Source organism: Mageeibacillus indolicus UPII9-5 (assembly GCF_000025225.2).
Lineage (GTDB): Bacteria > Bacillota > Clostridia > Saccharofermentanales > Fastidiosipilaceae > Mageeibacillus > Mageeibacillus indolicus.
The window spans coordinates 1,441,789-1,499,459 of the sequence record NC_013895.2 but is presented as its reverse complement, the minus strand read 5'-3'; the positions used below and the strand labels follow the sequence as shown (position 1 = coordinate 1,499,459).

Below are 57,671 nucleotides of genomic sequence, written 5' to 3'. Positions count from 1 at the left end.
GATGGCAGCGGTGGCGAAGGCAGTAGTGGCCATGGGAATAGTGGTAATGAAGCTAAGATAAGATACCAGATTATGCGTGAACCTGAAAAGGTCCATAATGATAACTTTGACTATGATGTCATCAACTACAAACCGATTCACGGTTATAAGCTGTATTATGTACCGAAGACGCAGGACGGTGCACAGGCAGAAGATAAAAAAGATGGGCGTCAACGGGTTGCCAAATTTGAGGAAGATCCGGATGGTACACTTAAAATCAACGGTGCTAAGAGTTATAACTTCGACTTTGAATACAAGGATTACCGGGTGCTTGTACGCAATTCTAAAGATGCTATCACGCCTTATAAATACCACCGCGTCGTCTTTGAGCTGGATAAAAATATGGAATTTGTCACCAACTATCAGGGTGCGTTTAACGGACTAAAATCAGGTGACAAACTAAAAGATGTTGTTGCTGGCCAGAAGGAAAACAAAACCATTTCCGACCTTCTAGGTATGGGGGATAAGCTTGACACCAACGGTGTCAAGGACGCAACTGTATGCAACCGTCGCTACATTGTCGATGTGGCCGACGGCGTTGATGATGCCAACATTCCGTTGCCGCCCATCCGCCCGGTTCGTTTCCTGCCGGTGTCCTTGCGTTGGATCGATCAAGATGTGAAGAATGTATACAATGGAAACGTACCTAAGGGAGTTAATGCAGTAGATGTCGTGGAAGAAGATTTGGAGGCCAATTTGGATGAAGCTCTGCCGCCGGAACCGAAAGTACCGCGAAAAATCACTTTCGATCCCAATTATGAGGTCAAATTGTTGTTTAAGGCGGAGGACGATACCTGGCAGGACAATAACGAAATTTTGCCGCTTATAGAGAAGGGTAATCTGAAAAAAGAAGGGAAATACGAAGAGCAACCGGCCTGGAGCAAGGTGATGGCCGTTCGAGCCAGCCAGAATCTTATTTGTCAGCGGGTCAGCGGCAGTAAGCGGAACGGGGTTTTGACGGAACCGGAGGCACTCACGGATGGAACTTTGACGAGAAGCAAGATTTTGAAAGATCTTGAGAAGGATTATAATGACTGTATAAAAGAGGACGGTGAAGGCGGTTGTAAATTGAGGTCGTCCGATGGTGAGGGAAAATGGATAGGCGTTAACAAACCTTCCATGAATAAGCTGGAACTAACCGACTTTGCGGATTTGACAGCACCGAAAGATGATGAAAAGTTCAAACCGGCAGCTGAAAAACAGGATGGAGTGCCGATTTGGCAAAAGAAGCCATATCAGTTAAAAACAATTAAAGTTTCTGCTAAGGGCTCTGATGCCCCGGCTGCTGGTCAAGAAGATTGCTGCAATATCCAAATAGACGAGAATAACCCGCCGACGAAATCCGTCTGGACAAAGGAAGGGCTGGACAAACTCAAAGCAATTGACAACCAACAGCATGATTTCATCAAGTTTAAGGCCTCGGAGGTTGGGGCGGAAGAAGAAACCGACGGCGTAGAAACTGGCATTTTCGTCGAACATGATATCTTTATCAATAAACAAAAAGCCAGACGCCTGTTCGAAATTACTTATGACGGTGACACGGAAAATGGCCTTAACATTTACAACTGGGAAGTGCCGACCATCGACGTCGAAGTGCACAAATTCTGGTTCGGGAAGTACGGCCAGCCGCTCGATTTCAACACTCTGTCCGTAGGCATGGCGGCCAATCCTAAGCCATTGACGATGGAAATGCGCTTCATGGATCCGCGAGTTAAACTTAAACCCCGGACGGCAGATCTGACCGCGGCCAACAAATGGCACGATTGGATAAGAAATGTCCGGCTGAAATTCCGGAGCATCAGCCACCGCATCTATGATTACGAGTTGCACGAAATCGGCGAATCCGGCGGAACGCTCAGCTATGGCGGCAAGAAATTTGACGCGATCTACATCGGGCGCTGCCTCGATGGATTCAAGGTGATCAACCGCGAACAGACCTACGGCTTCCCACCGGTTGTAGCGATTTGCGACTGCGCCAGAATGGGCATGAACAAGGCTTATACGGCGGCCAACAGCGCCTATACGGCCGTAAGCGAAGCGGCCGGTAAAGCCGGCAACTACATTAAACGCCAAGTCGGTAAAATTTTTGGCGGAAACGGTAGGCAAACTGAAACGAATGGACAGGGCGGCTGCTCGTCCTGCCATTTGGACTAGCAAATTTTTGTAACGGCCCTTACCTGCCGACTGATAATTAATCGACGATGACCGGCGTTGAACCGCCGAATTATTGAGCCAGACGAAGCGCTTACGTGGGAAATTCCTGCGCAGGCGCTTTTGATTTATTAATAAAAATTACCTTGAAGTTAGTAAAACGGAACGGTAAACTAATAGCCATGAGAGAAGAAACCCGAAGTTTACAATTTTCCCATGTACCAGTGCTGTTGACAGAATGTTTGAAGGCATTGGACCTTAAGGCTAACGGTACCTATGTCGACTGTACGGCCGGCGGTGCCGGACACAGTGCCGCCATTTTGCAAAGACTCGGATCAGGTGGCCGACTTTTCGCTTTCGACAAAGACCCGACGGCACGTCAAGCCGCTGCCGCCAAATTGGCTCAAGTTAAAACAGCAGCAACCTATGAACTTATCGCTGCCGACTTTGCCTCATTGCGCGAAGAATTATCTAAGCGAAACGTCTTTGCTGTTGATGGGATTTTGGCTGATCTGGGCGTTTCTTCACCCCAACTGGATACCGGGGAACGCGGCTTTGCCTATCGGCTAGAGGGGCCGTTGGACATGCGTATGAATCCTACCTGCGGTAGAACGGCGGCAGATATTCTGCGTTTAGAAGATCAGGCGACATTGACTCGGATAATGCGCGAATACGGGGAAGAACGCTATGCTGCCCGAATCGCGGCCGCTGTCGTCAAAACGAGGGAGACCAAACCTTTGACCGGAACTGGCGAACTGGTTGACCTAATTTGCAAGGCCGTTCCGGCGGCTGCCCGCCGCGAAAAACAGCATCCGGCCAAACGAGTATTCCAAAGTCTGCGTATCGCCGTAAATGATGAATTGGGAGCTTTGCGTAAGCTGCTCCAACAAGCTCCTGGATTATTAAAGCCGGATGGCCACTTAGTAATTATAACCTTCCATTCATTGGAAGACCGCTTGGTCAAACAAGCGTTTCGACGGTGGGAGCGTCCCTGCCGCTGTCCGAGTGGTTTGCCCTGTGTTTGCGGATTAGCGTCCCAAGGCAAAGCAGACCCACCTCACGGCCTAGTTGCTGGAAAAACAGAACTGGCGGAAAACCCGCGTTCTCGCTCGGCCAGAGTGCGCGTGTTTCGGCGCAACGCCAATCCGCCGCTAGTTGAGATTTTTTCGGGTGAAGCGTCCGACTGAAAACAGTCGTGGAACAATCTTAAGCAACTACCCTATTTAATGAACACCGGTCACTCGCAACCGCAAAAAAGGTGCAATTTAATGAACAGAACGAAACAAAATACATATACGACTTCCGCCGACCTTGCCGGGGAACGAAGAGCCGGACGCCCGAGGCGACCTAGCCTGTTGCAACGCCTTTTCCCTCAGTCGGCACAAGTGCGGACTGCAGTCAGAGCCATCCTTTTTTTATTCGTCGTTTTTGGCCTTTTGCTGCTCAATCAGGCACGGATTGCCCGGATCGTCTACCAAAACGCCAAGCTGGAGAGCCAAATCCGCTTTACCCGCATGGAATCGGCGCAAAAACGCGAGCAAATTCAGAAATCGGCTGATATTGCCCGTATCCGCAAAAAAGCAGAAATGCTCGGCATGACTCTGCCATTGGAAGGACAAATTTTGACGATAAATGTGGCTCGGCAGGATTATGTAAGTTTCAACAGTAAACGCAGTCAGGACAGTGTTTTGAAGGACATCGACTGGCGGCGCGCGCTGGAAAATGTCGGGCGGCATTTACGCCTGTTAGAAGGAATGGCACCTACCGAGATTATTTCTGCGGAAAACAATGTCAATAAGGAAAAAGTGATTGACGGCAACACGTCCCCCGCCGGCTCAGAACTGGCCAAAAAAATGGAAACTAATTCCAAGTCTGGCGATGCAGCGACAGCTACGGAGGTGAAGGCCCATGAGCAATAAAATTTCCCGCTCCGCCATCGGCATGCTGTCGGTTATGCTGGTTCTGTGCCTCTTTGCCGTCGTCTTGATCGGTGAACTTTTCAGCATTCAAATCGTTCAGGGAACCCATTACAAAAAATTGGCCGGGGCCAACCATTTCACCAAACGGCAAACCTACCCCGAACGTGGCAAAATTGAAGATACCAATGGTGAAACACTGGCTTTGACGACTTATGTTTACACGATAGGTATAACCCCTGCCACCGTTCGCAGCAATAAAGCAAAAGATCCGCCCAAACGTGAAGCGATAATCGATGCTTTCAGCAAGTTTCTTAAACTCGAACGGTCGGAAGTTACCCGCTGCTTTGCCAAAAAAGACGTGACATATGTTGTTTTGAAAAAAAACATTTCCAAAGAAGAGTATGATCCTTTCGCCGCCTACCTAAACGAAAACCGCATCAACGGTGTAGCGGTAGATGCATTGCCCCGTCGGTTTTATCCGAAAAAAGATGTTGCTTCTCAAGTCATCGGTTTTGCGGGACTGAACGAGCGCAGTCTGGTCGGAATCAATGGGGTTGAGGCTTACTATAATAAAATCCTTTCCGGCACTCCCGGCTATACTTATGGTGAGGTTGACCACTATTTTGGCGGTCAGCTGCCTTATACTACCCCAACAGAAACTAAGCCCATCCCCGGTAGCAACCTTGTTTTGAACATTGACAGCAAGTTGCAACGCGAGATTCAAAAGATTGTCACCCGATATAGCAACTTGTTCGAAGCGATTGACGGTGCGACCGGTTTGGTAATGGATACGAAGACCGGCGCAGTTCTCGCCATGGCGCAAGATGTCAGCTACGATTTAAACCACCCTTACCAAACCCCACGCGGTTACGAGACCGGCGCCCGTGCGGTGAAGAAAGAACGTATCGTCAGTCACGGTTACGATTTGGCTGAGTTAGAAAAGGGCATCAACAAACAAATTGAGCAGCTAAAAAAAGAGGAAGAGGATCGCAAAAAAGAAGTGGAAGCGGCACGGCTTGATGCGGCCAAGGAAGCTGCCGCGGCGGCCGAAGCGCAAAAAAAGCAGACGGCGGATCGTGACGGAGATGCGCCAAAAACGAATGAGCGCAACGTTTCTTCTTCGGCTGATTTCGCTTCGCCGACCAACCCGTCCGATAGGCCCAATATGGCGAACCCCTCCGGTACGGCCAAGGCTGCCAATTCTGTCAAACCTAGCAAACCCGTAGTACACAAGCAAAAATTCGGGCCGACGACCCCGCATAAATTTTTAGGCCTTTTGTACAAAAATTTTGCCACATGGAATTTGATCGAAGAACTGAAAGAACCAAATCCCAACTACAAAGGTTGGTCACCGCTTACCGACAAATACGACATGAATTTCCTCAATTCCCATGTTTGGGCGAATTTAAATGTCAGCAGCACTTATGAGCCGGGTTCGACAATGAAGTCCTTTACAGTTGCCACTGCTCTGGAGGAACACGCGTTTAAGCTCGGAGAGATGTTCAGCGATGCGCCTATTTGGATCCGCGGTTTTGGCGAATACGCCATTCACTGCCATGCTTTTCCCGACAACCATGCCTACGAAACTGTTGAACAGGCCTACGGTAATTCCTGCAACCCGGTAATGGTACAACTGGCGGAACGGGTCGGTATCGAAAAATTTTATAACTATATTCATGCCTTGGGTTTTTACGGTGCCACCGGTGTCGATTTGCCGGCGGAGGCGATCGGCCTCTTGCACAATAATCCTAATGTGGTCGACCTTGCTCCGATGTCTTTCGGCGAATCTAACACCGTCACTCCACTTGCTTTGGCCACTGCTTATACCGCTTTGGGTAATGAAGGCGTGATGGTGAAACCACAAGTTGCGAAATATTTGACAGATGTCAACGGTAAAATCGTGCGAGACTTTGCCCCCTGCCCGGTAAGACAGGTGTACAGCAAAGAGACGGCCAAAACTATGCTGGCTATGATGCGGTCCGCTTTTACCAAAGGAATTGTCACCTACGCGAATGAGCCGGGCTATTTCCCCGGTGGTAAATCAGGTACGTCAACCAAAAAATTGCTCAACGGTGATGACGACGATTACAGCGTTATGTCGGTAGCCTCGATTTTCCCGATTGATGAGCCGCGATTCGTCGTCCTGGCCATCATTTATGGCCCTAATTCCGACAAAACCTCCTGCGCCCAGGGAATGTGCCGAGATATTATCCGAGTCACCGGCCGTTTGCGTAATGTCGCCAAACGTTATACCGAAGCCGATTTGTATCAGGCGATACAGCCTAAGGAAATATCTTACGCCAACGGGGTCAAACTTCAGTCGATTGCCGACTATCTGGCCTTGAAAGACGTGGAATTTGAGCTGGCGCCGGGCATGAAATACAGCGATTTCTTTTATACAATGTATCCGCTGGGAAAACAAAAATTAAACGGCTACCCGGTGTATTACGTCAGCCCGAATGGCGATCCGCCGCGCGAAGAAGTGGATGTGCCTGATTTTACCGGCAAAACATTTGAAGAAGCAGCTGAACTTGCTTATCAACGGCGCATAAATATTCGCTATGACGGCAATCCGTTGACCGGCGTAGTCGTTGGTCAGTCGGTTGAGGCCAAGAAAGACGGAAAAAGGCAGAAAATAAGAAAATATGAAGTTATTGAATTGAAGTTCGGTGCTTTGTCCGGCTACAATCCGCCGCAAATTAGGCGGGTGGTCGATCCTCCTGTCACCAAAAGTAATGACGATGGCCCGGCGGTAACCGATCCTATTTGGACAACACAACGAATATACAGTCCGTACGGCGGCGTGCCTGAGCATAATCCGTACGGTGGTTGATGGCCCGGTTGATGGCTCGGTTGATGGCTCGGTTGATGGCCCGGTTGGAGTTTGAAGGCCGCGAATAACACGCTAATCGACAGAAACGCATAAAAACAATGAAAGGAAAAGTATGGATCCGATAAGATTAAAAGAACTGATAAGGGCAACCTCCGGTCAACTGTTTTTTTCAGCTGACTCGGCTATGCGGAAAGAGGCCATGAATTATGTTTTGCTCGGCACTTCAACCGACAGCCGGACGATAAAAAGATGCGAAGCATTTTTTGCCTTAAAAGGGGAAAACTTTGACGGCCATGCTTTTGTTGAACGAGCCGTGCGAGCCGGAGCAGTAGCCTTGGTAGTCAGCGATCTCAAGTGCGCCGAACTTTGGCAGGCTGAATTGCCGACTATATTGGTCGAGGATACATTGACCGCTTTGCAAAAATTGGCGGCTTATTATCGTCAAAACTATTTGCATACCTTGGTCGCTATCACTGGTAGTGTCGGCAAAACGTCAACCCGGGAAATGATTGCCGCCGCTTTGCGACCGACTTTGGCGGTTTCCTGTACAGGCGAAAATCTGAATAATGAGATCGGCGTGCCGCAAACCGTCCTGAAAGTTCGCAGTGCTTGTGATGTCGCTGTCGTTGAAATGGGCATGGATCACGCCGGCGATTTGACTAAATTAAGCAGATTGGCTCAGCCGGATATTGCGGTTATTACTAATATAGGGTACTGCCATATTGAGCAACTTGGCTCTCAAATGGCCATAATGCGGGCTAAGGCGGAAATTATTAACGGGCTGAAAGCGGACGGAGTGTTGTTGCTTAATGCTGATGATCCGTTTTTGCGTCAGTTGGCCGCGGAACAAAAAGGCAAGATTAAACAAGCTTTTGTGGCACTAAATACTTGTCCGCCGGATCTGCCTGGGGACTGTCTCGTTGCTACTGATGTGAAAATTGAAGTCGATGGTTGTGCGTCTTTTATTATAAAACTTCAGCAAGCGCCTGACTTAGAAAAATACGGGACCATGGAGGCTTTTGTCGATAGCAATCGGCTGCCCCGTATAAAATTACCGGTGCCGGGGGAGCATCATGTGATAAACGCCCTCTTCGGCTTAGCGACGGCTCATCTGTTGCATCAGCCGCTCACTTTAGCGGCCAACGGTTTGCGCGATTTCTCGGTAATCGGGAATCGTCAGCGGATTATGAACGCGGACGGAGTGGTGTTGATCAACGATACCTATAACGCCGCGCCGGAGTCAATACGAGCCGGGGTCAAGACTTTGTGTTTCTTAGCACATTCAGAAAAGCGCCGGGCAATTGCGGTGTTAGGTGGTATTGCTGAGCTTGGAAATATGGCGGATCGATTGCATTATGAATTGGGGCGGTACTTGGCGACAGCCGACTTGGCAGAAATTTGGCTCTGCGGTCCATACGTGGCCGCGGTGGCTCAAGGAATAGCTGATGGTGATCAGGCTGGCGATCAGGCCGACAGTCAGGCCGGCGGCAAAGGAGATAGAAGCCCCGGAGCTTCCGGCACGGAACCGGCAGTGGACCTCGCTTCAGAATCGGTGGCACTTACGGCCACAAATTACACTTCAGAATCGAGGGCGAGGGCTGAGGCGACGATTAAGCCCCCGGTCAAAGTTCATGTTTTCGCCGACCGTGACAGTTTGACCGCGGAACTATTGCCGACGATTCAAGACCGTGACATCATTCTGATTAAGGGTTCGCATTCTTTTGCGATGGAAAAAGTGTGTGATGCCATCATCAGTAAACGCTTGGCCGAATAACTAGCGCAAATATCGGCATATTGCGCTATAATTTAAGAACTGCGATATTTTGTAACTATGCAACCAATTCATAATTCCGGCTGCATGTTTGCCTGCTTGTTGGCCTCCCGCCACGGCAAACGGAGGATAAAATGGACATACTTGAACTTTTAATCGGCTTCCTTATATTGATCGCTGTCGCCTGCGGTACAGCATTGAATGGCAAATTTTTATTGCCGCAACTGCGCCGCCTCCACCTAGGCCAACGCGTGCGTGATGACGGCCCCAAAACCCATTTAGTAAAAACAGGCACTCCGACCTTCGGTGGACTGATGTTCCTACCGCCGATAGCCGTAGTTGGTTTAGTGTTGTATCTGATCGGCGGCTTCAGATCAGATATTGGTATCCTGACCTTACTTATATTGGCGATGGGTGCGATCGGATTTGTTGACGATTTTGTTAAAGTTCGCATAAATAAAGAAGGTCTCACGGTTCGCCAAAAAACCGGCCTGATGCTTGGCCTTTGTGTGTTGGCTGCATTGTACATAATTTTTGCACATGGCGACCCGGTGATATACCTGTTCTTTCCACCATATCGTTTGGTGGTCTTCGGAGCATGGCGCATAATTTATGCCCTATTTGTAGTTGTTTATTTATATTTTTGCATTAATGCGGTTAATTTAACCGATGGGCTCGACGGACTGGCTTCCGGCGTTACCGCCGTGGTAAGCATCAGCCTTGGACTGCTTATTTTGTCGACCGCCAACTATTCACCCGACCTGGACCGGATCTCTTTCGCGGTTGCCGGCGGCTGCCTTGGCTTTCTAGTATATAACCGTTATCCGGCGAAAGTATTTATGGGTGACACCGGTTCCTTGGCTTTAGGCGCGGCAGTGAGTATGATTCCGCTGCTGATGGGTATACCCTGGTTGTTTGCCTTGTACGGTATAATTTATGTGACCGAAGCCCTATCGGTGGTTATTCAAGTCAGCTTTTTTAAAGCCACACACGGTCGCCGCATCTTTCGTATGTCCCCGATTCACCATCACTTTGAATTGGGAGGCTGGCCTGAAACAAAAATTGTCCGCGTCTTTATTTTAGTAACCGTGGTCGGCATAATCATCGGGCTACTTCTGGTAAATATGTGCAAAATTTAACAGGAGGTTGATGCCAATGATAAATCAGGATCCTTCAGAAAAAAATACCTCTGTCGGTCGGCTGAAAGCTCATGTCGACGGGCCGCTAGTCGTCACCGTTATGTTGATCCTCGCTTTCGGCTTAATAATGCTGTTCAGTGCCAGCATGGTCGGCTCACTCTATAAAAGCGGTGGTTCAACCAGTTTTTTTATAACTAGGCAAATTTTGTTTATGGCCTTAGGCGTAGCGGCAATTATTGCGATGTCCAAAATTAACATTCGCCGTTTTGACCGTAAACCGTGGGTCATTTTAACCGGTGCAATCTCGTTCTTCCTACTTGTTCTGGTACTTGTTCCGAGCGTCGGCATCGTTATTCAAGGGGCCAGACGCTGGCTCCCCGTACCGCTGACCAAATCCACTTTCCAGCCTTCGGAATATACTAAAATATTCACTGTGTTTTACATGGCGTGGTATTATTCCAACTTGCGCCGCCGCCGTCGCGCCGGATTGATCTTCAAGGCTCGTCCTGAAAAGCAAGGCTGGGTCGACGCCTGGGAAGAGATTATCAAGCCGATGATCCCTGTTGTCCTGCAATTGATGCTGATTTCCCTGCAGGCCCACATGTCGGCAGTAATCATTATTATTCTGGTTTGTGCGGCGATGATGGCCTCCGCCGGTTTGAAATTTGGCTCTTGGTTGCGCGGCGGCCTGGTCGGTGTCGGGGCGTTGACAGCCTTGGTGGTTCTGGTACTGACTTTGTCTGCCGTTTTCCCCAATGCATCTTTCACCCAGCGCTGGTTACATGTTGTTACAAGAATCAATATTTTTACGGAAGATGTAAGTGTTACCGATGACCAACGTTGGCAATCTGAGCAGGCTCTTATAGCGGTTGGCTCGGGAGGGATTACCGGTGTCGGCCTTGGGCAAAGCCGCCAAAAATATCTTTATTTGCCGGAAAATCACAATGACTACATATTTTCGATTTTGTGCGAAGAAATGGGTATTATCGGGGGTATAGCTCTTATCCTCCTCTTTATTGCTTTTCTGATCGCCGGTATGGTGGTCGCCATTCGAACGACGACTATTTTCAGCCGCTTAATTGTTTGTGGCTACACCTATTTGCTGACTTTACAGGCCTTTTTGAGTGTGGGGGTAAACTTGGCCGTCCTGCCACCTACGGGCATTTCTCTGCCATTTTTCAGCTACGGCGGTACTTCAAATCTGTTTTTCTTACTCGGGGTTGGCCTGATGCTGAGCGTTTCAAAATTTGACAACCGAAATTTCCTGACGGAGGAACTTGAATAGGGGGATACATGATCGAGCAAACAGCGCGAAAAGATTTAACCGGTACAATATTTTTTAGCGGTGGCGGAACTAGCGGTCACATTCATCCTGCGTTGGCCATCGCTACGGAACTGCGGCGGCAATGCCCGAAACTGCGAATCATTTTTTGCGGTACAAGTGGTGGCCTAGAAGCAAAAGTGGTGCCGCAGGCAGGTTTCGATTTCATCCCGGTAAAAGCAGCGCCGTTCCCGACACGGCCGAGCATGCGGTTTTTTGCTGCTTGCAATGAATATCGGCAGGGGCGCAAGGAATGTACTAGCCTTATTAAGCAATACAGTCCGTTGGCTGTCATCGGCACAGGAGGATATGTTTGCGCGCCCATGCTGGGAGCTGCCCACAAGCTGAAAGTACCGTATCTTGTCCATGAGCAAAACGCTTATCCTGGCCGCAGTAATCGGCTCACGGCTTACCATGCGGCGGCGGTGTGTTTGGGCTTTGCGGCGGCTGAACGCTATTTTAGAACTAAGGGACAAATTTTTGTAACCGGAAATCCGGTACGCCCGGAATTTTTTTCGTTGGGAACAGCAGTCGCTAAATTAGGTGCTCGACGAGAATTGGAGCTGCCGCTTGATCGGCCGATTATTTTGATTAGCGGTGGTAGCCTTGGAGCCAGAAGCTTGAATCTGGCGGCGTTGGAGTGGGCGAAACAGCAGGACAGCGTTGTGACCGCGGAAAAGGCACAAACTACGACATATAAAGGCCCATATATAATTTTGGCTACCGGCAGTCGTCGCTACGAGGCCGCCAAACGTATGGTGCAGGATTGGCCGGACATGCCGTTTTTACGAATTGAACCCTATTTGAATAATATGCCTACGTATATGGCTGCAGCCGACTTGATAATTGGTCGGGCTGGAGCTGTTACCTGTGCTGAATTAGCCGCTATGGGCAAACCATCGGTTTTGATTCCCTATCCATATGCTGCTGGTGACCATCAAACCTACAATGCCCAAGCCCTCGTTCACGGCGGAGCGGCACTTATGTATGCGGATAAAGACTGGAACGCCTCGACTATGCAGGAAGTTTTGACGGATTTTGTCCAAAACGCATCGGCTTGGGATGAACGCAGTACAGCAGCGGAGTCCTTAGCCAATCGGCCGGCCGCGGCTGAGATTGTCGAAATTATTTTTAAAACTATGCTAAAATAATCTGATATGAAGAAAAAACCGCAAGTTAAAAAAGATGCCACCGGATCTCTGGAAGCCGTTTCGCAAGCGCCTGTTATGAACAGCGATTCTTTGCGCACGGCGAGAGTCGGTCTGTCAGGCACCCCGGCTAATGATGGTATGGAAAGAGAAACTTCCGGTTACCCCACAAATTATCCAACAAGCGTTTCAGCTTCTTCAGCCACTTCAACTGCTTCAGCGGTGTCGCAGGCGCAACCCGTACGCCGGAATGTGACCGGACTTCCGACCACGCCGTCATACGCTACGCAAGGCTCCTATAATTTGCATAGCATGCCGACGACTGAGAGTCCGGTTAGAAAAGTCTCAGTTTACCCGACCGCCACCCCGGGCGCAGCCAATGCGCCGAGCGCAGCCAATGTCCCGGGCGCAGCCAATGCCCCGTGCGCAGCCAATGGCCCGGGCGCAGCCAATGCGCCGAGCGCAGCCAATGTCCCGGGCGCAGCCAATGCGCCGAGCGCAGCCAATGTCCCGGGCGCAGCCAATGCCCCGGGCGCAGCCAATGCCCCGGGCGCAACCGTCGCCACCCCGGGCGCAGCCAATGCGCCGAGCGCAGCCAATGTCCCGGGCGCAGCCAATGTCCCGGGCGCAACCAATGCCCCGGGCGCAACCGTCGCCACCCCGGGCGCAGCCAATGCGCCGAGCGCAGCCAATGTCCCGGGCGCAGCCAATGTCCCGGGCGCAACCAATGCGCCGAGCGCAGCCAATGTCCCGGGCGCAACCAATGCCCCGGGCGCAACCGTCGCCACTGAACAGCCCCGCCCGGCAAAAACCAAAGAAGAGCTAAGCCCATTTCAAGCCCACCAAATGCGACTAGCCCAAGCGACCCAGAAAGAAAGCAGTAAACGTCACAAGCGTTTTTTGCCCCGCCGCTTGCACGTATGGACCATACGTTATGGCCAATACATAGCCAAACGACTCGCAGTTTACGGCATTATCGCCTTTGTGCTGGCCGCCATTTCACTTTTACCGCAGTTTTATGTAAAACAAATAACAATTACAGGTGCCCGTTATATAGATGTCAAAAAAATATTGGCCGTCAGCGGCTTGCACCTTAACCAACACCTTTTCACCGGCTTAGGTGGCAATTTGGAAGGTTGGCTGAGACTAAGGTACAGCACCGCGGAAAACAATATTAAACGCCTGCTGCCCGGAATCGAAAGTGTCGAAATCAGACCATCATTTCCCGGCAAACTCCGCTTCGTTGTCAAAGAGAGAATCGGTGTTGCTTATCTACAATTGCCCGGCTATGTGGTCGTCGTGGACAGCGAAGGTGTTGTTTTGCGGATTGACGAAAAAGCTCCCGAAAAAGTGCCACTCATTGTCGGGGTAAGCGAATCACAGGTAGAAGTTGGCAAGCCGATAAATAGTAATTTGCGTGCGGCAATTACCAATTCCATTTTAATCATGAGCAATATAATCGATTCTGATGACGAAGCACAGGACAAGTGGAACTTTTTTTCTCGGCTGAAATCTTTGCGCCCTATCAATGCAGAAACCCATTATATTACGATTAGGTTAAATAACGGCCGCGAAATGGAAGTTAAATTGGGTGACGTAACCAACATACAGGCCAATATTTATTGGTTGCGCTCGGCGGTAAAAATGGGCGTTTTCGAACGCCTAGGCAAAGGACTGCTAGACTTAAGCGGCAAACAAAAAATTTATATTCCAGCTGAACATTTTTCAGTTAAATCAGATCTGACGCAAGACATATTGTCCAACACCCCGGAATACAAATCGGCCGATCCGGATCATAAAGCCGGAAAAGGGGACTCGGAAAACAAGTCTGCCGTTTCAACGGAAAACGGGGCGGATAACAGCGCGGCGAACGGCTCGGATACCAATACCAAGTCAAGTTCGGGAACAACTGCTGAAAACGACTCTACAACAGGTGAGCGCATTCCGGCCAAAACTGACAGCCAAACCGATGGCTATGACGATAACAACCCATCATCTTCTTCCGACCCCTCCAGGAATAAGCCGCAAAACCACAAAAAAATGCCGGCTGTAACTTTCCCGGACAATGATTTCACTAATCCAACCGTCTATACCGGCGGCAACGGCGGCTTTAATTAAAAATGCGTTTGTGCGAGCAAAATCCGGCTCCGACTCGCTGCTGTTTACGGCTACAACCACACTGCACTTCCCCCAATGAATCCGGCAACGCCATGACTTTAGCTCGCGCGTGTAACTCCGGCCATTTCAAGTTCGCAGACCTAATATTACAAAATGAATGGAAAATGAGATGAATTTGTAATATAATTGTAACATAGGAACGAAAAAACTTGTAACCCCCGCACTGATGCGGTAGAATAAAAGGACTTATGGCGAAGGCCGATGAAAGGGGAGTTTCCGTTGGCTGAACAAAAAAAAGAAAATAAAGTGTATGTTGCACCTGAGAGTGTATATGTAAATGGCTATGATTCGCCGGCAATTGAAGGCTTGGCGAAAATAAAGGTAGTAGGTGTAGGTGGCGGCGGTTGTAACGCTGTTCAACGGATGATCATGTCCGGAGTACAAGGCGTGGAATTTATTGCGATTAACACTGATGCCCAGGCTCTAGCTCTGAATAGCGCGGAAACCAGATTAAAAATTGGCGAGAAAGTGACCCGCGGTTTAGGCGCGGGGGCGGATCCGGAGAAAGGAGCTATGGCCGCCAATGAATCACGCGATGAACTGGCAGGCTTGGTTCAAGACTCCGACATGGTTTTTGTTACAGCCGGTATGGGCGGCGGAACCGGTACGGGTGCTGCCCCGGTAGTTGCCGGTATTGCTCGCCAAATGGGCATTTTGACTGTCGGCGTTGTTTCTAAACCCTTTACTTTTGAAGGGGCGGTGCGTGAACGCAACGCAATCAACGGTATACAAGAACTGGAAAAAAATGTTGACGCTCTGCTGATAGTTCCTAATGATAAACTGCTGGATATGGATAACGGCGATATGACTGTATCTGATGCTTTTGCCCATGCCGATGAAGTTTTAACTTACGGCGTGGCTGGAATTTCAGATCTGATCACGGTCCCCGGCGTTATCAACTTGGATATGGCCGATGTGAGACGCGTACTTTTGGATGCTGGCATCTGCCACATGGGTATCGGTCGTGGTAGCGGCGAAAATCGCGCCAGTGTCGCGGTAGACCGGGCAATCCACAGCCCGTTACTGGATACGACGATTGACGGTGCGCACCGAGTTATCATTAATCTGGCCGGCAACTTTAAGATGAAAGAACTGCAAATGGCCGCCAATCTGATTAAAGATGCGGCAGCCCCTGATGCGGAAATCATTCTCGGAACTGCCCAGAGTGATGCCCTCGGCGATGACGAAGTTATGATCACAGTAATCGCTTCCGGTTTTGACCGGATAACCCCTGAGCGCGGCCCGGTGAGAACCGGAATGGCGGACTTTATGCGCGGCGGCACGGCAAACGCCCGCTCCGGTGAAAATTCAAACAATTTTCTCGGCTCCTTGAACCGTGAAAACGCGGCAGGAACCAATAACGCCGGCACTTCGCGGACTATGCCGCAAAGACCAGTCACGCCCGACCTTGGCAGAACAAATCTTGAGCCGAATGTCGGAACGCATTCAACCTACACCCCTTTAGTGCCGGAGAATGAACAACCGCGCGGCGTGCTGAATCGCCCGTACAGTAGCAATTCCACCGGTTGGGCAAGACCGCAGGGAAATATGCCGGACAGAAGAACACCAAGACCGTCTTCCCGTGATTCTGGCCCACGCAAGGGCGGTATTTTGCCGTGGTTGTTTAATGAAAACGACGATAATTTGGAATAAATAAATTAAATACAAGGCACGGCGAAATCCGTGCCTTATTAGGATTCCCGGAGAAGTTTATGCGTTGTCCGTTTTGTTCTCATGACGAAGACCGAGTTATTGATTCACGCCCTGCCGAAGATGGTGCAGCGATTCGGCGCCGCCGCGAATGCCTGAGCTGCAATCGTCGGTACACTACATATGAAAAGATTGAAAGTACTCCATTGTTGGTGATCAAGAAAGACGGTACTCGTGAGCCTTTTTCGCGCGAAAAATTGACCCGTGGCCTGTTGCGTTCTTTCGAAAAAAGGCCGGTAACTTCGGAAGAATTAGATCAGATAGTCAGCCGAATTGAGGCAGTACCGCGCAATAAGCTTTGCAAAGAGATACGCTCAGAAGAAATAGGCGAATTGGTTTTGCAGGAATTACGTCAGTTGGATGAAGTTGCCTACGTCCGTTTCGCTTCAGTATACCGTCGGTTTGAGGATGTGGATTCATTTTTGCGTGAACTCAAAGCATTGCGCCCGGATGACGGAACTAAGGAATGACAGTTTGTCTTCCGAAAGAACTATAAATTCAGGTTGCAGAGCGCACAGTTCGGGCCGGGCAAGACAAAATTCGTTCAATTGTTACTTAAAATACACAAGTTCAGGCTAAATATGCCGTCTTAATCTGTTATAATGTACATAGTTATTATAATTCTATAAGTTGCATTAAAGTGCGTATGCAGATGGACACAAGCTTTATAGATTTAAGACACAGGCCATATAGATTATATAATCGGCAGCTCAGAAGGAGAGTTTAGCAGATGAAAAAGGTTTTAGTAGTAGATGATGATCGCAATATTTGCGAACTTGTACAGTTGTATTTTGAAAAAGACGGCTTTCAGGTAAAGACGGTAAACGATGGTGAAATGGCGTTGGAGGAGATTGACAAATACAATCCTAACGTTGTTATTCTGGACTTGATGTTGCCGGGAAAAGACGGCTATGAAGTATGTCGGGAAATTCGCAAAACCTCCAATGTCCCCATTTTGATGTTGACAGCCCGCGGCGACACTTTGGACAAGATTGTCGGATTAGAATTAGGCGCGGATGACTATATCTCTAAACCTTTTGACCCAAAAGAACTGGTGGTGCGGGCTAAGACCGTGTTGCGCCGTACTGAAGCAGCTTGTCCCGAAGCTAAGGCTATTGACAATGATGACCACCCGGCCGAACAAATTACGCACAAAGACCTCGTAATTGACAAGAGTAGTTACACGGTAACTTTCCACGGCACGCGTATCGACATGCCGCCTAAAGAACTTGAATTATTATATTTTCTCGCAAGCCATCCAAACCGTGTTTTTAACCGGGAACAACTTTTAGGGCAGGTCTGGGGCTATGATTTCTATGGCGAATCTCGCACGGTAGATGTACATATTAAACGTGTGCGGGAAAAGATTGATGATATTGGGGAACATCCGAGCTGGGATATTAAAACGGTCTGGGGTGTAGGCTATAAATTTGAAGTTACTGGAGAGTAGGACGATACTTGGCTAAGAAAGGTAGACGACATTCTATATATAAGAGCACCGCTTTGGCCGCCTTCGCATCAGTGATGGTGGCTTTCGGTATTTTGAGCTTTGTTTATTACGGCATCATGAATGATCGTGTCAGTCGTCTCCAGAGCAGCCGTGTATATACTTTAGCTACGACCTTACGTGATGAAATTGAGAAGGTCTATAGCGAGAACACTAGCCGGTTGACCTTGAATGACCGCATTGATTTGCTGGCCAAATCATCGCATGCAATTATTTGGCTGGTGCGATCTGACGGTATTATTATTCATGCTTCAGAACTGCCGACTAAAGTCATCGCAAACTGTCAGAATCTTGGGGGCGGTTTGTATCAATTGCCGGACAAATATATCGGAAGCAATATTTCATCTAGGGATGGTGTAGTGCTGCAAAACAGCGAGTACACGAAATTGTTCAGTAGCAAAGGGCTGGAATGGATTACGGCTATGTTGCCGGTTAGCAATGATCACGATACTTCAACAGCCCAGGCGATTTTGCAGGTGCATTTGCCTTCGCTCGATCAATATAATTTACACTGGTTTTTGACCAATGGCTTTGGCATAGCTTTTCTGGTGGCGTTAATTATTTCAGTCGCTTTGACCTTGATTTTGATGAATTATCTGACCCTGCCGTTGGAGGCCTTGGTCGACGCGGCTAACAAAGTGATGTTGGGTGATTATTCGGTTCGGGTATGTTACAGCGATATGGATACATTTGATACGCTAGATAACGCCGGGAGCGAAGGCGATGACGTGATGAAACTCATGCTAACTTTTAATGCCATGGTCGCCAGACTGGAAGCGGTAAGCGGTGAACAGCGCGATATGATAAGCTGTATTTCTCATGATATGAAAACGCCGTTGACATCAATTATCGGCTTTACCGAAGGTATTTTGGACGGCACCATTCCGTACGGGCGGCAGGAGAAATATTTGCGTATAATTCAGCAGGAAGCTTTGCGGCTCAAAAATCTGCTCGCAGATATGAATCAGGAAGTTTTAATTGAAAATAGTGTCTCAAACAATTTCAACGACTTTGATATTAATGCGGTGTTTGTCAGGACGATCAATTCTTTGGAAAATCAGTTGCGAGAAAAAAATCTCTCAGTTGAGATGCAGCTTGAAGGTAAAAATGAAGCCCCGTTGTTTGTGACCGGCGATGTGGAGCAGATAAGTCGAGTTGTGTATAATCTCATTTCCAATGCAACGAAATTTTGTCGTAACAATGATCTTGTGCGTGTCAGCACGGCCTATCCGGAAGGTGCGATGTTCGTTACTTGCACCGTTGAGGATTCTGGCCCGGGTGTTCCGCCGGATAAGCGTAATCAGGTCTTCGCTCGTTTCTATAAGCTGGACAAATCACGTGGTAATCGGGAAGGCAGTGGGTTAGGTTTATATATTTGTAGGAAAATATTGGCCAAGCATGGGCAGCAAATTTATGTGACGCAAAGCAATGATCTGGGTGGCGCGAAATTTGTATTTACTTTGCCGGCGGCCGGCGATCAGCAGCATATCAAAGACGATAAGGCTAAAACCTCCAGACGTCTCTTTTTCAGCCGGCACGATGGGTTCTCTACTGATGCTTTTGATTTTCCGCTTTTGACCGAAGTCGGCAAAGGCACAGCTCAAGGTGATTTGCAAGCGGGTGAAGCGGTGTCAGCCTCAGAGGAAAGTGAAGATGCCGTAAAGCCGGGTGAAACAGTTTCTGCTCCGGAGAAAAACGAGACCACAAAACCTGGGGATAAGGATATTCCCGTTCAGGACGCCTGTAGGAATACGGAGAAAGTTGAGCCTGATGAAAAGCAATAAAGTGGCATGCGTAACTATACCTGCAAGAGTGGATGAGGAAACAAGAGGCGTTGAGCCGGAGCCGGTTGGCACAACCTCTGCGGTAAAAAACGCCAAAATGACAGGTGAGATGGCTCCTGCCCTTGATATAGCCGTGCTTAAACAACGAGCGGCTGCGGTTTGGGAGCGGTTGGTCGCCGTTTACGGCAAGACGGAATGCACCCTAGATGCCAAAGACGATGCTTGGCAATTGCTGGTTGCCGCAATTTTGGCCGCTCAATGTACAGATGCTAGAGTCAATCTGGTAACCCCGGGTTTATTTGCCGCTTTCCCTACGCCACGCGATTTTGCCGCCGCCACCCCGGCAGCCATTGAACCATATATCAGCAGTTGTGGATTGTTCCATAATAAAGCAAAAGCGATTTTCGGTGCGGCGGTAAAGCTGGAAAGTGATTTTGCCGGCTGTGTTCCGCAAACTGAGGCTGAATTGCTCAGCCTTCCCGGCGTTGGACGCAAAATTGCCAATCTCATTTTGGGTGAAGTGTTCGGCCAACCGGCGATAGTTGTCGATACACATTGCGGCCGCTTGAGTCGCCTCCTTGGCTTTACGACGGCAAAAGATCCGGTCAAAGTTGAAAAGGATTTGCGAAAAATTTTGCCGAAATCGCATTGGATAGGTTGGGGGCATTACATGGTGGAACATGGCAGAAAAATTTGTTCGGCGCGGCGGCCGGCCTGTCAAAATTGTTTCTTGAACGATTTATGTGCATATAATCTTAAACTAAGTAACGATTGACTGCCGCCAAAGCTGGAGGTTACAAATGAAACCAACAAATTCAGCCCCTGAGGCCATTACCGCGAACCGCAAGATTGACCCGGTCGGGTCAGTCACCCAACTCGCCGGTGTTTCAGCCAAACGAGCTGCACTTATGGCCAGGTTAAACATTAATACTTGTCGTGATTTGCTGAACTATTGGCCGCGCCGATATGAAGACTGGGCGACTTTGTCTACCTTGGCCGACATCGAACCTGAACAGGAAGTTACGGTTTTGGCACGGTGCATAACCATGCCTCACCTACAATACAAAGGCAAACTATCTTATTTGCGCGTTGGTCTGGCCGATGCTAGCGACCAACTTGGCGTGATCTGGTTTAATCAACCATATTTGGAAACACAACTTGATATAGATAAAGTATATTTGTTTCACGGGACAATCAGCAAAAACCGTCCGCTATCCTTGCAAAATCCCGCTTTTACTCCCGTGCCGGAACTTGCCGAAGCCCCTTTAAACACCATCAAACCCTCGGCTCTGGCCAATACCTTCATCCGCCCGGTTTACCCACTCACCGCCGGCTTGACGCAAGGTGTATTACGCAATTTAATCCGTCAATGCCTGACCGCCATGCGCGAGCAACTTGAGCGCGAAGACTATTTGCCCTTAAAAATGAGGCAGCGACAGCATTTAACGACCTATGTATACGCAGTGGAACATATTCATTTCCCGACTTGCCTTGAAGATTATACAATTGCTCGCGAACGCCTTGTTTTTGAAGAACTCTTTTTCATGCAACTTGGCTTGCAATTGTTGAAAAAACGTCGCCTAAACGGGCAAACCGCCCCGATAATCAATCTGGATAAAACGGCCGAGACGAAGTATCAGGCGGTAGTGAACGCTTTACCTTATCGATTAACTAAAGCCCAGATCGCCGCCTTACAAGACATCAGCACAGATCTGGCTGTCGGGATTCCGATGGACCGGCTGGTTCAGGGTGATGTCGGTTCAGGCAAAACAATTGTTGCCGCGTTAGCTTTGTATCGCACCGTTTTGGCCGGCTACCAAGGACTTTTGATGGCTCCTACCGGAATTTTGGCTGAACAGCATTACAATAATATCAGCAGCTTGTTGACCCCTTACGGCATAAAGGTCGCCCTGTTGACCGGAAAAACAAAGGGGGCGGCTAAACGTCAAATAACCCAAGCTTTAAGTACGGGAGAAATAGATTTGCTTATAGGCACTCAGGCGATTTTGAATGACAATTTGCAAATGTTGCATCCCGGTCTTGTTGTTACCGATGAACAGCACCGTTTCGGGGTTAACCAGCGGTTGGCCATGATCAAGCGGCAGGACGAGCAAAGACCCCATGTTTTGGTAATGTCTGCAACGCCGATTCCCCGCTCTTTGGCACTGGTTTTATACGGCGATTTGTCAATTTCAATTATAGATGAGTTGCCACCGGGACGTTTGCCGATCAAGACTTATACGGTGGGGAGCGCAGATCTGGAGCGAGCTTACGCTTTAATCCATAAATTATTACGCCTGGGACAACAAGCCTATGTGATTTGTCCGTTAAAAGCCGACACCGGACATAGTGAAAGCTTTGCCGCGACGGAACTGGGGGAAGAGCTAAAAAATAAAGTTTTCCCTGAATTTACGATCGGACTTTTGCACGGAGCGATGAAGGAAAATGAAAAACAGACGGTCATGGCCGATTTTAAAAACGGAAAGATCAATATTTTGGTCAGTACGACCGTTGTTGAAGTAGGTGTTGATAATCCAAACGCCACTGTTTTATTGGTAATGAATGCGGAACGTTTTGGCTTAGCTCAATTGCACCAGCTACGCGGCCGCGTCGGACGGGGAAAATTGCAGTCTTATTGCCTTTTGCATAGTGATCGGCAACAGGGTACGGCGCGCGAGCGGTTGGTTCAGATGTGCCACAGTAATGATGGTTATCAACTGGCGGAAGCTGATTTGCGTTTGCGTGGCCCCGGCGACTTTTTTGGCGTGCGACAACACGGACTGCCGGAGTTCAAGTTGGCCAATCTATATGAGGATGCAGGTATTTTGGCGCGAGCCGGCCGCGAGGTACAGCAAATTTTGGCTGAAGACGACGGACGACACGAGAAAAATTTTGCGCTTTATCAGCAGGCTCTTACTGAACGCTTAGGCGAAATTTTTACCGGTGGAGGAATATAACATGCCGCGAGTAATTTCCGGAATGGCACGAAGCATACAACTGGTTTGCCCGAAAGGCCGCACGACCCGCCCCAGTGCCGACAAAACCAAAGAAGGAATTTTTAATGTTTTACAGGCGCGGCTCAGTTTCGCTGGCCTGCATGTATTGGATTTGTTTGCCGGCAGCGGCCAACTGGCCATTGAGGCGTTGAGTCGCGGCGCAGCACGGGCCACCTTGGTTGACCGTTCAAACGAGGCCCGCCAAGCTCAGATAATCAATTTGCAAAAGACACATTTAACGGAACTTGCTGATATATATACAACTTCAGTCGCCGGCTTTTTGAATCAGGCAGCGGTGCGAAGCGAAAAATTCGACCTTATTCTCATGGATCCGCCGTATGCGGACTTGGCGACATTTTGGCAAAAAAACGCCGCCGTTTTGAGCTCGATTTTGTCGCCGGGCGGAATTTTGGCGGTTGAAGGCGGTAAGGAAACAGAATTGGACAAAGTTGTAACTGATTTGCAATTGTTTAAACATTGTCACTACGGCTCAGCAATGGTAGTATTCTATATGAAAAATATTATCTCTACGTAGGAGCGATACATGCGAACCTTAGTTTACCCCGGCACTTTCGACCCGTTTACCAACGGACATCTGGACATAGCCCGCCGGGCGGCAGGACTGTGCGATCGGCTGATTGTGGCTGTCCTGACCAATTATCAAAAAAATCCGTTGTTTACTTTGGCGGAGCGGTGTGCGATGGTGCAAGCCTGTATTGATTCCGAGGCGGATCGGGATAAAATAAAAGTAATTCCCTATGACGGGCTGCTGGTCAATTTCATGCGTGAAAAAGGGGCCAAGGCAATAGTCCGTGGCTTACGAAGCGAGTCGGATTTCCGCTTTGAGGCGGAAATGGCGGCGGCCAACCGGTTGCTTTGGCCGGAGTTTGAGTCGATTTTGCTCAGCTGCCGACCTGATTTGGCTTTTACCAGTTCGTCAATAGTGCGGGAAGTAGCTGCTTACAGTGGTGATATAAGTGGTATGGTGCCGGCGCAGATTCAAGCGGTGGTGCGGTCAAAATGTTGTGTCAGGAAAGGGAAATTAGAGGGTGGCCGACGTGGGTAAAGAGCGCAATAAGATGGATGTTGTAGATTATCTTGAAGAGCTGAAGGGAAGGGTCGAGAATGCCCGCGGCATACTTTTGTCCCAAAACTGCATCATCGATCGGGAATATTTTTTGCATACTTTGGAATTGATTACCACCAACCTGCCGGGTGAGCTAAAAAATGCCAAATGGATCATCAAAAAAGGCGAAGAAATAATTGAAAGTGCCAAGCAGGAAGGGAAACGAATTATTGAAGATTCGCATGAACGTGGTGTGCGCATGTTGGACGAAAGTGCGATTATTAAACAGGCGGAAGAGATTCGCGACAAGATTTTGTCCTCTGCTGAGGCTGAGGCGGCAGATATCCGAGAAAAGGCCTATAATTATGCGGAAGATTTGGTGGGAAATGTTGAGCGCAGTTTGACGGACGCTTTGTTACAAATTCAAAAAGATAAACAGGGAATACAATAATTACCGGAGATATAATGAATACAGTTGCAGTAATTTTCGGCGGCGTTTCAACGGAACACTTAGTTTCGTGTCGTTCCGCTTTTTACGTTATCAATGCTTTAAAAGAACTTAAATATGATGTGTTGCCGCTGGGCATTACCAAAGCGGGGGATTGGTTGCCGTTGCTGGTCGAACCGGAGGTGCTACTTACGGAGGGTTGGGAGCAGGCGGCTTATAAAGCGTGGCACAAAAAGCACGCGCGAGGCCTGAAAATTAAGGAAGTATTTAATCCGCGGCGTTTTTTTACCTACTTTTTCGGCAAAAATCCCGAGGTGATTTTCCCGGCCGTTCATGGTATCAATTGTGAAGATGGAACATTACAAGGATTTTTAAACATGACAGATATTCCTTATGTTGGCTCCGGCGTGTTGGCTTCGGCTTTAGGCATGAACAAAATTTTTGCCAAACAAATTTGGGCGGCAAATAAATTGCCGGTGGTGCCATATTACGTGGTTACTCGTGACGACTTAGCTAAAGACAGCATAGGCTTGCCGGAAACTTCCGCCGCCGTGGAAAAGGTTTTGACCTATCCAATTTTTTTGAAACCGGCTTCGGGTGGCTCGTCTGTCGGTACTTTTAAGGCGGGAAATCGTTCTGAGTTGGTTGCCGCACTTGGTGAAGTGAGCAAGTTTGATCGTGAAATCCTTTTGGAGCAATATATTCCGGCGCGAGAACTTGAAGTCGCGGTTTTGGGTAATTTGCAGCCGCAAGCGCCGATGGTCGGCGAAATTTTGATGCAGGCGGACGTGGCTTTTTATGATTATGAGACGAAATATTTTGCGGCTGGAGCTTCGTCCTTGGCCTTGCCTGCGGATCTCCCGACTGATTTGGCGGAGCGAATTTTAAATTTGGCACAAAAGGCCTACAAAGTATTGGGTTGTAAGGGAATGGCCAGAGTCGACTTTTTCCTCGACCGTTGCAGTGGGGCGTTGTACTTGAATGAAATCAATTCTTTGCCCGGTTTCACAGCTACAAGTCTGTATCCGCAGGCATGGGCAAAAGCCGGGATAAATTTGCCGGCGTTGGTTGATCAGCTTTGTCGTTTGGCTATTGCCGAGCATCAGGCCGGGCGGCGAGTTGAAACTATCTGACCATTCGGAGCGCGGGCAGGTGGGAGCGGCTATGGCGAAGGCAAGGGAAGCAGAAAAAGTGTATGAGGCGGAGGGGGCAGATAAAGCCCAGGGTGCGAAGAACGCTGTTGGCATAGAGCCTTCGACACAGGCGAGTCTACCTAATGCGTGGCCGGAACTTTCTGGCGGTTCATGGCAGGTGCGTTTGGTTTGGACGCAGCAGGCGGCAGGGGGCAGGCCGGAGCGAAAAATTTATCGCGGTGTTTTGTCGATAGTATCCAATTATCTCGAACTAAGCTATATTGAGGATGATTCTCTCCACAGATGTGGATCCGCTTACTGTCGTTCAGATACGGTTCAGCCGGGACAAACGGCAACTTGGCGAATTAAGCTGCCCCTTATATCCGGTGAACGTTCCCACGAATTATCCCACAACATCACAGATTCGTCCTCATCTGGTCACCGCATAATTTTGCAACGACGCCCGCATAACGCTATGGAATTTGTATTTGATATGGCCGCGCCTAATCAGGTTTTGACTGTAAATACCGAATACGGCAGCTTGGAGCTTGATTATTTTACCCATCAGGTGGATTTTTCGATGGACGAAAAGGGCGGCAAGCTGAAAGTGGTCTATGAATTGGCGGATCAGGCCGGTTCGGACGTTGGCACAATATTTACGTGTAGTATCGAATATCGTTTAATTTTTAGGAGCCGTTAAAGAAATCTCTGCCAAGACGACGTTACGGAGATTTTTTCAAAGCCTCTTTCATATATAGAATTATCAAAAAGTATTTTCAAAGTTGTGGGCAATAACGGCAGAAGGCGACGAACTGCTGAGCCCGCCGCCCTCTGATTGCGCCCTCTGATTCTGTCCTCAGATTTAAAGCATAATAGACGTTTACGTGTCCATATTCCTGAACAATTTTACACTCGTGGTCTACTCCCTACTCCGCTTTGAATTTGGCTTCAAGAGCGTCAATTACAGCCTGAACTTCATCGGTCATAACTTTTACCTTGGCATCAGCTGCCGCTTGCGAATCTGCCGAGGCATATAAATAAACTTTTAGTTTTGGCTCCGTACCGGACGGGCGCAGGGCATACCAGTTCCCATCAGCAAAATGATATCGCATAACATTGGATGAACGTAAATTGATAACCCCAGTTTTAATAATGCTGCGAGTGATGCCGTCATAGGTAATTTTGCCGCGGTAAGACGAAAGAAAATCTTCAAAATAGTCTAATTTGCTGCCCGCTAAAGTGAGAGGTGCCTCCAAACGGAAGTGATCCATGACGTAGGCCATGAACTTTTTCCCAATTTGCCCCTCACGGACAATATTAAGGGTGGTTTCGCCCAAATAGCCGTACTTGCGACAAATTCCTTCCCAAGCATCCCATAAGCTGAGCCCTTGAGCTTTGTAAGAGGCTGCGGCATGCGCAAAAATATAGGCAGCCGAGCAACCGTCTTTGTCCAAAACATTCCGACCTAGGGCGTAGCCGATGCTTTCTTCATACCCCATAACATACTCATAAGTGGAATTGGCCTGAAATTCACGTATTTTACCACAAATATCTTTAAATCCGGTCAAAGATTCTTCCAAATGGACCCCGAAAGTTGCGGCAATTGATCGGCCGAGATCAGCTGTGACGATGGACTTTACGATGGCGGCATTGGCCGGCAATTTATGGTTGTTTTTGAGGAAAGAAAGCCAGTAATCAGCCAAAAAAGCGGCCGTTTGGTTGCCGGTAAGCTGGTGATATTCTCCGGCGTTATCCGGAATGACCACAGCTAGACGATCAGCGTCGGGATCGGTTGCCAAGGCCAGATCCGCTTTTTCTTTCGCTGCCAGTTCGCGCAACAAAACGGTAGCTTTGGGAAATTCGGGATTGGGGGCTGGGGCGGTCGGAAAGTCGCCGTCCGGTTCGATTTGTTCCTTTACTGTCACAACGTTGGTGAAACCGCCGGCACGTAAAAGGGGAAGGACTATCTTGGCTCCTGTGCCGTGCATAGCGGTATAAGCAATTTTTATGCCGCCGGCGCCGACGGGCGGGGTCAGTTGATGAATCGTTTTTTCTATGTAATCGCGTTCAATAGTTTGATGCACATAGCTGATTTGTTGTTCTTGCAGAGCTTCTTCAAAATCGACCGCTGTATATTCGGTTGAAATAAATTTGGTTATTTGATCAACTTCTTCTTGCCCGACTTGAATGCCGTCTGATCCATATAATTTATAACCATTATATACGGCTGGATTATGCGATGCGGTTACCATTATTCCAGCTAAAGCTTGCAAAGGTCTGATAGCGTAGGCCAGCATGGGTGTCTGGCAGTAGGTCGGAAACAGAGCTACCGCTACTCCGTTGGCGGCAAAAACTGTGGCCGCGACTTCAGCAAAGAGTTGGGAATTGTGCCGCGTGTCATAACCGATGACCACGCCGGCTTCGCTGCAGCGATCGGCACTGTATTTGCTTCTGAGCCAAGCGGCAACGCCTTGGGAAGCGACGGCAACCGTGTAGACATTCATTCGGTTGAGGCCTACCCCCATCTTGCCGCGTAAGCCGGCAGTCCCGAAACTTAGTTCAGCCGCAAAAGCGTCACTGAGGTAGTCGCGCAATTCTTTGGGCCAATTGGTTTCACTTTTTATTTCTCGTAAATCAACGATGTTTTTTTCGTTGCCGGGAAAACTGGCGGAATCTCTTAATTCGGCCGGCACAAAGGGGCAAGCTAACCAGCTTTGTAAGTTTTCCTGCCATTTATCAGTCCATTTTGTCACCATAAAAACCTCCTTCAAACAACGTTGCTGTTGTTCTATTTAGTTAATTTTACTGATAAATGATGAATAAAACAATGTAAATTGTCTCTTTTTGCCGATTGGCCATGCTGCACCGCGGTTGGTGGGCTGCGAGAGGATTGGCCTCGCTGCACCGCGGTTGGTGGGGCTTTGTACAAAAATGTCGAAATTTGTCGCTCAACTTTTTTCGACTGCCCGTTAAGCTTTAGCTATAAGAATGTTCATAGGAGGAGCATATGAAAAAAATATTCAGAAATATCGGCAGCCTGTTGGCGGCGACGTTACTTTTGACAAGCGGCAGCGGAAGCTATGAAATAATCGGACTCAGTAAAAACACCGACTCCGGAGCATATCACCGCAACGCACCTGAACAACGGGACGGCGAAGCCAAACCGGCAGCGGCAGCAGCAGAGTCCCCTGCCGGCAAGACCGATCAGCCCCAACCCCCGGTGAAAAAAACGACGATTAGCTTGCGCGTTAACGATGCAAACGACGGCCGCGAAATCACTGATGGGGTAATCAACCTGCTGCGCAGCGCGAACGGCGCGGATAAATGGGAAACTATTGCCGAGTTTAGGCCGGATAACGGCAAAGAGGCGGAAGTCGTTTGGGCTCCCGAAAAGTATAGATACAGATGGGAAATTCAGGAAATACCGCTTGGCTACAAGTCGCCCGGCAGCATGCCCTCCGTAAAACCCGGCAACAATGAACTTGCCTTGCCCCGCAATACCGAAGGGGTTAATAATGCTGTTAAACAAGCAAAATTAAACTTTATCCTACATGTCATTCCACCAGTTGCCAATCAGGAGTGGAAAGTATTTTCAATCAAAAAGCCGAGTAATCGGCGACAAAACCCGGACATAAACCCTATTTCATTTACCAAAGATTTGGGTAGCTTGTTTGCCCCGTACCGCGAACGAGAAGATATGCTTTTACTTAATCAAGTGGACTGCAAAATAAATCGTTTAGTCAAGTCATCATATTACGGTACTTATTTTTACGCCGGTGAATACAACGCATACAAGGATTTGGAAAAAACCTCAGCGATCAGCGATGACAGTGGTATTGCCAAAATTTACGGGTTGTCTTTCGACAATTGGTATCGCCTGTCCCCGGCAAAAAATCAGGGCAGCTATGCTGATGAAGAATATGATAAGTATGAAGGCAGCGCACTTTTGGATAATGATGATATTGTCAAAGAACGTTTCGTGAAAGCTCATAATTTTCATAACACATTGATGCAAACAGATAGAAATATCTACATTCGTGGCCCGCGTTACATTAACTATAACCGGACATCTTTTACTTATGATGTTTATTACATAAAAAGCGGTGACGCCAATAAAATTATCGCCGATGACTTCAAACGGCTGTATCAAAAGTTTTTCGCTGACGGCTACACGCCTCAACGTAAAGACAAGGCAGAAATTGACGCGGCTTTAGCAGAAATAGCGGCGAACAATGAGGCGAAAAAAGAGCTTGAGACTGCCAAAAAACGTTTGGAGGAGCTGAAAAGACAAATAGAAATGCAAGAGCAGGAGGAAAAATTTCGCGCAGCCTATGAGAAAGCAAAAGAGGCGTTGGAGGCAGCGGAAAAACAGCCGGATAATCAGAGCCTGCTCACCACGGCTACAGCTGCCGTAAATGCCGTGCCGTCAGCTCATCCTCAACAAAAAGCTTTGCGGGCGCGTTTGGATAAATTGGTAGAAGGCTTCAGAAATTGGACGGAGTTTTCGCGACGTTACCAACACTATTGGACGACAGACCAAGGTGATAATGATGTCGAAGGGTTGCGGGATGCTTTGCGTGCATTTGCCGCGTTGTCGCAACCAATTCAAACGGCTAAAGCTAAAGTTAAAAGTGTTTTGACTGATAAATTGGCCAAGGCCACGGAGCGACAAGAAGCGGCGAAAAAAGAGGCCGCCGCTAAAGCCAAGGAGCAAGCTGCAGCGGCCGAGGCTGCGGCCTGGCGCAAAAAGTTCCAACCGGTGTTGAGCAAACAGCCGGGCGATTTGACGGTTGCTGATTTACAAACTTTGGTGCGTGCCAAAGAAGAGGCAAAAAAATTGTCTGCGAGAGCGCAGGAAATGCTGTTGCCGGAATTGCACGCAATAGATGAAATAGCCAAGTTTTGGCAAGAACAGCTGGCGAAACGCCGGGTGGTAGAGGAAGAAGCGGCGAAACGCCGGGCGGCAGAGGAAGAGGCGGCGAAACGCCGGGCGGCAGAGGAAGAGGCGGCGAAACGCCGGGCGGCAGAGGAAGAGGCGGCGAAACGCCGGGCGACAGAGGAAGAAGCGGCGAAACGCCGGGCGGCAGAGGAAGAAGCGGCGAAACGCCGGGCAACAGAGGAAGAGGCGGCGAAACGCCGGGCGGCAGAGGAAGAAGCGGCGAAACGCCGGGCGGCAGAGGAAAAAGCGGCGAAACGCCGGGCAACAGAGGAAGAGGCGGCGAAACGCCGGGCGACAGAGGAAGAAGCGGCGAAAAGCCGGGCGGCAGAGGAAGAAGCGGCGAAACGCCGGGCGGCGGAGGAAGAAGCGGCGAAAAGCAGGAAACGCCGTTCAACCGGAGAAGAACCGAAAAAAGAAAAAGAGAATAAGGACAATACAGCCGCCCCGAAATGGCGACAAAAACACGCCAAAATACTGGCAAAAAAGGTGAACGAAATAACGGAACAAGATGGTGAAGCGATTTTAGATGCTTGGCAAGATTGGCTGCGCTTACCCGTCGAGGCCAGAACCGAGACCGAAAAAGAAGGAAAACTGCTTGAACAACAGATAGAAGCATGGCGCAAACATCGCCAAGGCAAATTGACCAAGGAAGAACAAGAGCAGGCTGAGCGATTCAGGGAAAATTACGCGGATATTTTGCACAAAGAGCCGGAAAACTATTCGGTTGACGACCTAAAGAAACTACAAGAAGCCTTGGCCGCCCAGGCAAAATTTTCCCAGGCTTTAAAAAAATATCTACAGCCGGAAATTAGCCAATTACAGGTTGCCAAAGAGTTTTGGCTGGATGCGGTTAAACGAGCCAAGGACGATAAACAGGCCGCCAAAGATTTCAAAGAAAAATACCGAGCTTTATTCAAGCTCGATCCATGGAAACTTACAGCGGCCAACAAAGCGGCAATTTTACAAGCTTTTACGGAGTTTAAGAAATTACCTGAATCTGTGCGCAAATATTTGAAAACGGAGGGAGAGATTTTGGCCAAAATGGTCGATTCGTTAAACGGATATCCAGCATTCAAGGAAAACTCGGCAGCCGCTTCAGAGGGTGAAGCTGACAATAAAGCTTTGGAGCTGAGCGAGAACGGCGAAGAAAGTGAGTTAAGCGACAAAGATGAAGTGCCGGATACTGGTGCAGCCGGAGACAGCGAACTCTCAGCTCAAAGCCTGTCCAATATTGGTCATGAAGTCTTGCCCGTTAGTTACGATGGAAACAGCGGTCAACGTACCTCGGTCAGAGAGCTTGTTGACCGTAAATTCCTGGATGTCGACAGTGTACATGTAGATTGGGCGAATAACTCCGTCAAATTCGTTATATGAAGGGGTCATATTGCCAGTAGCAATGGTAAAAAGAACGGCCGAGACCATGATAATGGAAGTGGTTTTACGAGTATGCTTACGCATGGCGTTTTGCGCCTCATACACATTGTCATATGTACCGGGCAGGGTGAATCGATCCCGAATTGTCCCAGCTATGACGAGATCAACGCCGCATTCAATACATGCTTTGACGAAACCATCTTTGACCATGCCGCTTTCCGTCAAGGCCTGCAAAGACCCGTACTTGCGTGCCAAATTGATTGTTTTGTAATAATTGTCATTGGTATTCCCTTCGGCATAGAATTCTTTTTGCCCCCAAGACGAATCGTAAATACCGCACTCAAGGTCAAAAGCGGCCGTGGCGGTGCCGCAGAAGATCGCCTGTACAAAGCCGCCGCGTACAAGCTGTTCCAAGGCAGCACGGGAAGAGCGGTCAAGCGAGATTGCCGAACCGAGAACCCAAGTTACATAACCGTTATGGGATTTCTCATATTTCAGTAGATCAGACAGATTGTCATAATCCATACTGAAAGCGGTTTCACGCGATCGCCCGGCCCGAAACGCGAAAGTATCGTCGTTACCCCCGGCAGCTTTGAAACCTTTTGTATAGACGTAGATGCCTTCTGAACCGTCCTCAGTTCGCCCAATAACTACTTTATCGCCTTTTTTCAGGTTGCGGAATTCGACAATACTGACGGATTCTTCGCCCGGCGTGTCATTGGCGACGCAGACTGTATCCATGCGAGATTGTACGGCCAAAATCCATTTGCCATTGATCTTGAAATATTCAGGAAAGATAGATAAGGCGTGATAATTGAGGGGGGATAAGCCATCCTCTTTTACGGCTTCCAAAGTGACGTCAGGCGCATTAGTCGGAAAATCGTTGGCAAAATCGGGTGGCGTGAAAGCTGGTATTTTAAAATTCATATTAGTGACTCCTGTTTGAACTCAGGTTTAATCAATGCTCGGTTAACCTTAGCGGTGAAATCTTGCACGTTGGTTATCATTGTCCTAGTGGCAAAATGGCCGCGAGCAGCTGATATTTTGTTGACAACGTTTTCGGTAACGTCTACCGCGTACATGTAGACAGGTTTGACTCTGCCGTCCGCATCAACGTGATAAGTTGATGCCAAGTTGGCGGTGGCGGTTGAATGGAGCATGGTGGCTAAAGCAATGATTAAAGTGGCTTTATCCGTTTCTGCTTTCATCGCCGTCAAGCTGTCGGTAACACAGTGATGAACTTCCGGCAAAGGACCGTCATCACGAATTGAACCGGCTAAGACGATAGGAATATTGAGCTGCATGAGCGTTTTAATCAAGCCGTCTTTTACCTTGCCCTGCGCGATGAACTCCTTGGTCGATCCTACGGTGCGGACGGCATTCAGAAGATCAAGATGGTTGTAATGTCCCAACGGCACGGTTACCTGTGTATATATATCCTGTCCCAAGGCAGTGCCGAGCCAGCCGCCTTCAAGATCGTGAGTTGCCAAGGCGTTGCCGGCCAGCAAGGCATTGATATATCCGGCTTCGGCAAGCTCAGTTAGGGCGATGCGGGTGTTATAGTCAAAAACAACCGAAGGGCCGAGCACCCAGACTATGTGGCCGCCATTGCGACGTTCGTGTTCCATCAGCCGGTAAAGAAATTCGTAATTGGCGGTTGAGGAACTTTCAACCGCGTTGCCGTTGTTGAGGTATACATCAGGGCCGAAACAATTTTTTTCGACGGCAATGCCCTGAGCCGTAAGATCAGAGCTGGATCCAGATTCAGATCCGGATTCAGAGCGGATTACAACTGCATCACCTGCTTTTAAGTCGCGCAGTTCAGTAATTTTTACCTGCCCGTTGGCTATGACCGCTGCGCAGTTAAGTGAATTATGTATCGGTAATTGCCATTCATTGCCGATTTTGTAGAAAGTAGGCAGATGACAGGTTAAATAAAACTGATCCGGTGCGACCCCGTCTATTTCGCAAGAGGCAGTGGTGACTTCGGCGGCCGTATCATACGGGGCTGAAGCAAAATCGGGAGGGGTAAATTGAAAGCCTTTGAATTGCATAGTTAAAACAGCTTCTCCTTGTTCTAGACTTCCGCAAGTGTGATGTGCTCATATAGACGGCTTTAATCTGCGTCTTGGAGGTCAACATCTTGCAAATGTATCGTTGTACGAAAACTACTTGGGGTGTAAGTATACTTGGCTTTGAAATTGCGGACAAAAGTTTTGATGGAATTGTAGCCGACATGAAAAGCGATTTCGGTGATTTCCATGTCAGTGGTCAACAGTAAAACACAGGCCTTGGATAACCTGAATTCATTCAGCAGTTCGTTAAACGTTTTGTCGAAAGTTTCTTTGAGCATCACGGTAAGTGCCCCGGTGGAAATGTCAAACGTTTCCGCTACTTGGATAGCTGAAATATCGCTCTGATAGTTTTCGCCGATGTATTTACAGACGGCCCTTGCCTTGGCCAAACCGCGGTCACGGTTGAGCAAATTTGCCCGATGTGGTTGTTCGCGTATTTCCTGCGCATGTAGCCCCGTTTTTTCGTGAATAAGACGAGAAATATATGAGGCGTCTTTGTAGCCGAGAAAACCGGCGATTTCTTGCAACGAAAAGTCGGAATAAAGTAAAAAATCAATAATTTTCATTATCCGCATATCTTTTACCAAATCGGTGTAATTTTCACCGGTTGTCCGACGCACAAAACGGTTCAAGGTGGATTCACTCATCATGAATTGCTCAGCGGCTGATTTTAAAGTCGGGTAGGTATCCAAATTGTGGTAAAGATACTGAAAAAAGCGGGTAGGGTTGTAGGAGTCGGGTACTTTGTCAGCCGGAACGATGTTTCCTTCGCCGGTCGTTGCTTTTACTTCTAACGCATACATTGCCAAGAGTTCCATCAGTCGCGAGGTCAGGCGAACAGCCGCCCAGTGTGACCATTCATTACTTTTGCCGGCACTGAAAGCCGCCTGCAATCCGGTCCTTATAGAAACGGAAATATCGTGGCTTTTGCTGTCCGGCCGATAAAGATCATCCCCGGCGTCGAGCAAGAAAGCAAAGCTGCTGAAGAGGCTAAAAAATTCTTGCCGGGTTGATTCGCGAGGATATAGCGTACTTACGCTGTATAGGATGTCGCGCAAACGCTCGTAATTGTCGCCGGATTCAAAATTGTTTTTTATTAAATAGTTGATATACGTATAGTTGAAAGCCAAAAGTATATAACGTAACGGCTCTCGAACTTCAATGATCTGTGAAACTTGCCAAGGCATCAGGACAACTATGAGGCCAGGGAAAAGCTGATAGACCTTATCTTGAATGACAATTTTGCCGTGACCGTCGGTGATATAAAGCATTCGTCCCGTTTGGTGCAACAGCGGTTCGGTAGGTTCGCGGTCAATTTGATAATCGAAGGCAGCTATTTGCGCCAACATTGCGTTTTGTTTGCGCATTTTGAGTTTCCCTTCAATAATTCCGGGTATGACTGCTTCTGTACGGGCGACCCTGGCAACTTGCTTGCGCACACGGCCGGTTCGCGCAGCTTGTGTGCGCTCTACTTCTGCCGATTGCTTGCCGGCAGCTCCTGTAGTTTCTGTGCTGGTGGCTCCTGTAGTTCCTGTGCCGGCAGCTCCTGTAGTTTCTGTGCCGGCGGATCCTGTAGTTCCTGCACGGTGGATTCCTGTTCCGGTTTCAGCCGGAAATTTATCAGGTATAATTCTCAAGTTTTCACCTTTTCTAAGCTGAAGTGGCATCGCATATCTATCTGACAAGACAAAATTATCGCCACTATTGTGGTATAGCGATACAATTCGCTATGATACACTATTATTATACTTTCCCTTTTGTAAGATTGTAAATTTAAACGGCCAAAATAGCAAGTTTATTGACAAAAAAACAACAATTTGATTTTCGAAACAAACTAAAAGGTTGGAAATGTCTCGGCAGTGCTTTTTTTAAGTCTATAATCAAAACATAATAACTCTGTTTGTCAGGGAAATATATTTGCAACGCATAACTTTGGAGGTAATTATTATGGCTAAAAATTTAAGCGGAAGATCATATTTAAAACTGCTGGACTTTGAACCCTCAGATGTACGCTATCTGCTTGATTTATCCAAAAATTTTAAAGATATGAAACGTGCCGGTGTGCCGCATCGCTGGTTGGAAGGGAAGAATATCGTTCTGCTTTTCGAGAAAACTTCTACTCGCACCCGCTGCTCTTTTGAGGTTGCCGGAATGGATCTGGGCATGGGCGTTACCTACCTTGATCCGGGCTCATCCCAAATGGGCAAGAAAGAAAGCATCGCTGACACCGCACGGGTACTCGGCAGAATGTATGACGGTATTGAATATCGTGGCTACAGCCAAGATTTGGTAACTGAACTGTCCAATTACGCCGGTGTTCCGGTTTGGAATGGCCTGACCGACCAATTCCATCCGACCCAAATGTTGGCGGATTTGCTGACTATTGAAGAACATTTTGGCTATTTGAAAGGCCTGAACTTCGTCTTTATGGGCGATGCCAGAAACAATATGGGTAACTCCTTAATGATAGCCTGCGCCATGATGGGCGTGAACTACACAGCCTGCGCTCCAGCTGAACTTTTCCCGGCGGAGGACCTCGTAGTTAAAGCCCGTGAAATAGCCGCTCGCCAGGGCTGCACTGTAACCCTCGAGTCCGACGTGAAGAAAGCTACGGCCGGCGCGAACGTTATTTATACTGATATTTGGGTATCTATGGGCGAACCCGACGAGATCTGGGCGCACCGAATCAAGGTTTTGAAACCATACCAAGTAAATAAAGCGGTTATGGACAACGCAGATCCTGAAGCGATTTTCATGCACTGCCTGCCGTCCTTCCACGATCGCAAAACCACGATCGGTGAGCAAATTTTCGAGAAATTTGGCTTGCCGGAGATGGAAGTTACCGATGAAGTGTTTGAATCGGACAAGTCCGTCGTGTTTGAGGAAGCAGAAAACAGAATGCACACAATCAAAGCAGTTGTTTATGCTACCTTGAGATAACATAAATTAGTAAAAGGCCGCGGGTCGGTTCCGGCGGCCTTTTCTTTTCAGGAGGAATGAAATGGGAAAGATTGTTGCCGCCCTAGGCGGAAATGCTCTGGGGCATACCCCGGAAGCTCAGTTGGAGGCGGTTGCCAAAGCAGCTGTGGCCATTGTTAATTTGGCTGAATCAGGCAATGAGCTTATTTTGGCACACGGTAATGGACCGCAGGTAGGAATGATCAAGTTGGCCATGGACAGTGGGTGTAAGCATGAAGATAAAGTGCCTTATGTGGCTCTGAAAGAATGCGGTGCCATGAGTCAAGGCTATATCGGCTATCACCTGCAACAGGCTATTCAAAACGAATACCGACGTTTGGGCAAAACTAAAGCAGTTGCAACTGTAATTACACAGGTTGAAGTTGATCCGGATGATAAGGCTTTTGCAAATCCAAGCAAGCCGGTCGGCAATTTTTACACTAAAGAAGAAGCGGAAAAAATGGCCGCGGCAAACGGGTTGACCTTTGTCGAGGACGCGGGGCGCGGTTATCGTCAGGTAGTGCCTTCCCCGTTACCGAAAAAAATTGTTGAACTCGATACCGTGCGCACTATGGTTGAAAATAATATCATGGTTATCGCTGTCGGCGGCGGCGGAATACCGGTTGTCGCTACTCCGAACGGGTATCAAGGCGTAGATGCGGTTATCGACAAAGACAACTCTTCGGCTAAGCTGGCGGATGAATTGGACGCTGATCAACTGATTATCTTGACCGCCGTAGAAAAAGTGGCGATCAACTTCAACACTCCGGCGCAAAAAGATTTGGACAGCTTGTCAATTGCCGAGGCCGAAAAATATATCGCCGAAGGGCAATTCGCCAAGGGCAGCATGTTGCCTAAAGTACAGGCTTGTTTGGCGTTTGTCAAAGCCAAGCCGGGACGTTCGGCCATTATTACTGGCTTATTTAATGCCCGGGAAGCTCTGGAGGGAAAAACAGGAACCCTGATTCACAGCTGATTCACAAAAAGATAAAACTTTGTTAAAATATATCTGCATAAGACTGCCGGACTTGTGCAGGTACCACATTACCGGCAGCCTTTTAAATAAGGTAACTAGGAGGGTTTTATGGATTTTATTATGAATATCGTCAAAACGGTATCCGATTGGTTGTGGAGCTACCCTTTGCTGATTTTGATCGTCGGCGGCGGTTTGTTTGTTGCTTTCAGACTGGGGTTGGTACAGATTAGATACTTTGGCTACATGATGAGCCAGACATTCGGCAAGATTTTTGTCAAAAAGCATGAAGGCGAAGGTACTGTAACCCCGTTCCAAGCGGCTTGCACTGCTTTGGCCTCATCAATCGGTGCAGCCAACATTGTTGTTGTCCCGTCGATTATCTTTACTGCTGGACCCGGGGCCGTCTTCTGGATGTGGCTTGCAGCTTTCATCGGTATGAGCACGAAGTATACAGAAATCGTTCTCGGCATGAAGTATCGTGAGAAGAACGTTGACGGCGAATACATCGGCGGTCCCGCTTACTATTTGAAAAAAGGTTTGGGCGGCCCAATCGGCAAAGTACTGGGTTTCTGTGTATCCTTCTTCTTTATGATTGAGATTCTGCCGTCAATTACCGTGCAGACTTTGTCCGCGGTCAATCCGTTGCGTGAACTTGGCTTCCCGACTTGGCTGGCTGTCGGTCTAATTTTCGTCGTTGTCGCCTTGGTCGTTTACGGTGGTGTTAAACGTATCGGGCAGGTAACCGAGCTTATGGTACCGATTATGGCGGTTATCTACGTTATTTTTGCTTTGATTGTCATTGTCCTGCACGCGTCCGCAATCCCCGGCGCGATCAGAGATATCTTTGTCGGTGCCTTCAATCCTAAAGCAATTGCCGGTGGAGCGGTTGGCGTGACATTTATGGCTGCAGTTAAAAGTGGTATCGCCCGCGGTGTGTACTCCAATGAAGCCGGTATGGGTTCTGCGCCTTACGGCCATGCCGCTGCCGTGGTTGATCATCCTTGTCGCCAAGGTTTCTGGGGTGTGTTTGAGGTCACCGGTGATACAGTTATCGTTTGCACCATGTCGGCTTTGGTAGTGTTGACGACCGGGGTATGGAAGAATCCTGATGTTAAGTCAAGCGTTGCCGTTTATTCCGCTTTTACACAAGTTTTCGGCACTTTGGGCGGCGTGATTATTGCGATAAGCTTGTTCCTGTTCGTTCTTTCAACTATCATCGTCATTGTCTTCTATGCTGAAAAACAGGGTGAATATCTTTTCGGTACCAAAATTGGTAAGGTCGTCCGGCTGATTGCCAGCTTGATGATTCTTGCGGCCTTGGTTATTACTTTTGAAAAAGCAGGCTCCATCCTTGACTTGAGCTTGGCTTTGGTTATCATCCCGAATATGATCGGTGTTGTATATTTGAGTGGCGAAGTTCGTAAGCTGACCAAGGAATTTTTCAGCAATCCTAAGTTCTACGAGAGATTGCGCAAGTAAGTATAGATTTGACTGACCGGAGGGACGAGGTATTTTTTGCCTTGTCCCCCTTTTTTTGCCAAAAAGTTATAAACTATATGCATGAAACTATATGTACGAAATTGCGGGGGATGATGAAAGTGGATAATGAACGGAAACTAAAGGTCGAGGCAGCTGAATTGGCCGGGCAAGCTGTTTCAGCCGAGGCGGCTGAATTGGCCGGGCAAGCTGTGCAAGGCAAGATAGACGACACGACTGCACCGGCCAAACAAGACAAAAGCCTGGCGAGCGATGGAGCTGCAGTTAGGGCCGCAACAGCTGAAAATGTGACTATTACACCGCCGCCAGTCAAGACGGAACGGCTGCTGAAAAAAGATATTACGCCAGAAAATTTTATCTTTTTAGCCTGCTTCATCGCGGTTTTCGGGGCGATAGCGGCAAAAATGGGCGGGGTCAACATGCTGAAAACTATGATGAACACGGCCTTTGATCTATTGATGAACGTCTGCTTTTATATAATGGCGATTGCCGTCCTAGCCGGAGCACTGTCTGGACTGTTCTCCGAATTCGGAATTATTGCGATGGTTAACCGAATCGTATCAAAGATTATGAGCCCCATATATGATTTGCCGGGGGCGGCCTCTCTCGGGATGTTGAACTGCTTTTTATCCGATAACCCTGCAATATTAACGTTAGCCGCAGATGACAACTTCCTGACATATTTCAAAAAATACCAATTACCGGCATTGACCAATCTCGGCACGGCTTTCGGTATGGGCTTGATTACAGTGACAACAATGATGGGCATGGATGTGAAAAAAGCTCTGCCGGCCTCGATGATCGGCTTGGTGGGAGCGATTGTTGGCAGTGTTGTTTCAGTCCGGATTATGCTTGTTTTTACTCGTAAAATATACGGCACGGAAGCCAAATGTGAATTACACGGCGGCGAGAAAATACCTGATAACATGCGGCAGGTACGGCCGGGGGGTGTCGGCTCAAGATTCATCCAAGCGATGCTGGAAGGTGGCAAAGTAGGAGTGGAAATGGGGCTTTGCATTGTCCCGGGTGTAGTGATTATTTGCACCTTGGTAACCATGCTGACCAACGGAGCGGGGCCGAACGGAATTTACACCGGAGAGGCGAATCAAGGCATCCCCGTTTTGCCGTGGCTCGGCGAAAAAATATCTTTTATTATAAAACCATTATTCGGATTTACCGCACCGGAGGCAATTGCCGTTCCGATAACCGCCCTGGGCTCAACTGGAGCCGCAATCGGGGTCGTGGCCAAGTTGGTTCAACGTGGGGCTATTACCGCCAACGACATAGCGGTGTTTTCGGCCATTTGCATGTGCTGGAGCGGATACATTTCGACGCACATTGCCATGTGTGATGCTCTAAATTGCAAAGAACTTACCGGCAAGGCGATTTTCAGCCATACGATAGGCGGACTTACTGCCGGCGTGGCGGCTCATCTAATCGCGATGGTGTTGCTGTAACATTGCAAGTCTTGACAGACACGAATATGTCGTTAAAAATATTAAAAAGAAGTGCGTATATCGGCGGTAATGCTTGACAGAAGTACGTATGACGAAAAATAAGGAGACAAAATAATGAATGAAAAATGGTCACTGGACGCGCTGTATACCGGCTTGGATTCAGCTAAATTTAAGGCGGATTGGCAGGAACTGCGTGAGCTGATTGCCGCCAACCGAAATCTTTCTGATCCTGCTACAACCGTAGCTGCGATTAAGGCGCGTTTGCAAGTTTTTTCCCGTTTATCCGTACTTGCTAATTCGCTGGAAGGATATCTGTACTTGCGCACGTCGGCCGATACCTCAGATATCGAGGCAGAAAATTTGCTTGAACAGATTCAGACGGCTTGCAATGAATTAAAGCCGGCTGAAGTCGCCTTTTGCCGGAGCATTGCGGCTTTCACGCCTTGGGAGGACTTGATTACCGATCCTGATTTGGCGGATTTAAAGTATTATTTGGAACGCAAACGGGCCGAGAGCAAATATTTGCTCAGCAGTGAAGAAGAAGAACTGGCGGCCGGTTTGAACATGGCCGGCGGCAATGCGTGGAGTGCCTTATTCGATCAGCTTACGGCTAATTTACAGATGGATTTTCAAGGGAAAAAATGCACTTTGGCTGACATTCGCAACTATGCTTATGACAGCGAAGCGTCTGTGCGCGAGGCTGCATACCGGGCGGAGCTGGCCTCATATAAAGAAATCGCTGTTCCGGTTTCTTTCGCCCTGAATTCCATAAAAAAACAGGCCAAATTTATGAGTCGGCGGCGCGGTTTTGCCAGCCCATTGGATGAAGCGGTGTTCGATTCGTTTATGAGCCGGGAAACCCTTGATGCTTTGCTGGGGGCGATCCGCGAACGTCTGCCTTTATTTCGGCGCTATCTCAAAGCCAAGGCGAAATACCTCGGCCATTCGGGGGCCTTACCATGGTGGGATTTGTTCGCGCCGCTGGGTCGGACAAACCACACTTACACTTTGGATGAAGCAAAAGACCTGCTGGTCAAGGCTTTTAATAAACTTCATCCTCCCATCGCCGAATTGATGCGCCGGGCTTTTGATGAAGCTTGGATCGATTTCTGGCCGCGGCCGGGAAAAGTGGGCGGTGCTTTTTGCTCTAATCTCCCGCAAATAAAGCAAAGTCGAATTTTGACCAACTTCAATGGCAGCTTTGATGCGGTCGACACTTTGGCGCATGAACTCGGCCATGCTTATCACGGCTATCGTATTCAAAATCATCTGCCGCTTAATTGGGACTATTCGATGCCGGTAGCGGAAACGGCCTCAACTTTTAATGAGACACATTTGACGTTGATGTCCTTGGCCGACACTGATGATCGGGAAGAAAAACTGGCAATCTTGGAAGGTGTTTTATGCAACACTTGCCAAACCGTTGTCGATATTTATTCGCGGTTCCTATTCGAAGAAGCGGTTTTTGATACCTGTGATCGAGGGCGGCTTACGGTGGAAGAGTGTTGCGAAACAATGCATAAGGCGCAGTTGGAAGCTTATGGCGAAGCAATTATTCCGGAAACCCTCCATCCGTATATGTGGGCGTGCAAGGGACATTATTATTCTTCATATATGGGCTATTACAACTTTCCTTATGCCTTCGGAGCTTTGCTGGCCATCGGTTTGTACAGCCGTTATCAGGCGGAGGGAGCTCCATTCATGCCTAAATACGACCAATTCTTGACCATGACCACAGTCGCTTCGGCGGAAGATACGGCTCGTTCGGTGGGAATTGATTTGACGAATCAGGAATTTTGGCTGAGCGGTTTGGATACATTCGGAACGTTCGTCGAGCAGTTTGAGAAATTAGTATGGGAAATATATTAGACTATATAAAAAAAGCAAACAAAACGTTGGCGGAACAACCGCTCAATGCGGTGGACAGCCTGATTTTGGCATGGCTGTCTTATTGGCAACTGCCGGAACAAATTAAGCTCAATGGTGAAAAGGTAGGGCTGAGTGCTGTCATAGCTTCTGGCAAGGCCACGCTCGGCCTGTTTGCCAAGGAAAAATACACTGGCAACCCGTTCTGTAGTCTGGCCCAACAATCCTATGCGGCAGATTTCTTGCGGGCTTTGGCCAAATCACGCCGCTTCAGTAAAATTATCGTTTCTGATTATATAGAAGAACTTAATCCGGCCGCTGAAAAACAATTTGCCGCTTTTGCTTTCCGCTTGAGTCCTAATTTGCTATATGTTGGTTTTCGTGGTACCGACGCAAGTTTTGTCGGGTGGAAAGAAGATTTTAACATGACTTATATGTCACCAATCCCGGCTCAAGAACGGGCGAGGGAATTTCTTGCCGGGGTAGCGGCTGAAACGAATGGCGAGCTTCTGGTAGGCGGGCATTCGAAAGGTGGCAATCTAGCTGTTTACGCGGCGGCTACAGTCGCCCCTGCTGTGCAACAACGGATAAAGCGTGTCTACAGTCATGATGGCCCTGGATTCTTGCCGGAGTTTTGCCAGTCGCCGGGCTTTGTTGCCATCGAAAACAAGATTGAAAAGATTCTCCCCCAAACTTCGATCATTGGTATGTTACTTAACTCGGGTGAGCAATATAGAGTAGTAAAAAGCGATGGTTTCGGAATTATGCAGCACGATCCCTTTACCTGGCAGGTTAGCGATGGAGATTTTATCTGGCTGGAAGACATTTCGAAAGAGGCCAAGTTTGTTGATGATACACTTACCGGCTGGCTGCAAACGATATCCGTCGCCGACCGTGAACGCTTCATTGATTGCCTATATGCGTTGTTGATCAACAACACTGAAGCCGACTCAGTAGAAGAATTTAAAGCAGACTGGAAAACAAATATTCCGGCGGTTCTGCAGGCCACCGTTCATTTGGATGAACTGACGAAAAAATTTCTGTTAAATACGGTAAAGGCTTTGGCGGTGCTGGGTGTGAAAAATTTGCCACTTTATTTTTCTACCCCGGCTCGTTTGGAGGAACGGATTAATCGCCTCAAAGAGCATTGGCAAAAGCATATTGGTAATTTTTGGGCCAAGCTGTGAGGCATTAAATATATTCCAAAACCCAAGAAACAGGTTCACGCATTGCCTAAGACTGGCGAATCCATCTCTTTCGGCTGGTTATTTTTTGCTTTAGGAATTTTGCTCACAGGATTTGCAGTAGTTTGTAAGAAGAAAATAATGGAATGTGGCAGAAGTATTGATTGAGTAGAATTAAATGCAGACTATCTACTTAATAAAAATTAAACCTGTTAATGATAGATAACTCCATCGTTAACAGGTTTGTTTCCTTTCAAGTCGCGGTGAAAAGCCTCAACCGACGCTGTTCGACATGTCAAGTTTTAGCAACTGATTTAATTCGACCGCATATTCCATCGGCAACTCTCGGGTGAAAGGTTCAATAAATCCGGAAATTATCATTTCGGTAGCGGCTTCCTCTGTCAGACCTCGACTCATCAAGTAAAAGATCTGTTCTTCATTAACTTTGGAAACGGTTCCCTCATGCTCAATTTCCGAAACGCCTTCCCGAATACGGTAGGTAGGAATGGTGTCGGATTCAGATTCTTTGTCCAAAATAAGTGTGTCACATTCAATGTAGGACTTGGCCCCGTGCGCTGCCGGCGTGTGTTCTACCGTACCGCGATAGATGGCATTGCCCCCGTTTCGCGAGAGTGACTTGGAAATAATTTGTGAGCTGGTATTAGGTGCGGTATGAATCATCCGTGCCCCGATGTCCTGGATTTGACCCCGGTCAGCCATGGAAACAGAAATCATGCTACCGTGCGCCCCTTCACCCCGCAAATAGCAGGATGGGTAAAGCATAGTTACGCCGGCTCCAATATTGCCATCGACCCATTCCATGTGGCCGCCAGCCTCACAGGAAGAGCGTTTGGTAACCAGATTATAAACATTGTTAGACCAATTTTGCACAGTTGAATAACGACATTTGGCGTTTTTGCCAACAAAAATTTCGACAATGGCTGCGTGCAAGGAGCTGGTGGTGTAGGTTGGGGCGGTGCAGCCTTCGATGTAATGCAGATCGGCATCATCATCGACAATGATCAATGTGCGTTCAAACTGCCCTAAACGTTCGGAATTGATGCGAAAATAAGATTGCACCGGTTGAGGACATTTCACACCTTTCGGTACATAGATGAAAGAACCGCCTGACCAAACAGCTGTATTGAGGGCAGCAAATTTATTGTCAGCAGCCGGCACCAGTTTACCGAAAAAACGTTCGAATAATTCTGGATACTTCTTTAGCCCGGTATCAGTGTCAAGGAAAACGACTCCCAGTTCTTGCAGTTTTTGCTGGGCCTTGTGATAAACGACCTCAGACTCATATTGGGTGGTGACTCCGGCCAAATATTGTTTTTCCGCTTCCGGAATGCCGAGCTTGTCGAAAGTTTCTTTGATCTTTTCCGGCACCTGATCCCAAGTGCTTTCGGCTTTCGGGGTGGCGCGATTATAATAGGTGATGTCATCCAAATCTAAACCACTGAGATCCGGCCCGAAGGTAGGATAGGGGGTTTTTAAAAAGGTGTGGTAAGCTTTTACCCGAATATCGGTCATCCAGGCCGGCTCCTTTTTTAGACGGGAAATTTCTCGCACTTTAGCCTCGTCCAAACCCTTGCTGAATTTTAGCACGGATATGTCGCCGTCATAAATTTTATGTTCAAAATCGCTGCGTACGATTGATTCGGCCTGAATCTTGTCCTCCGCGGCGAGATTGCTGTTTTGATTAGGTATATTTTTATTTTCCATAAGCAAATGTTCCTCAGTAAATGTTCCTCAGTAAATATTCCTCGGTAAATATTTCTCAGTAAATGTTCGTCAGTGCATATTTTTCAGCGAATCTTCAGTCAGCGTGCAGGATACCGTGCGCGGCTCGGCGGCCGAGGGTAGGCCGGCCTCAATTTCATCAATTCCTTGCTGACAAGCCAGCCAACTTAAAGTGGCACATTTTACCCGCTGCGGTAGGTGCGAAACCCCTTGCAGGCTGATAGCATCCCCAAGATCCGCTTCATTATACGGTTCTGATTCCACCATGTTGCGAAAATTCTTAATCAAAGACTGCGCTTCACTTAACGTATGCCCTTTGATAAGTTCGCTCATCATTGAGGCACTAGAACAGCAAATCGAACACCCAGCACCACTTTGCCGCACATCCGTGATTTTGCCGTCCGAAACGGCCAGCTGCACGGTTAAATCATCACCGCAACTTGGATTTTTCAAATGCACGGTGTGATATTTTTTATCATTAATAAGTCCTTTGTTACGCGGATTACGATAGTGATCCATGATTATTTGACGCAATAAAGTTTCATCCGAAGAGAACATCGAGAAAATCACCGGCTTCCGTAGTTATTTCTAAAAAACGATCTATTTCTTCAAATGTGTTGTAAAAACCGAGGCTCACGCGCAATGTGGCTTGTTGGTGTAAAGCGCGCATCATCGGCTGCGAGCAGTGTTGCCCGGCGCGGACGGAAATACCGGCGCGGTCGTAAATCCCGGCGACGTCGTGTGGATGGATGCCGGAAACATTGAAACTGGCAATACCGCCAGCTAAATTATGCGGATTGTACAGACTGATCGATGGCTTCGCCTGCAGTCCTTTGAACAGATAATCGGTCAAAGCGGCTACCCTGGCTTGCATCAAAGGATAGCCGGTCGCCTGAACGAAGTCGATGGCCTTGCCCAGCCCGATGACCTCGGCAATCGGCATGGTGCCGGCTTCAAAACGGTGCGGCGGCGCAGCAAAAGTTGTCGTATAGACGTCAACGACATCTATCATTTCACCGCCGTATTCAATTGGCTCCATCTGCTCAAGCAAATCATATTTGCCGTAAAGAACTCCTATTCCAGTCGGCCCGAAAAGCTTATGCCCACTGAAGGCATAAAAATCAACACCGGTGCGTTGTACATCTATTTGTTCGTGTACAATCCCTTGAGCACCATCGGCAATGAAGTAAGCTCCATGCGCATGGGCAATGGCCGCTAAAGCCGTTAGATCGTTGCAGGCTCCCATAACATTGCTGATATGGAATACGGCTACGATTTTGGTGCGATCGCTGATGGCGGCCGCCAAAGTATCCGGCGTGACACAGCCGTTTGCATCGAGCGGCAAGACGGTAAATTTGGCCCCGACTTTGCGAGCCAATTGTTGCCAGGGAATGTAATTGGCATGGTGTTCGCCAGACGAGACGATGATTTCATCGCCAGCTGAAACGACAGTTTCGGCAAAAGAACGACAGACCAAATTCAACGAGGCGGTTGTGCCGCGGGTAAAAATGATTTCTTCACTGCGTGCGGCGTGCAAAAAATTAGCCGTTTTATGCCGTGTTTCTTCAAAAGTCTTGGTTGCTCGGTAACTTATTTCGTCCACGCCTCGAGCGATATTTACTCCATAGGTTTGATAGTATTCAGTCATCGCATCGATAACGCATTGTGGTTTTAAAGCGGTGGCCGCGCTGTTGAGATAGATGAGGGGTTTGCCTTTTACTGAGGTCCGGAGCATCGGGAAAGCCTCGCGCAGGGTACGGCTACCGGCGGCGGAGCAATCTACGCGCAGTGGACAGGCACTGCCGGTGAGTGCAACATCAAAAGACATTAATTATCACCTCGCTTTTCATTTACGGTGGAATCTAAGTCAGATTTCAGAGTGTCACGTAAAGCGGTTTGGGGAATAAGGTCCAAAACCGGAATCAGGAAACCGACAGTAACCAAACGTATGGCTTGGCTGCGAGAAAGACCGCGACTGCAAAGATAATAGGTGCTTTCTTCGTCCAGCTGACCGACGGTTGCCAAATGTGACGCGGCAACGTCGTATTCATCAATAAGCAAACTCGGGTCGGCAAAGGCTTTGGCCTCCGGACTTAAAGTGATAAAGCGGTTTTCTTGTCGGGCAATTGTTCCGGAGGCTCCTTTGGCGATATCGCAAACGGCTGCCATGCGTCCGGTTGCTTTGCCTTCTACTACACCGCGATTAAATATATGAGCGGTGGTGTGTGGTCTGGCACAGATGATTTTGGTTAAATATGACTGTTCATGGCCGCTCAGAATAAACGCAGCTGCATTTATATTCGCCTTGGCATAGGGCTCGGCCAGCTCGGTGCGGCCGAATTCCTGCAAGCTGCCGGTAAAATCGACGGCTGTCCAAGTGAAGGCAGCGTTGGTGGCTACGCGTGCGTTGTAGAGGCAAATGCCGGCGGTATGCGGTGTTGCGGTATGGGCTGCGTGAACATATACGATATTCAGTTCAGCGTCACGTTCAACTGAAATATCAATGAAAGTGGCGGCTTTGCCGGTCGCGGCTGCGGCTGCGGTTCTTGTGTCGGGTGACAGTGTTGCCACGGCTGCGGGCGAACATGAGTCGGCTTCGACGATAACAATTTGCCGTTTTGTATTTGTAGGAACATTAAATGAAAAATACCGTGATTCATCGTTGCTGGCCGGCAAGCGCAAAATCAGCAGATCGTTTTTTACCTGGGTCCAATCTGGACATAAACTGGTTTGTGGCCGGGCCAAATCTTGTAAAAACAGAGTTTGCGGACGTTTTGACTCCGGTTGGAATAGCACATCGGCAAAAGCATCATAGGCTTTGGCGGACAAAGAATGGTTCTTTAGCAAAGCCACACCGATCATTTGCCCGGCATCAGCCAGTTGTTCAGGGACAGCCGGTTGCCCGGCGGCGGTGAAATCGACTACGGTGCCTTGCATGGCAGCCAAATCCGATTCACTCAAAGCGCAAGGAAATTTCAACATGTGATCACCCCCCATTACTTGAACAGGGCGTCTAAATCGTTCGCTACGCCAGCAGCTGAGGCAGAGGAGGCAGTAGAGGCAGAGGAACCGCCGCCAACGTCGGTTGCGACCTGACCTGCGCCGGAGGCATCTTGCGCTTCGTCTGCGTTGATTTCGATACCTAATTCCTGCTTCAACCAGTCATAGCCTTCTGCTTCAAGCCGCAAAGCCAGAGCGGCGTCTCCTGTGTGGACAATTTTTCCATCAATTATTACATGAACAAAATCCGGGTGTACGTAGTCCAGCAAACGCTGATAGTGCGTGATCATTAAAACAGCCATTTCTTCGCCACGCTTTTTGAACATATCCGTTATGTTTTGCCCGACTATTCTCAATGCATCGATATCAAGCCCGGAATCTATTTCGTCCAAAATTGCTATCGACGGCCGCAAAAGTTTCATTTGTAAAATCTCGTTGCGCTTTTTTTCACCCCCGGAAAAGCCTTCATTAAGGTAACGATCCGGCAGATCCTTGCGCATTTCCAATTCATTCAAGGCTGTTATCAGCTCTTTGCGGAAATCCATAAAGCCAACCGTGCAGTTACGTTTGGCGTTTACTGCCGACCGCAAAAAATCGGTATTGGTGACGCCAGGGACTTCAGCAGGATACTGCATCCCTAAAAAAATGCCGGCGCGTGCTCGTTCGTCTACGCTCATTGAAAGTAAATCGGCTCCGTCCAGAGTAACCGTACCGGCTGTGATCGTGTAACGTGGGTGCCCCATTAAAGCTGAGGCCAAAGTCGATTTGCCGGTGCCGTTCGGCCCCATGATGGCGTGAATTTCGCCCCCTTCAATATGTAAATTGATGCCGTGCAAAATTTCTTTGCCTTCGACTTCAACCTTAAGATTTTTGATGTCTAAAACAGGTTTTGCCATATTGCCTCCGTTCTCGTGCTGTGCACTTTATGTGTAACCGCCGTTTCTACAGATTTCTCCCTCTAACACTTGGACGGCGGAATGATATTTTCATTGATTGCTGTAAAATTCAGGTACGCCGGAATTGGCTTGCCCCGTACTGCCGGTGCGCTGATCCTGCAACACCCGGATAAGTGGCAGACAAAGAATAGCATTATGAATGAGACAGCAAATCATTGTAGTATTATACTAAATAAAGTAGGAATTTACACGGTTATTTGTTACCAAAAAATATTGCATTTATAAAATAAATTTTATATTAACGATAAGGAGTTTTTATGCGCAAGTATGACATTGCTCTTTTAGGGCCTCTTTCACTGGATATCAATGTTGAACCCGACGGTCGGGAAATTCACGAAATCGGCGGAGCGGTAACCTGCGCTGCTTATGCAGTCCAGGCAACCGGGGTAAAAAGCGTGGTTTTGCCGCAAGCAAATTTACGCCAGGTGGATGTTGCAGCTCGTTTCAGGGATCTGCCTTGCGATATAATCCCGGTTGATTCCCAGGGGACGACTTCAATTAGAAATGTATACTATGATGCTTCGCACGAACGCCGAGACAGCAAAATTTTAGGGTGTGCCGACGGCTTCAAACTGAGCGATCTAGGCGATGTAAAGGCTTCAATTTACCACCTGGGCGGACTTGTTCACACTGACTTTAGCACAGATTTTATTCTTGGTCTGGCTGAAATCGGCGACATTGGGGCGGATGCACAATTTTTGCTGCGGCATGCTGACCTGACTACCGGAGCGATGCCTTTTACTGATTATGCTGAAAAATTGCAAGTCCTTCCACGCTTGCGCTATTTAAAAGTCGATGCGCGTGAAGCAGAAATTATGACCGGAACGGCGGATCGAGAAGCCGCGGCACGCCAGCTTTATACCTGGGGAGCGAAAGAAATTTTTGTCTCCTACCATACGGAAATGATGGTGTTTGATGGCAAAACGCTTTATACATGCGCCTACCATCCGACGAGCACAGCAGGACGAACGGGACGCGGCGATACCGTATTCTCGGCATATTTAGCTATGCGACTTAACCATTCAATTGAAGAAAGTCTGTTGTTTGCGACGGCGTTGGTTTGCCTCAAGATCGGAAAAGTCGGGCCGTTCAAAGGCACGGCGAAAGATGTGCGTGACCTGATTACGGCAGCAGGCATGAAAGTGGAACGAATAGAATGGAAATAAGGAAGATTTTGCCATCCGATAGTGCAGAATTGGGTGCCGTATACGCTAAAGTATTCAGTGCCCCGCCGTGGAACGGAAAGTGGACAGCAGATACGGCCACCACGTCCTTGGCTTGCATAATGCAGGCACCCGGCTTTTACGGCAACGTCGTTTTGGCCGGAGGAAAAATAATTGGGGCTGTTCTGGGGCGGATAAGAGTGTTTGGCCAAAGCCGCTCCTACTATATGGATGAGTTTTTTGTAACTGAGCATTGGCGGCGTCAAGGTGTGGCGACGGCGCTTTATCGGCACAGTATTGATGAATTGAAAAGCAACGAAGTTAGCGGCATATTTTTTACGACTTTGCGCGACAGCCCGGCTTATGAATTTTATAGAAAGGCCGGCGCATGGGATTTGACGGATTCCGCCTGTTTCTACCATTTGATTAAATAGTTGAATACAGCACGGCGTGAGGCTAGAGTTTGTCAACGGATATGACTCCACGTACGGCGGCCAGACTCTCGATAACTTCCTCAAGCCGTACTTGTCGGTTCAGCAATATATTCAATATGACAAAAGCATAATTTTTGAGCCGATCTGTTTCACCGGAAATTGCGCCTGCTGCATCATCTCCGAACCCCTTAGTTTGCCCCTGTGCTTGTACTAGTGATTGAGCTTGTCCATGATCCTGCGGCTGAATTTGTCCTGGTGCTCGCGTTTCTTTCGCTGCATTTTCGCCAGTTTCATCGATCATCGGATGCACTTGGCTTGACGGGTCACTATCCCCTTGACGTGTAACTTCAATATCTAAAACCTTCAAATTATTTTGGGCGCAATAGGCGAGGATTTTTTCCAGAGTGTTTTTGCGATTGTATTCAATAAATAGATTTATTTCACGGGTATTATGCAAAATTCGGTATTCGATTTTAGAAAAAAGTAATTCGGCCGCCATGATGAGAATGGTCGCCAAGATACCGGCTTCAAAGTATCCGCTGCCCAAAACCAAGCCGATAATCGCTGCTGTCCACAAGCCGGCCGCCGTAGTCAATCCTTTTACCCGCTGCCGCTTAGTGACGATTATTGTGCCGGCGCCGATAAAACCTATTCCGGCGATAACGTGCGCACCTAACCGAGAAATGTCGGTGGTGTAGGACATGTATATGGAAAGATATTGGCTAGTCAACGTGGTCATTGCCGCGCCGAGACATATCAGAATATGCGTGCGAAAGCCGGCCGGCCGCCTTTTGTAAGCACGCTCAATTCCGATAACTCCGCCGCAAATTACTGCCAGCATTAAACGGACGACAACTGACAAAAAATTAATTCCCCGTAAAAAATCCAATGCTTCCAACATGTATATACTCCCAATTAATCTCAATTTAACGTTAATCTCAATTAGCGCCATATTAAAGCCTATTTTTAATTTTCTGTTTAAATTTCTTCAACCGTACGTACGCAATCAAGTTCGGCCAACCTAGTCAGTATTTTCGTGTGCTGCTGGTGTTGTGGTAGCCGCAAAGCTAATACAGCATTAGGGTTGAAATTTTTATCCTTCGGCTTACGCTCAATATCCAGGTCTAAAATATCGGCATGCTGCGCCTTGATAGTGTTGATTACTTCCCCCATATTTCCGATTTCAGCAACTTCGACATAAATGTTGATAAAACGAGCTTTTTCGACGATCATGGTTTCTAACGGAGGCAAAATTTTTACGGCAAAAAATATAAGGATGAAGGCCAAAATTACCGCTTCATAGAAGCCTGCCCCGATGGCTAATCCCATGCAAGCAGAGGCCCAAAGTCCGGCTGCCGTGGTCAATCCTTTAACCTGCTGTCGACCGGTGATAAGGATTGTGCCGGCGCCTAGAAAACCGATACCGCCAACTGCCTGCGCTCCGAAGCGAGAAACATCATTTTTGAGTGTTAGGTGAGCTATGGCTTGCCAGTGTTGCTGAATCATTTCGGCACTGTACAAAGGCAGCAAAATTGTCAGAGCCGCGCCCAGACAAACCAACATATATGTGCGAAAGCCGGCCGGTTGCTGCTTGCGTCCGCGCTCCAACCCAATAAATCCACCGAATAGCATGGCTAAAATCAGCCGTATGATCAGAGATTGAAACGTCAAGGTTCGCAACCCATCAAAAATATGCAGCACAATTATCACCTTCTCGCCTGTTTGTGATGTAGATCACTGAATGATGTGTATAGTTTTAGCAGAAAAATCTTGATTGTGCAAATCAGACACTTGAATAATTGCATAAAATAATTCGACTATAAAGATTGAATATTGTGCAAACTAACTAAAAGGGGCTTGCAAAATCGCTCGACTGTGTTATTATTAATTTGTACATGTTGCATAAAAAAATCAGACGGAGGATTTGAATAATGTTCAAAATGCTCAATCCGATAAATTTTTATCACGCAGTCGGTAAACGAAAATTCTTAGAATTTGTTCTTTTAGCTGTCTTTATACTCTTTTTCTACGGCCCACTTCTAAATATGCTGATGCTTGCCTTCGCCGATGAGTATACTGCTCCTAATATTTTGCCACAGACTTGGGGAATTAAATGGTGGCAGTATATTTTCGCTCAAAGAAGTCTGGTTTCATCTATGGTACAGTCCTTTCTAGTGGCGATAATTACAACCGTCGTTTCTATGTTCCTATGCATACCTGCAGCTTATTCTATTGCTCGTTTTCAATACCGTGGTCGCAAGCTCTTCATGCTTTCATTTATGCTTACCAATGCTTTCCCTAAACTCGGCATATATACATCCATTGCTATTTTGTTTTACAAGTATCATCTTATGGGAACTTTGACCGGGGTAGTTATAATCCACCTTATTCATTCTATGATGTTCATGGTTTGGTTGCCGGCGGCAGCTTTTCGCGCCGTACACAGGCAGCAGGAAGAAGCTGCTCGCGATATCGGAGCCGGGCCGCTAAGGACATTTTTCAAAATTACCTTACCCTTGGCGATGCCGGGGATCGCTGTAGCTACGCTTTACACATTCTTGGGCTCCATGGAGGAAGCACAAGGGACGATGCTAGTTGGAATGGCGCGCATCAAAACCATGCCGGTAGCTATGTACGGTATAGTACTAGATTCATCTGCTGTTCAGATCGGGGCAGTATTTGCTTTACTGCTAATAGTTCCATCAGCGTTGATGATTTTTTTAATGCGTAAGTACATAGGGCCGGAGGCTATTTCCGGCGGATTTAAGATGAAATAATTCTACAAATTACCGCGGGTTAAAGCAAAACTACTTCTCCACAACGACGAAATATATTATTTATACAATAATGCTCAACAATATATTTTTTGACCAAGTCAAAGGAATGAGGCGACGATGAAAGAAGACCAGCTGAAAAACGGACGCAGAGTAAAGCTTTTGATTGAAAACATGACGAAACGCTATCCAAATGGCGACGGGGTGGCCGATATAAACCTATCAATATATGACGGCGAAATAGTGACTTTGCTTGGCCCTTCCGGCTGTGGTAAAACAACTATTTTGCGGACAATCGGCGGCTTTTTGGCTGTTACATCCGGAGATATTAGTATCGACGGAAAGTCGATTGTTAATCTGCCCCCCGAAAAGCGGCCTACCGCTATGGTTTTTCAGAGTTACAATCTTTGGCCTCATATGACGATTAAGGAAAATTTAGCTTTTGGATTGCGCTTACGAAAAGTTCCAAAGCCGGAGATGGAAAAGGACATCCAGGCAATGCTGGCGCTGGTTTCCATGTCAGGTTCGGAGAAAAAATATCCCGGCCAATTATCTGGAGGCCAACAACAACGTATAGCAATTGCCCGCTCACTGCTGCTCAAACCATCCGTATTGCTTTTAGATGAACCTTTTTCGGCACTTGATGCAAAAATAAGGCAACAGATGCGCGAAGAACTGAAGAAGATCCAAAGTGATCTAGGTATAACCGTTATTTTTGTAACGCATGATCAGGAAGAAGCTATGGCTCTGTCACACCGAATTGTGGTTATGGACAAGGGAAAGTTTGAACAGATCGGCACGCCGGCAGAAATATATGACCGACCGGCTACACGCCATGTGGCCGGCTTCATCGGTGAAATGAACTTTATTGCGGCTGCGGAAGTTGCGCCAGATTTGAGGCAAAAAATTGGTAGCGAGGCGACAATTGCCGTTCGCCCGGAAGAACTCACGCTGGGAATAACTTCTAGTGGTGATTTTACGGCGCAAGTGAGGACGGTGATGACCTTGGGACACTACAATGTGGTCACTTTGCAAAAAAACGATAATGTAATCAAATGTTTTGTAGATCGGGAAACTGCCGAAAAGTTACAGGTTGGAGTATCAGTTGGGTTGAAACTGGGAAGATATACCGTATTTTAAGTGAATCGAGTTGACGGGACTGGCGATAGCAAGATATTAGCAACAAAAACGGCAACATAAAATAACAGCTGACAGGAATTGTCTTGCAGCAAAAACAGGAGGTGTTTTATGAATTGGAAACATTGGATAGCGATCAGTCTTACCGCTTTATTGACCATGTCTACGGTAGCCGGTTGCGGCGGGGGAAAAACATCGGAAAAAGATGCGTCAAATGCCGGCGTAGCAGGGGCTGTGAGCAAGAAAAAAATTACACTCTGGGCTACGGGCTCGGATAATGTACGGACGATTTTTGAAACTTTAACCAAAGATTTCAATACCAATTCAGAGTATGCCGGTAAATTTGAGGTGGAACTGCAATTTATGCTTAGCGGCACCGGCACTCAAACGCTCACCGATATGATTATTGCCGCACATCAAGCCGGTGAAAAAGATACCTCTTATGACTTAGTTGATCTGAGCGGTGATGATTGGTCAAAATTGGTTTCGCGTATAGGAGAAGATGCCTTCGTCAAACTAGACCAAAGCCAACTCCCCAATGCTGCCAAGATAACGGCAAAAAATTCAGTCGGCCAAGATTGCAGCTTGCCTTATCGCGGTACAACCGTTGTTTTGGCGTACGATTCAGCTAAAGTTCCTGAACCGCCTAAGACAGTAGATGATCTTGTTGCCTGGATGAAGAAAAATCCCGGCCGTTTTGCTTATAACACTCCGGGTACCGGTGGAGCCGGCGATTCGTTTGCGAGGACTTCAGTTTATAACACTTTACCTACGGAGGCGATCGTATCGGATGATGAAAAATGGGTGAAAGAATGGGACAAAGGGTTTGCTTACCTTAAAGATATACACCAATATATGTATAAATCAGGCGGTTCAGTTGTTTACCCCAATAAGAACCAAGGCACTTTAGACTTGTTGAATCAAGGAGAAATAGACATGTGCCCGAACTGGGCGGATATGGTTTTATCTCAACGCGCCAAAGGAGCAATCAAAGATTCCATAAAAATTGCTCAAATAAGTCCGTCTTTTACCGGTTCGCTGCAATCTTTGGTTATCCCTAAATTCGGATCAAATAATCCCGGTGCATATGCATTTATGAACTACATTTTGTCCAAGCAGGCGCAAACCATTATGGTTAAGGAAATGGCGGCTATTCCTTTGATCGACAGCAAAGAAATAGATCTTAAGGGTTATGAAGACCTTGCTAATCTTGATGTGAGCGCATTTCGCATTATGTCTATCGGCAAACTTTCAACTGCATTTAACGAACGTTGGGATCGTGAGATTGCTACAATCGGTTGACCGTATGATCAAGGCGTCGCCTCAGCTAGGGGCGGCGCTCTCAATTGAACTTAGTATCAGTTGAATTAAAATAGGAAGGAAAAATATGACTAAACAGTTCCGTCATCGATTGATCGCTTATATATTGGTTTTGCCTGCTTTCCTCACGGTTATGCTGACCGTAACTTATCCTATATTAGCGGCGATAAAGCAAAGCTTTCAGGCCGAAAAAACCGGGAAATTTACCCTAGAGAATTACCGCTATTTTTTCACAGAACCGACCCAGGTTCAAAATATCGCATTTACATTGTACGTAGTTTTGATGACTGTAATTATTGCTATCGTTGTAGCGTATTTACTTGCACTATATTTGCGATTTTGTCATTCAAAGATAGCTAAATCGATAGGCTCACTGTACTTGCTTCCACGGTTTGTTCCAGCTATGTGTGCTGTATATGCAATGATTACCATCATTAGGGACTCCGGCTTACTCAATCGATTCGGACTTTTATTCGGCTACAATATAAAGCTTGGTTTAATGTACCATTCGGGCGGTATGATTATTATGAACTTGTGGTTCAATATTCCTTTTGCAGCCTTGATGATTACCGCTGGTTTAGGAGCTATACCTGACTCGATTATCGAAGGAGCACGAGATGTTGGAGCCGGAAAATGGAAAACATTTACATCGATGATTTTGCCATTGTCGGTGAAAGATGTAGTCATTGCCGCTACCTTTGTTTTTATGTCAAATGTCGGGTCATTTACAACTCCATATCTCATGGGCGGGAATCACCCGAAAATGCTTGGAATTGCTTTGTTTGATCAGTTTAATAAATATTTGGCTTATAATCGCGCGGCTGCATTGTCTGTTATTATGTTTTTAATATGTGCTGTATCGGCTGGTGTATATATTTATACTAATTTAAAAGACAAAGATTGGGAGAAATGATAACTGAATTTTGGAGTTGAAGTAAATGGAAAAAGAAGTGAAGAAATGATACAATGAAAGAGAGGTGTTGATGTAAGGAGAGGAAGATGGAAGAAGCAACTTACGCGAACGATACAGCAGAAACTAATGAAAAAACCGAGACTCCACTTTTCCGCTATGATGGGAAATATGAGCTGGTCTCTAAAGTTGCCTATCTTCTCGGGGTTCCGATGCGCCATTTTGACGGCGAACATGTGGCCCTGGACATTGAAATTTACCACCAATTGGAAAAGATTCGCGCGGCGAGAATTATTCGCAATCTGTGCCTTGTCCGTACTCTTATCGAACAAAATTTCAAAAAAATAAATTTAGTTATGCAAAAGGGTTATGGTGGCCTGCATTCTGTGCCGGATATCATACCGCCGGAAGTGTTGCGACAACTTACGCAGGACGGTGCTAATTTTATCAAAAAATCCAGCACACGTCTGTTTGAACATATTATCGAGATCAATCGTCTAATTTTGGATCGTATCAACAATTGTCAGGAACTCATCCCCAGTTGGGTCAATTGGAGCTACATTAAAGACCTTTTTATTATGCCTGACGGCCTGACTTTGCAAGGTGTGCGTGACGCGGCGACCCTGTATTATGCTAACCGCAACCTTTATCCGTATCAAATTTATATGAATTGGCAACCGATGGAAGCCGGCAATGTTTTTTATAATGATAAGAAATTTGCGAGCTTGCTCTATCAATGGCATGGCGAGACTTTTAACGATTTTA

Annotated in this window: 45 protein-coding genes (2 of these 45 only partly in view); 34 read left to right on the top strand and 11 right to left on the bottom strand. The window is 47.8% G+C overall.

Annotated elements, in window-relative coordinates; all coding sequences use genetic code 11:
* From HMPREF0868_RS06560 to HMPREF0868_RS06465, 20 genes are all read left to right on the top strand, one after another.
* A protein-coding gene (locus HMPREF0868_RS06560) for an InlB B-repeat-containing protein (RefSeq protein ID WP_012993945.1) crosses the window boundary here: on the top strand, window positions 1-2,193 show its end. Its footprint begins 5,163 nt before the window's first position; the window shows 2,193 of its 7,356 coding nt (coding positions 5,164-7,356); its start codon lies beyond the left edge, outside the window; its stop codon occupies window positions 2,191-2,193.
* 179 nt (window positions 2,194-2,372) lie between these two features.
* Window positions 2,373-3,377 carry a 16S rRNA (cytosine(1402)-N(4))-methyltransferase RsmH gene (gene rsmH, locus HMPREF0868_RS06555; RefSeq protein WP_034575504.1) on the top strand — a complete coding sequence of 335 codons (1,005 nt, stop codon included), beginning with the start codon at window positions 2,373-2,375 and terminating at the stop codon, window positions 3,375-3,377.
* 81 nt (window positions 3,378-3,458) lie between these two features.
* Window positions 3,459-4,109, top strand: coding sequence for a hypothetical protein (locus tag HMPREF0868_RS06550; protein ID WP_012993943.1), 651 nt, complete (start codon window positions 3,459-3,461; stop codon window positions 4,107-4,109).
* Window positions 4,099-6,942 (top strand): penicillin-binding transpeptidase domain-containing protein, encoded by a 2,844-nt coding sequence (locus tag HMPREF0868_RS06545; protein WP_012993942.1) that lies wholly within the window; start codon window positions 4,099-4,101, stop codon window positions 6,940-6,942. The genes HMPREF0868_RS06550 and HMPREF0868_RS06545 overlap by 11 nt, the downstream gene beginning before the upstream one ends.
* A gap of 112 nt (window positions 6,943-7,054) precedes the next feature.
* On the top strand, window positions 7,055-8,716 hold the full coding sequence (locus HMPREF0868_RS06540; RefSeq protein ID WP_012993941.1) for a UDP-N-acetylmuramoyl-tripeptide--D-alanyl-D-alanine ligase: 1,662 nt from the start codon (window positions 7,055-7,057) through the stop codon (window positions 8,714-8,716).
* Window positions 8,717-8,847: 131 nt separating this feature from the next.
* Window positions 8,848-9,852, top strand: coding sequence for a phospho-N-acetylmuramoyl-pentapeptide-transferase (gene mraY, locus HMPREF0868_RS06535; protein ID WP_012993940.1), 1,005 nt, complete (start codon window positions 8,848-8,850; stop codon window positions 9,850-9,852).
* A gap of 16 nt (window positions 9,853-9,868) precedes the next feature.
* A complete protein-coding gene (locus HMPREF0868_RS08085) occupies window positions 9,869-11,137 on the top strand; it encodes an FtsW/RodA/SpoVE family cell cycle protein (protein ID WP_012993939.1) in 1,269 nt (422 codons plus the stop codon).
* A gap of 8 nt (window positions 11,138-11,145) precedes the next feature.
* On the top strand, window positions 11,146-12,324 hold the full coding sequence (gene murG, locus HMPREF0868_RS06525; RefSeq protein WP_012993938.1) for an undecaprenyldiphospho-muramoylpentapeptide beta-N-acetylglucosaminyltransferase: 1,179 nt from the start codon (window positions 11,146-11,148) through the stop codon (window positions 12,322-12,324).
* 6 nt (window positions 12,325-12,330) lie between these two features.
* Window positions 12,331-14,439 carry an FtsQ-type POTRA domain-containing protein gene (locus tag HMPREF0868_RS06520; protein WP_012993937.1) on the top strand — a complete coding sequence of 703 codons (2,109 nt, stop codon included), beginning with the start codon at window positions 12,331-12,333 and terminating at the stop codon, window positions 14,437-14,439.
* A gap of 261 nt (window positions 14,440-14,700) precedes the next feature.
* Complete coding sequence (ftsZ, locus tag HMPREF0868_RS06515; protein ID WP_012993936.1) at window positions 14,701-16,152, top strand: cell division protein FtsZ; 1,452 nt, start codon at window positions 14,701-14,703, stop codon at window positions 16,150-16,152.
* 59 nt (window positions 16,153-16,211) lie between these two features.
* Entirely contained in the window at window positions 16,212-16,679 is a 468-nt protein-coding gene (nrdR, locus tag HMPREF0868_RS06510) for a transcriptional regulator NrdR (protein WP_012993935.1), read from the top strand.
* Between the two features lie 260 nt (window positions 16,680-16,939).
* Window positions 16,940-17,659, top strand: a complete 720-nt coding sequence (locus tag HMPREF0868_RS06505) for a response regulator transcription factor (protein WP_012993934.1) — start codon at window positions 16,940-16,942, stop codon at window positions 17,657-17,659.
* Between the two features lie 8 nt (window positions 17,660-17,667).
* Complete coding sequence (locus HMPREF0868_RS06500) at window positions 17,668-19,500, top strand: sensor histidine kinase (RefSeq protein ID WP_041705714.1); 1,833 nt, start codon at window positions 17,668-17,670, stop codon at window positions 19,498-19,500.
* Window positions 19,487-20,275, top strand: coding sequence for an endonuclease III domain-containing protein (locus HMPREF0868_RS06495; protein WP_242821311.1), 789 nt, complete (start codon window positions 19,487-19,489; stop codon window positions 20,273-20,275). The genes HMPREF0868_RS06500 and HMPREF0868_RS06495 overlap by 14 nt, the downstream gene beginning before the upstream one ends.
* A gap of 25 nt (window positions 20,276-20,300) precedes the next feature.
* Window positions 20,301-22,457 carry an ATP-dependent DNA helicase RecG gene (recG, locus tag HMPREF0868_RS06490; RefSeq protein WP_012993931.1) on the top strand — a complete coding sequence of 719 codons (2,157 nt, stop codon included), beginning with the start codon at window positions 20,301-20,303 and terminating at the stop codon, window positions 22,455-22,457.
* Window position 22,458: 1 nt separating this feature from the next.
* A complete protein-coding gene (locus HMPREF0868_RS06485; RefSeq protein WP_012993930.1) occupies window positions 22,459-23,031 on the top strand; it encodes an RsmD family RNA methyltransferase in 573 nt (190 codons plus the stop codon).
* A gap of 9 nt (window positions 23,032-23,040) precedes the next feature.
* Window positions 23,041-23,562, top strand: a complete 522-nt coding sequence (gene coaD / locus HMPREF0868_RS06480) for a pantetheine-phosphate adenylyltransferase (RefSeq protein WP_012993929.1) — start codon at window positions 23,041-23,043, stop codon at window positions 23,560-23,562.
* Window positions 23,555-24,013 carry an ATP synthase subunit B family protein gene (locus HMPREF0868_RS06475; protein ID WP_012993928.1) on the top strand — a complete coding sequence of 153 codons (459 nt, stop codon included), beginning with the start codon at window positions 23,555-23,557 and terminating at the stop codon, window positions 24,011-24,013. The genes coaD and HMPREF0868_RS06475 overlap by 8 nt, the downstream gene beginning before the upstream one ends.
* Before the next feature lie 14 nt (window positions 24,014-24,027).
* Window positions 24,028-25,143, top strand: a complete 1,116-nt coding sequence (locus HMPREF0868_RS06470; protein ID WP_012993927.1) for a D-alanine--D-alanine ligase family protein — start codon at window positions 24,028-24,030, stop codon at window positions 25,141-25,143.
* A gap of 31 nt (window positions 25,144-25,174) precedes the next feature.
* Window positions 25,175-25,843, top strand: coding sequence for a YwiB family protein (locus HMPREF0868_RS06465; protein WP_041705713.1), 669 nt, complete (start codon window positions 25,175-25,177; stop codon window positions 25,841-25,843).
* A 226-nt stretch (window positions 25,844-26,069) separates the two neighbouring features.
* Here the strand turns inward: HMPREF0868_RS06465 and HMPREF0868_RS06460 are convergent, their stop codons facing one another.
* The 4 genes from HMPREF0868_RS06460 to HMPREF0868_RS06440 form a co-directional block, all read right to left on the bottom strand.
* Complete coding sequence (locus HMPREF0868_RS06460; RefSeq protein ID WP_012993925.1) at window positions 26,070-27,899, bottom strand: phospho-sugar mutase; 1,830 nt, start codon at window positions 27,897-27,899, stop codon at window positions 26,070-26,072.
* 3,392 nt (window positions 27,900-31,291) lie between these two features.
* Entirely contained in the window at window positions 31,292-32,383 is a 1,092-nt protein-coding gene (locus HMPREF0868_RS08280; RefSeq protein ID WP_041705712.1) for a putative NPN-dependent ornithine cyclodeaminase, read from the bottom strand.
* The gene (locus tag HMPREF0868_RS06445; RefSeq protein WP_012993923.1) at window positions 32,380-33,510 is read right to left on the bottom strand and encodes an ornithine cyclodeaminase family domain; all 1,131 of its coding nucleotides are present in this window, start codon (window positions 33,508-33,510) and stop codon (window positions 32,380-32,382) included. Before HMPREF0868_RS06445 ends, HMPREF0868_RS08280 begins: the two co-directional genes overlap by 4 nt.
* A 62-nt stretch (window positions 33,511-33,572) precedes the next feature.
* Window positions 33,573-35,168: a helix-turn-helix transcriptional regulator gene (locus HMPREF0868_RS06440; protein ID WP_012993922.1), complete on the bottom strand. Its 1,596-nt coding sequence runs from the start codon at window positions 35,166-35,168 to the stop codon at window positions 33,573-33,575.
* Between the two features lie 310 nt (window positions 35,169-35,478).
* Here HMPREF0868_RS06440 and argF point away from each other — a divergent pair, with 310 nt between their 5' ends.
* From argF to HMPREF0868_RS08805, 7 genes are all read left to right on the top strand, one after another.
* Complete coding sequence (gene argF, locus HMPREF0868_RS06435; protein ID WP_012993921.1) at window positions 35,479-36,471, top strand: ornithine carbamoyltransferase; 993 nt, start codon at window positions 35,479-35,481, stop codon at window positions 36,469-36,471.
* 61 nt (window positions 36,472-36,532) lie between these two features.
* The gene (gene arcC, locus HMPREF0868_RS06430; protein ID WP_012993920.1) at window positions 36,533-37,465 is read left to right on the top strand and encodes a carbamate kinase; all 933 of its coding nucleotides are present in this window, start codon (window positions 36,533-36,535) and stop codon (window positions 37,463-37,465) included.
* 108 nt (window positions 37,466-37,573) lie between these two features.
* On the top strand, window positions 37,574-38,944 hold the full coding sequence (locus HMPREF0868_RS06425) for an alanine/glycine:cation symporter family protein (protein WP_012993919.1): 1,371 nt from the start codon (window positions 37,574-37,576) through the stop codon (window positions 38,942-38,944).
* A gap of 305 nt (window positions 38,945-39,249) precedes the next feature.
* On the top strand, window positions 39,250-40,419 hold the full coding sequence (locus HMPREF0868_RS06420) for a CD0519/CD1768 family membrane protein (RefSeq protein WP_081864317.1): 1,170 nt from the start codon (window positions 39,250-39,252) through the stop codon (window positions 40,417-40,419).
* A 114-nt stretch (window positions 40,420-40,533) separates the two neighbouring features.
* The gene (locus HMPREF0868_RS06415) at window positions 40,534-42,288 is read left to right on the top strand and encodes a M3 family oligoendopeptidase (protein WP_012993917.1); all 1,755 of its coding nucleotides are present in this window, start codon (window positions 40,534-40,536) and stop codon (window positions 42,286-42,288) included.
* On the top strand, window positions 42,273-43,472 hold the full coding sequence (locus HMPREF0868_RS06410; RefSeq protein ID WP_012993916.1) for a DUF2974 domain-containing protein: 1,200 nt from the start codon (window positions 42,273-42,275) through the stop codon (window positions 43,470-43,472). Before HMPREF0868_RS06415 ends, HMPREF0868_RS06410 begins: the two co-directional genes overlap by 16 nt.
* 3 nt (window positions 43,473-43,475) lie before the next feature.
* Window positions 43,476-43,637: an LPXTG cell wall anchor domain-containing protein gene (locus HMPREF0868_RS08805; RefSeq protein WP_081470272.1), complete on the top strand. Its 162-nt coding sequence runs from the start codon at window positions 43,476-43,478 to the stop codon at window positions 43,635-43,637.
* A 105-nt stretch (window positions 43,638-43,742) separates the two neighbouring features.
* Here the strand turns inward: HMPREF0868_RS08805 and sufB are convergent, their stop codons facing one another.
* The 5 genes from sufB to sufC form a co-directional block, all read right to left on the bottom strand.
* Window positions 43,743-45,194, bottom strand: coding sequence for a Fe-S cluster assembly protein SufB (gene sufB / locus HMPREF0868_RS06405; protein ID WP_012993914.1), 1,452 nt, complete (start codon window positions 45,192-45,194; stop codon window positions 43,743-43,745).
* 69 nt (window positions 45,195-45,263) lie between these two features.
* Entirely contained in the window at window positions 45,264-45,770 is a 507-nt protein-coding gene (sufU, locus tag HMPREF0868_RS06400) for a Fe-S cluster assembly sulfur transfer protein SufU (RefSeq protein WP_012993913.1), read from the bottom strand.
* A complete protein-coding gene (locus HMPREF0868_RS06395; protein WP_012993912.1) occupies window positions 45,754-47,040 on the bottom strand; it encodes an aminotransferase class V-fold PLP-dependent enzyme in 1,287 nt (428 codons plus the stop codon). Before HMPREF0868_RS06395 ends, sufU begins: the two co-directional genes overlap by 17 nt.
* A complete protein-coding gene (locus tag HMPREF0868_RS08070; RefSeq protein ID WP_012993911.1) occupies window positions 47,040-48,194 on the bottom strand; it encodes a SufD family Fe-S cluster assembly protein in 1,155 nt (384 codons plus the stop codon). The genes HMPREF0868_RS06395 and HMPREF0868_RS08070 overlap by 1 nt, the downstream gene beginning before the upstream one ends.
* A gap of 14 nt (window positions 48,195-48,208) precedes the next feature.
* Window positions 48,209-49,108, bottom strand: a complete 900-nt coding sequence (gene sufC / locus HMPREF0868_RS06385) for a Fe-S cluster assembly ATPase SufC (RefSeq protein WP_012993910.1) — start codon at window positions 49,106-49,108, stop codon at window positions 48,209-48,211.
* Between the two features lie 317 nt (window positions 49,109-49,425).
* On the opposite strand from sufC, the gene HMPREF0868_RS06375 reads away from it, so the two are divergent.
* Both HMPREF0868_RS06375 and HMPREF0868_RS06370 read left to right on the top strand, forming a co-directional pair.
* Complete coding sequence (locus HMPREF0868_RS06375; RefSeq protein WP_012993909.1) at window positions 49,426-50,334, top strand: carbohydrate kinase family protein; 909 nt, start codon at window positions 49,426-49,428, stop codon at window positions 50,332-50,334.
* Window positions 50,325-50,765, top strand: coding sequence for a GNAT family N-acetyltransferase (locus HMPREF0868_RS06370; protein ID WP_012993908.1), 441 nt, complete (start codon window positions 50,325-50,327; stop codon window positions 50,763-50,765). The genes HMPREF0868_RS06375 and HMPREF0868_RS06370 overlap by 10 nt, the downstream gene beginning before the upstream one ends.
* Window positions 50,766-50,787: 22 nt before the next feature.
* Here HMPREF0868_RS06370 and HMPREF0868_RS06365 read toward each other — a convergent pair whose 3' ends face one another.
* Both HMPREF0868_RS06365 and HMPREF0868_RS06360 read right to left on the bottom strand, forming a co-directional pair.
* On the bottom strand, window positions 50,788-51,666 hold the full coding sequence (locus HMPREF0868_RS06365; RefSeq protein WP_012993907.1) for an MgtC/SapB family protein: 879 nt from the start codon (window positions 51,664-51,666) through the stop codon (window positions 50,788-50,790).
* Window positions 51,667-51,743: 77 nt separating this feature from the next.
* Window positions 51,744-52,475, bottom strand: coding sequence for an MgtC/SapB family protein (locus HMPREF0868_RS06360; protein WP_012993906.1), 732 nt, complete (start codon window positions 52,473-52,475; stop codon window positions 51,744-51,746).
* Window positions 52,476-52,696: 221 nt separating this feature from the next.
* Here HMPREF0868_RS06360 and HMPREF0868_RS06355 point away from each other — a divergent pair, with 221 nt between their 5' ends.
* The 5 genes from HMPREF0868_RS06355 to HMPREF0868_RS06335 all read left to right on the top strand — a co-directional run.
* A complete protein-coding gene (locus HMPREF0868_RS06355; RefSeq protein ID WP_012993905.1) occupies window positions 52,697-53,542 on the top strand; it encodes an ABC transporter permease in 846 nt (281 codons plus the stop codon).
* 117 nt (window positions 53,543-53,659) lie between these two features.
* Window positions 53,660-54,679 (top strand): ABC transporter ATP-binding protein, encoded by a 1,020-nt coding sequence (locus tag HMPREF0868_RS06350; protein ID WP_012993904.1) that lies wholly within the window; start codon window positions 53,660-53,662, stop codon window positions 54,677-54,679.
* Window positions 54,680-54,787: 108 nt separating this feature from the next.
* Window positions 54,788-55,978, top strand: a complete 1,191-nt coding sequence (locus HMPREF0868_RS06345) for an extracellular solute-binding protein (RefSeq protein ID WP_012993903.1) — start codon at window positions 54,788-54,790, stop codon at window positions 55,976-55,978.
* 85 nt (window positions 55,979-56,063) lie between these two features.
* The gene (locus tag HMPREF0868_RS06340) at window positions 56,064-56,909 is read left to right on the top strand and encodes an ABC transporter permease (protein ID WP_012993902.1); all 846 of its coding nucleotides are present in this window, start codon (window positions 56,064-56,066) and stop codon (window positions 56,907-56,909) included.
* Between the two features lie 86 nt (window positions 56,910-56,995).
* Window positions 56,996-57,671, top strand: partial view of an NYN domain-containing protein gene (locus tag HMPREF0868_RS06335; protein ID WP_012993901.1) — the 5' portion only. The gene runs 728 nt beyond the window's last position; the window shows 676 of its 1,404 coding nt (coding positions 1-676); the start codon lies at window positions 56,996-56,998; the stop codon falls past the right edge of the window.

What these genes read in the sequence shown, in the direction of transcription:
- rsmH (WP_034575504.1), top strand. Translation starts at nt 2,373, where the DNA reads ATGAGAGAAGAAACCCGAAGTTTACAATTTTCCCATGTACCAGTGCTG.
- HMPREF0868_RS06550 (WP_012993943.1), top strand. Translation starts at nt 3,459, where the DNA reads ATGAACAGAACGAAACAAAATACATATACGACTTCCGCCGACCTTGCC.
- HMPREF0868_RS06545 (WP_012993942.1), top strand. Translation starts at nt 4,099, where the DNA reads ATGAGCAATAAAATTTCCCGCTCCGCCATCGGCATGCTGTCGGTTATG.
- HMPREF0868_RS06540 (WP_012993941.1), top strand. Translation starts at nt 7,055, where the DNA reads ATGGATCCGATAAGATTAAAAGAACTGATAAGGGCAACCTCCGGTCAA.
- mraY (WP_012993940.1), top strand. Translation starts at nt 8,848, where the DNA reads ATGGACATACTTGAACTTTTAATCGGCTTCCTTATATTGATCGCTGTC.
- HMPREF0868_RS08085 (WP_012993939.1), top strand. Translation starts at nt 9,869, where the DNA reads ATGATAAATCAGGATCCTTCAGAAAAAAATACCTCTGTCGGTCGGCTG.
- murG (WP_012993938.1), top strand. Translation starts at nt 11,146, where the DNA reads ATGATCGAGCAAACAGCGCGAAAAGATTTAACCGGTACAATATTTTTT.
- HMPREF0868_RS06520 (WP_012993937.1), top strand. Translation starts at nt 12,331, where the DNA reads ATGAAGAAAAAACCGCAAGTTAAAAAAGATGCCACCGGATCTCTGGAA.
- ftsZ (WP_012993936.1), top strand. Translation starts at nt 14,701, where the DNA reads ATGAAAGGGGAGTTTCCGTTGGCTGAACAAAAAAAAGAAAATAAAGTG.
- nrdR (WP_012993935.1), top strand. Translation starts at nt 16,212, where the DNA reads ATGCGTTGTCCGTTTTGTTCTCATGACGAAGACCGAGTTATTGATTCA.
- HMPREF0868_RS06505 (WP_012993934.1), top strand. Translation starts at nt 16,940, where the DNA reads ATGAAAAAGGTTTTAGTAGTAGATGATGATCGCAATATTTGCGAACTT.
- HMPREF0868_RS06495 (WP_242821311.1), top strand. Translation starts at nt 19,487, where the DNA reads ATGAAAAGCAATAAAGTGGCATGCGTAACTATACCTGCAAGAGTGGAT.
- recG (WP_012993931.1), top strand. Translation starts at nt 20,301, where the DNA reads ATGAAACCAACAAATTCAGCCCCTGAGGCCATTACCGCGAACCGCAAG.
- HMPREF0868_RS06485 (WP_012993930.1), top strand. Translation starts at nt 22,459, where the DNA reads ATGCCGCGAGTAATTTCCGGAATGGCACGAAGCATACAACTGGTTTGC.
- coaD (WP_012993929.1), top strand. Translation starts at nt 23,041, where the DNA reads ATGCGAACCTTAGTTTACCCCGGCACTTTCGACCCGTTTACCAACGGA.
- HMPREF0868_RS06470 (WP_012993927.1), top strand. Translation starts at nt 24,028, where the DNA reads ATGAATACAGTTGCAGTAATTTTCGGCGGCGTTTCAACGGAACACTTA.
- HMPREF0868_RS06465 (WP_041705713.1), top strand. Translation starts at nt 25,175, where the DNA reads ATGGCGAAGGCAAGGGAAGCAGAAAAAGTGTATGAGGCGGAGGGGGCA.
- HMPREF0868_RS06460 (WP_012993925.1), bottom strand. Translation starts at nt 27,899, where the DNA reads ATGGTGACAAAATGGACTGATAAATGGCAGGAAAACTTACAAAGCTGG.
- HMPREF0868_RS08280 (WP_041705712.1), bottom strand. Translation starts at nt 32,383, where the DNA reads ATGAATTTTAAAATACCAGCTTTCACGCCACCCGATTTTGCCAACGAT.
- HMPREF0868_RS06445 (WP_012993923.1), bottom strand. Translation starts at nt 33,510, where the DNA reads ATGCAATTCAAAGGCTTTCAATTTACCCCTCCCGATTTTGCTTCAGCC.
- argF (WP_012993921.1), top strand. Translation starts at nt 35,479, where the DNA reads ATGGCTAAAAATTTAAGCGGAAGATCATATTTAAAACTGCTGGACTTT.
- arcC (WP_012993920.1), top strand. Translation starts at nt 36,533, where the DNA reads ATGGGAAAGATTGTTGCCGCCCTAGGCGGAAATGCTCTGGGGCATACC.
- HMPREF0868_RS06425 (WP_012993919.1), top strand. Translation starts at nt 37,574, where the DNA reads ATGGATTTTATTATGAATATCGTCAAAACGGTATCCGATTGGTTGTGG.
- HMPREF0868_RS06415 (WP_012993917.1), top strand. Translation starts at nt 40,534, where the DNA reads ATGAATGAAAAATGGTCACTGGACGCGCTGTATACCGGCTTGGATTCA.
- HMPREF0868_RS06410 (WP_012993916.1), top strand. Translation starts at nt 42,273, where the DNA reads ATGGGAAATATATTAGACTATATAAAAAAAGCAAACAAAACGTTGGCG.
- sufB (WP_012993914.1), bottom strand. Translation starts at nt 45,194, where the DNA reads ATGGAAAATAAAAATATACCTAATCAAAACAGCAATCTCGCCGCGGAG.
- sufU (WP_012993913.1), bottom strand. Translation starts at nt 45,770, where the DNA reads ATGTTCTCTTCGGATGAAACTTTATTGCGTCAAATAATCATGGATCAC.
- HMPREF0868_RS06395 (WP_012993912.1), bottom strand. Translation starts at nt 47,040, where the DNA reads ATGTCTTTTGATGTTGCACTCACCGGCAGTGCCTGTCCACTGCGCGTA.
- HMPREF0868_RS08070 (WP_012993911.1), bottom strand. Translation starts at nt 48,194, where the DNA reads ATGTTGAAATTTCCTTGCGCTTTGAGTGAATCGGATTTGGCTGCCATG.
- sufC (WP_012993910.1), bottom strand. Translation starts at nt 49,108, where the DNA reads ATGGCAAAACCTGTTTTAGACATCAAAAATCTTAAGGTTGAAGTCGAA.
- HMPREF0868_RS06375 (WP_012993909.1), top strand. Translation starts at nt 49,426, where the DNA reads ATGCGCAAGTATGACATTGCTCTTTTAGGGCCTCTTTCACTGGATATC.
- HMPREF0868_RS06370 (WP_012993908.1), top strand. Translation starts at nt 50,325, where the DNA reads ATGGAAATAAGGAAGATTTTGCCATCCGATAGTGCAGAATTGGGTGCC.
- HMPREF0868_RS06365 (WP_012993907.1), bottom strand. Translation starts at nt 51,666, where the DNA reads ATGTTGGAAGCATTGGATTTTTTACGGGGAATTAATTTTTTGTCAGTT.
- HMPREF0868_RS06355 (WP_012993905.1), top strand. Translation starts at nt 52,697, where the DNA reads ATGTTCAAAATGCTCAATCCGATAAATTTTTATCACGCAGTCGGTAAA.
- HMPREF0868_RS06350 (WP_012993904.1), top strand. Translation starts at nt 53,660, where the DNA reads ATGAAAGAAGACCAGCTGAAAAACGGACGCAGAGTAAAGCTTTTGATT.
- HMPREF0868_RS06345 (WP_012993903.1), top strand. Translation starts at nt 54,788, where the DNA reads ATGAATTGGAAACATTGGATAGCGATCAGTCTTACCGCTTTATTGACC.
- HMPREF0868_RS06340 (WP_012993902.1), top strand. Translation starts at nt 56,064, where the DNA reads ATGACTAAACAGTTCCGTCATCGATTGATCGCTTATATATTGGTTTTG.